The sequence below is a fragment of the Micromonospora sp. NPDC047527 genome (assembly GCF_040643015.1).
In the GTDB taxonomy this organism is placed as follows: Bacteria; Actinomycetota; Actinomycetes; order Mycobacteriales; family Micromonosporaceae; genus Micromonospora.
This window is the reverse complement of record NZ_JBEYTK010000004.1, coordinates 514807-568233: the sequence shown is the minus strand read 5'-3', so window position 1 is coordinate 568233 and position 53427 is coordinate 514807. Positions and strand designations below refer to the sequence as shown.

The 53427-nt window shown below is 71.8% G+C and carries 62 protein-coding genes, 1 tRNA gene and 2 pseudogenes (2 of these 65 cut by a window edge); 30 read left to right on the top strand and 35 right to left on the bottom strand.

The features are described from left to right. On the bottom strand, positions 1-565 hold the beginning of the coding sequence (locus ABZ808_RS19350; protein ID WP_357008043.1) for a cobyrinate a,c-diamide synthase. 848 nt of this gene lie to the left of the window's left edge; 565 of the gene's 1413 nt are visible here — the first part of the coding sequence; the start codon lies at positions 563-565; its stop codon lies off the left edge, out of view. Between the two features lie 172 nt (positions 566-737). Between ABZ808_RS19350 and ABZ808_RS19345 the strand changes: the two genes are divergently transcribed. Then, a complete protein-coding gene (locus tag ABZ808_RS19345) occupies positions 738-1559 on the top strand; it encodes an SURF1 family protein (protein WP_357008040.1) in 822 nt (273 codons plus the stop codon). Positions 1560-1662: 103 nt separating this feature from the next. Next, positions 1663-2514, top strand: a complete 852-nt coding sequence (locus ABZ808_RS19340; RefSeq protein WP_357008038.1) for a hypothetical protein — start codon at positions 1663-1665, stop codon at positions 2512-2514. 10 nt (positions 2515-2524) lie between these two features. On the opposite strand, the gene ABZ808_RS19335 is transcribed toward ABZ808_RS19340, so the two are convergent. The 5 genes from ABZ808_RS19335 to ABZ808_RS19315 form a co-directional block, all read right to left on the bottom strand. Next, entirely contained in the window at positions 2525-4117 is a 1593-nt protein-coding gene (locus tag ABZ808_RS19335; RefSeq protein WP_357008035.1) for an ATP-dependent DNA ligase, read from the bottom strand. An 84-nt stretch (positions 4118-4201) separates the two neighbouring features. Further along, a complete protein-coding gene (locus tag ABZ808_RS19330; protein ID WP_357008033.1) occupies positions 4202-4408 on the bottom strand; it encodes a hypothetical protein in 207 nt (68 codons plus the stop codon). Between the two features lie 77 nt (positions 4409-4485). After that, the gene (locus ABZ808_RS19325; protein ID WP_357008248.1) at positions 4486-5829 is read right to left on the bottom strand and encodes a dipeptidase; all 1344 of its coding nucleotides are present in this window, start codon (positions 5827-5829) and stop codon (positions 4486-4488) included. Between the two features lie 36 nt (positions 5830-5865). Beyond that, positions 5866-7011 carry a M48 family metallopeptidase gene (locus tag ABZ808_RS19320; protein ID WP_357008030.1) on the bottom strand — a complete coding sequence of 382 codons (1146 nt, stop codon included), beginning with the start codon at positions 7009-7011 and terminating at the stop codon, positions 5866-5868. Positions 7012-7088: 77 nt separating this feature from the next. Next, positions 7089-7706: a hypothetical protein gene (locus ABZ808_RS19315; protein ID WP_357008245.1), complete on the bottom strand. Its 618-nt coding sequence runs from the start codon at positions 7704-7706 to the stop codon at positions 7089-7091. A 524-nt stretch (positions 7707-8230) separates the two neighbouring features. Between ABZ808_RS19315 and ABZ808_RS19310 the strand changes: the two genes are divergently transcribed. After that, positions 8231-8632, top strand: coding sequence for a rhodanese-like domain-containing protein (locus ABZ808_RS19310; RefSeq protein ID WP_357008242.1), 402 nt, complete (start codon positions 8231-8233; stop codon positions 8630-8632). Positions 8633-8718: 86 nt separating this feature from the next. Here ABZ808_RS19310 and ABZ808_RS19305 read toward each other — a convergent pair whose 3' ends face one another. The 3 genes and pseudogenes from ABZ808_RS19305 to ssb form a co-directional block, all read right to left on the bottom strand. After that, entirely contained in the window at positions 8719-10260 is a 1542-nt protein-coding gene (locus ABZ808_RS19305) for a cobyric acid synthase (protein ID WP_357008027.1), read from the bottom strand. 176 nt (positions 10261-10436) lie between these two features. Then, positions 10437-11402, bottom strand: a pseudogene (locus tag ABZ808_RS19300) (cobalamin biosynthesis protein); the annotation flags it as partial. Between the two features lie 147 nt (positions 11403-11549). Then, entirely contained in the window at positions 11550-12350 is an 801-nt protein-coding gene (gene ssb / locus ABZ808_RS19295; protein WP_357008024.1) for a single-stranded DNA-binding protein, read from the bottom strand. A gap of 303 nt (positions 12351-12653) precedes the next feature. Here ssb and ABZ808_RS19290 point away from each other — a divergent pair, with 303 nt between their 5' ends. Next, positions 12654-13085 (top strand): HPF/RaiA family ribosome-associated protein, encoded by a 432-nt coding sequence (locus tag ABZ808_RS19290; RefSeq protein WP_357008022.1) that lies wholly within the window; start codon positions 12654-12656, stop codon positions 13083-13085. Between the two features lie 142 nt (positions 13086-13227). Beyond that, a pseudogene (locus ABZ808_RS19285) lies at positions 13228-14166 on the top strand (alpha/beta hydrolase); the annotation flags it as partial. Positions 14167-14478: 312 nt separating this feature from the next. Here ABZ808_RS19285 and ABZ808_RS19280 read toward each other — a convergent pair. Beyond that, complete coding sequence (locus ABZ808_RS19280) at positions 14479-15186, bottom strand: hypothetical protein (protein ID WP_357008019.1); 708 nt, start codon at positions 15184-15186, stop codon at positions 14479-14481. Between the two features lie 159 nt (positions 15187-15345). On the opposite strand from ABZ808_RS19280, the gene ABZ808_RS19275 reads away from it, so the two are divergent. Further along, positions 15346-15421: transfer RNA gene (locus tag ABZ808_RS19275), tRNA-Arg, on the top strand. A gap of 215 nt (positions 15422-15636) precedes the next feature. On the opposite strand, the gene ABZ808_RS19270 is transcribed toward ABZ808_RS19275, so the two are convergent. After that, the gene (locus ABZ808_RS19270; RefSeq protein WP_357008016.1) at positions 15637-16215 is read right to left on the bottom strand and encodes a hypothetical protein; all 579 of its coding nucleotides are present in this window, start codon (positions 16213-16215) and stop codon (positions 15637-15639) included. Between the two features lie 237 nt (positions 16216-16452). Here ABZ808_RS19270 and ABZ808_RS19265 point away from each other — a divergent pair, with 237 nt between their 5' ends. Continuing rightward, on the top strand, positions 16453-16605 hold the full coding sequence (locus ABZ808_RS19265) for a hypothetical protein (protein ID WP_357008014.1): 153 nt from the start codon (positions 16453-16455) through the stop codon (positions 16603-16605). Next, the gene (locus ABZ808_RS19260) at positions 16550-16768 is read left to right on the top strand and encodes a hypothetical protein (protein WP_357008012.1); all 219 of its coding nucleotides are present in this window, start codon (positions 16550-16552) and stop codon (positions 16766-16768) included. Before ABZ808_RS19265 ends, ABZ808_RS19260 begins: the two co-directional genes overlap by 56 nt. Positions 16769-16788: 20 nt before the next feature. On the opposite strand, the gene ABZ808_RS19255 is transcribed toward ABZ808_RS19260, so the two are convergent. From ABZ808_RS19255 to ABZ808_RS19245, 3 genes are read right to left on the bottom strand one after another with little or no spacing between them, the layout of a single operon-like run. Further along, positions 16789-17481, bottom strand: a complete 693-nt coding sequence (locus tag ABZ808_RS19255) for an NAD(P)H-binding protein (RefSeq protein ID WP_357008010.1) — start codon at positions 17479-17481, stop codon at positions 16789-16791. 36 nt (positions 17482-17517) lie between these two features. Then, on the bottom strand, positions 17518-17736 hold the full coding sequence (locus ABZ808_RS19250) for a helix-turn-helix transcriptional regulator (RefSeq protein WP_357008008.1): 219 nt from the start codon (positions 17734-17736) through the stop codon (positions 17518-17520). Beyond that, a complete protein-coding gene (locus ABZ808_RS19245; RefSeq protein ID WP_357008005.1) occupies positions 17729-18202 on the bottom strand; it encodes a hypothetical protein in 474 nt (157 codons plus the stop codon). The genes ABZ808_RS19250 and ABZ808_RS19245 overlap by 8 nt, the downstream gene beginning before the upstream one ends. A gap of 247 nt (positions 18203-18449) precedes the next feature. Here ABZ808_RS19245 and ABZ808_RS19240 point away from each other — a divergent pair, with 247 nt between their 5' ends. After that, complete coding sequence (locus tag ABZ808_RS19240; RefSeq protein ID WP_357008003.1) at positions 18450-18869, top strand: ester cyclase; 420 nt, start codon at positions 18450-18452, stop codon at positions 18867-18869. A 142-nt stretch (positions 18870-19011) separates the two neighbouring features. Beyond that, entirely contained in the window at positions 19012-19905 is an 894-nt protein-coding gene (locus ABZ808_RS19235) for a septum formation family protein (protein WP_357008000.1), read from the top strand. A gap of 45 nt (positions 19906-19950) precedes the next feature. Here the strand turns inward: ABZ808_RS19235 and ABZ808_RS19230 are convergent, their stop codons facing one another. Beyond that, positions 19951-20541: a hypothetical protein gene (locus tag ABZ808_RS19230; protein WP_357007997.1), complete on the bottom strand. Its 591-nt coding sequence runs from the start codon at positions 20539-20541 to the stop codon at positions 19951-19953. Positions 20542-20800: 259 nt separating this feature from the next. Here ABZ808_RS19230 and ABZ808_RS19225 point away from each other — a divergent pair, with 259 nt between their 5' ends. The 4 genes from ABZ808_RS19225 (at position 20801) to ABZ808_RS19210 (ending at position 24655) form a co-directional block, all read left to right on the top strand. Continuing rightward, complete coding sequence (locus tag ABZ808_RS19225) at positions 20801-21979, top strand: ATP-binding protein (RefSeq protein WP_357007994.1); 1179 nt, start codon at positions 20801-20803, stop codon at positions 21977-21979. Continuing rightward, the gene (locus tag ABZ808_RS19220; RefSeq protein ID WP_357007991.1) at positions 21969-23180 is read left to right on the top strand and encodes a hypothetical protein; all 1212 of its coding nucleotides are present in this window, start codon (positions 21969-21971) and stop codon (positions 23178-23180) included. Before ABZ808_RS19225 ends, ABZ808_RS19220 begins: the two co-directional genes overlap by 11 nt. Continuing rightward, the gene (locus ABZ808_RS19215) at positions 23153-23866 is read left to right on the top strand and encodes a response regulator transcription factor (protein WP_357007989.1); all 714 of its coding nucleotides are present in this window, start codon (positions 23153-23155) and stop codon (positions 23864-23866) included. The genes ABZ808_RS19220 and ABZ808_RS19215 overlap by 28 nt, the downstream gene beginning before the upstream one ends. A gap of 72 nt (positions 23867-23938) precedes the next feature. After that, positions 23939-24655, top strand: coding sequence for a hypothetical protein (locus tag ABZ808_RS19210; RefSeq protein ID WP_357007987.1), 717 nt, complete (start codon positions 23939-23941; stop codon positions 24653-24655). Here the strand turns inward: ABZ808_RS19210 and ABZ808_RS19205 are convergent. From ABZ808_RS19205 to ABZ808_RS19180, 6 genes are all read right to left on the bottom strand, one after another. Then, the gene (locus tag ABZ808_RS19205) at positions 24537-25517 is read right to left on the bottom strand and encodes a DJ-1/PfpI family protein (protein ID WP_357007985.1); all 981 of its coding nucleotides are present in this window, start codon (positions 25515-25517) and stop codon (positions 24537-24539) included. The genes ABZ808_RS19210 and ABZ808_RS19205 overlap by 119 nt on opposite strands. A 4-nt stretch (positions 25518-25521) precedes the next feature. Further along, positions 25522-26130 carry an isochorismatase family protein gene (locus tag ABZ808_RS19200; protein WP_357007983.1) on the bottom strand — a complete coding sequence of 203 codons (609 nt, stop codon included), beginning with the start codon at positions 26128-26130 and terminating at the stop codon, positions 25522-25524. 85 nt (positions 26131-26215) lie between these two features. Further along, positions 26216-26968 carry a lysophospholipid acyltransferase family protein gene (locus ABZ808_RS19195; protein ID WP_357007980.1) on the bottom strand — a complete coding sequence of 251 codons (753 nt, stop codon included), beginning with the start codon at positions 26966-26968 and terminating at the stop codon, positions 26216-26218. Between the two features lie 94 nt (positions 26969-27062). Next, positions 27063-29123 carry a glycogen debranching N-terminal domain-containing protein gene (locus tag ABZ808_RS19190; protein ID WP_357007977.1) on the bottom strand — a complete coding sequence of 687 codons (2061 nt, stop codon included), beginning with the start codon at positions 29121-29123 and terminating at the stop codon, positions 27063-27065. Further along, positions 29123-29494, bottom strand: coding sequence for an SCP2 sterol-binding domain-containing protein (locus ABZ808_RS19185; RefSeq protein ID WP_357007974.1), 372 nt, complete (start codon positions 29492-29494; stop codon positions 29123-29125). The genes ABZ808_RS19190 and ABZ808_RS19185 overlap by 1 nt, the downstream gene beginning before the upstream one ends. Before the next feature lie 208 nt (positions 29495-29702). Beyond that, positions 29703-30119 (bottom strand): CBS domain-containing protein, encoded by a 417-nt coding sequence (locus tag ABZ808_RS19180; protein ID WP_357007972.1) that lies wholly within the window; start codon positions 30117-30119, stop codon positions 29703-29705. Between the two features lie 91 nt (positions 30120-30210). Here ABZ808_RS19180 and ABZ808_RS19175 point away from each other — a divergent pair, with 91 nt between their 5' ends. Further along, on the top strand, positions 30211-30792 hold the full coding sequence (locus ABZ808_RS19175; RefSeq protein WP_357007970.1) for a nucleotidyltransferase family protein: 582 nt from the start codon (positions 30211-30213) through the stop codon (positions 30790-30792). A gap of 47 nt (positions 30793-30839) precedes the next feature. Here the strand turns inward: ABZ808_RS19175 and ABZ808_RS19170 are convergent, their stop codons facing one another. The 4 genes from ABZ808_RS19170 to ABZ808_RS19155 form a co-directional block, all read right to left on the bottom strand. Further along, entirely contained in the window at positions 30840-31280 is a 441-nt protein-coding gene (locus tag ABZ808_RS19170) for a PPOX class F420-dependent oxidoreductase (RefSeq protein WP_357007967.1), read from the bottom strand. Between the two features lie 309 nt (positions 31281-31589). Continuing rightward, complete coding sequence (locus tag ABZ808_RS19165; RefSeq protein ID WP_357007965.1) at positions 31590-32615, bottom strand: aspartate-semialdehyde dehydrogenase; 1026 nt, start codon at positions 32613-32615, stop codon at positions 31590-31592. A 199-nt stretch (positions 32616-32814) separates the two neighbouring features. Then, a complete protein-coding gene (locus tag ABZ808_RS19160) occupies positions 32815-34152 on the bottom strand; it encodes a pitrilysin family protein (RefSeq protein ID WP_357007963.1) in 1338 nt (445 codons plus the stop codon). Next, positions 34149-35441 (bottom strand): pitrilysin family protein, encoded by a 1293-nt coding sequence (locus ABZ808_RS19155; RefSeq protein ID WP_357007960.1) that lies wholly within the window; start codon positions 35439-35441, stop codon positions 34149-34151. The genes ABZ808_RS19160 and ABZ808_RS19155 overlap by 4 nt, the downstream gene beginning before the upstream one ends. 96 nt (positions 35442-35537) lie before the next feature. On the opposite strand from ABZ808_RS19155, the gene ABZ808_RS19150 reads away from it, so the two are divergent. Beyond that, positions 35538-36293 carry a phosphodiesterase gene (locus ABZ808_RS19150; RefSeq protein WP_357007958.1) on the top strand — a complete coding sequence of 252 codons (756 nt, stop codon included), beginning with the start codon at positions 35538-35540 and terminating at the stop codon, positions 36291-36293. Here the strand turns inward: ABZ808_RS19150 and ABZ808_RS19145 are convergent. Continuing rightward, entirely contained in the window at positions 36263-36475 is a 213-nt protein-coding gene (locus tag ABZ808_RS19145; RefSeq protein ID WP_357007957.1) for a hypothetical protein, read from the bottom strand. The genes ABZ808_RS19150 and ABZ808_RS19145 overlap by 31 nt on opposite strands. 271 nt (positions 36476-36746) lie before the next feature. Between ABZ808_RS19145 and ABZ808_RS19140 the strand changes: the two genes are divergently transcribed. From ABZ808_RS19140 to ABZ808_RS19130, 3 genes are all read left to right on the top strand, one after another. After that, positions 36747-37841 carry a 3-deoxy-7-phosphoheptulonate synthase gene (locus ABZ808_RS19140; RefSeq protein WP_357007954.1) on the top strand — a complete coding sequence of 365 codons (1095 nt, stop codon included), beginning with the start codon at positions 36747-36749 and terminating at the stop codon, positions 37839-37841. A 307-nt stretch (positions 37842-38148) separates the two neighbouring features. Beyond that, positions 38149-38373: a hypothetical protein gene (locus ABZ808_RS19135; RefSeq protein WP_357007952.1), complete on the top strand. Its 225-nt coding sequence runs from the start codon at positions 38149-38151 to the stop codon at positions 38371-38373. A 23-nt stretch (positions 38374-38396) separates the two neighbouring features. Next, a complete protein-coding gene (locus ABZ808_RS19130; protein WP_053653058.1) occupies positions 38397-38591 on the top strand; it encodes a hypothetical protein in 195 nt (64 codons plus the stop codon). 64 nt (positions 38592-38655) lie between these two features. Here ABZ808_RS19130 and ABZ808_RS19125 read toward each other — a convergent pair whose 3' ends face one another. Genes ABZ808_RS19125 through ABZ808_RS19115 form a run of 3 tightly spaced genes read right to left on the bottom strand, consistent with a single transcriptional unit; the run spans position 38656 to position 39916 of the window. Beyond that, on the bottom strand, positions 38656-39192 hold the full coding sequence (locus ABZ808_RS19125) for a DUF1360 domain-containing protein (RefSeq protein WP_357007950.1): 537 nt from the start codon (positions 39190-39192) through the stop codon (positions 38656-38658). 56 nt (positions 39193-39248) lie between these two features. Then, the gene (locus ABZ808_RS19120) at positions 39249-39578 is read right to left on the bottom strand and encodes a hypothetical protein (protein ID WP_357007947.1); all 330 of its coding nucleotides are present in this window, start codon (positions 39576-39578) and stop codon (positions 39249-39251) included. Continuing rightward, positions 39578-39916 carry a DUF6158 family protein gene (locus tag ABZ808_RS19115; RefSeq protein WP_357007944.1) on the bottom strand — a complete coding sequence of 113 codons (339 nt, stop codon included), beginning with the start codon at positions 39914-39916 and terminating at the stop codon, positions 39578-39580. Before ABZ808_RS19115 ends, ABZ808_RS19120 begins: the two co-directional genes overlap by 1 nt. A gap of 130 nt (positions 39917-40046) precedes the next feature. Between ABZ808_RS19115 and ABZ808_RS19110 the strand changes: the two genes are divergently transcribed. Both ABZ808_RS19110 and ABZ808_RS19105 read left to right on the top strand, forming a co-directional pair. Continuing rightward, positions 40047-40484 carry a hypothetical protein gene (locus ABZ808_RS19110; protein WP_357007941.1) on the top strand — a complete coding sequence of 146 codons (438 nt, stop codon included), beginning with the start codon at positions 40047-40049 and terminating at the stop codon, positions 40482-40484. A 26-nt stretch (positions 40485-40510) separates the two neighbouring features. After that, the gene (locus tag ABZ808_RS19105; RefSeq protein ID WP_357007939.1) at positions 40511-40837 is read left to right on the top strand and encodes a DUF3817 domain-containing protein; all 327 of its coding nucleotides are present in this window, start codon (positions 40511-40513) and stop codon (positions 40835-40837) included. 18 nt (positions 40838-40855) lie between these two features. Here the strand turns inward: ABZ808_RS19105 and ABZ808_RS19100 are convergent, their stop codons facing one another. Then, a complete protein-coding gene (locus ABZ808_RS19100) occupies positions 40856-41338 on the bottom strand; it encodes a DUF6232 family protein (protein ID WP_357007936.1) in 483 nt (160 codons plus the stop codon). A 537-nt stretch (positions 41339-41875) separates the two neighbouring features. Between ABZ808_RS19100 and ABZ808_RS19095 the strand changes: the two genes are divergently transcribed. Continuing rightward, positions 41876-42853, top strand: coding sequence for an NlpC/P60 family protein (locus ABZ808_RS19095; RefSeq protein ID WP_357007934.1), 978 nt, complete (start codon positions 41876-41878; stop codon positions 42851-42853). A gap of 72 nt (positions 42854-42925) precedes the next feature. On the opposite strand, the gene ABZ808_RS19090 is transcribed toward ABZ808_RS19095, so the two are convergent. The 3 genes from ABZ808_RS19090 to ABZ808_RS19080 form a co-directional block, all read right to left on the bottom strand. Continuing rightward, on the bottom strand, positions 42926-43876 hold the full coding sequence (locus ABZ808_RS19090; RefSeq protein WP_357007932.1) for a sigma-70 family RNA polymerase sigma factor: 951 nt from the start codon (positions 43874-43876) through the stop codon (positions 42926-42928). Positions 43877-44325: 449 nt separating this feature from the next. Continuing rightward, positions 44326-45282, bottom strand: a complete 957-nt coding sequence (locus ABZ808_RS19085) for an N-acetylmuramic acid 6-phosphate etherase (RefSeq protein WP_357007930.1) — start codon at positions 45280-45282, stop codon at positions 44326-44328. Then, the gene (locus tag ABZ808_RS19080; protein ID WP_357007928.1) at positions 45279-46193 is read right to left on the bottom strand and encodes a MurR/RpiR family transcriptional regulator; all 915 of its coding nucleotides are present in this window, start codon (positions 46191-46193) and stop codon (positions 45279-45281) included. The genes ABZ808_RS19085 and ABZ808_RS19080 overlap by 4 nt, the downstream gene beginning before the upstream one ends. A 252-nt stretch (positions 46194-46445) precedes the next feature. Between ABZ808_RS19080 and ABZ808_RS19075 the strand changes: the two genes are divergently transcribed. After that, positions 46446-47138, top strand: a complete 693-nt coding sequence (locus tag ABZ808_RS19075; protein ID WP_357007926.1) for an SDR family NAD(P)-dependent oxidoreductase — start codon at positions 46446-46448, stop codon at positions 47136-47138. Here ABZ808_RS19075 and ABZ808_RS19070 read toward each other — a convergent pair. Then, positions 47123-47815 (bottom strand): thymidylate kinase, encoded by a 693-nt coding sequence (locus ABZ808_RS19070; RefSeq protein WP_357008240.1) that lies wholly within the window; start codon positions 47813-47815, stop codon positions 47123-47125. The two genes, ABZ808_RS19075 and ABZ808_RS19070, sit on opposite strands and share 16 nt — an antisense overlap. 119 nt (positions 47816-47934) lie before the next feature. Between ABZ808_RS19070 and ABZ808_RS19065 the strand changes: the two genes are divergently transcribed. The 5 genes from ABZ808_RS19065 to ABZ808_RS19045 all read left to right on the top strand — a co-directional run bounded on the left by ABZ808_RS19065 (position 47935) and on the right by ABZ808_RS19045 (position 50427). After that, positions 47935-48582 carry a nucleotidyltransferase gene (locus ABZ808_RS19065; protein WP_357007923.1) on the top strand — a complete coding sequence of 216 codons (648 nt, stop codon included), beginning with the start codon at positions 47935-47937 and terminating at the stop codon, positions 48580-48582. Next, on the top strand, positions 48579-48854 hold the full coding sequence (locus ABZ808_RS19060; protein ID WP_357007920.1) for a hypothetical protein: 276 nt from the start codon (positions 48579-48581) through the stop codon (positions 48852-48854). Before ABZ808_RS19065 ends, ABZ808_RS19060 begins: the two co-directional genes overlap by 4 nt. Before the next feature lie 10 nt (positions 48855-48864). Further along, positions 48865-49641 carry a metallophosphoesterase gene (locus ABZ808_RS19055; protein ID WP_357007917.1) on the top strand — a complete coding sequence of 259 codons (777 nt, stop codon included), beginning with the start codon at positions 48865-48867 and terminating at the stop codon, positions 49639-49641. After that, positions 49632-49775 (top strand): GPGG-motif small membrane protein, encoded by a 144-nt coding sequence (locus ABZ808_RS19050; RefSeq protein ID WP_007464364.1) that lies wholly within the window; start codon positions 49632-49634, stop codon positions 49773-49775. The genes ABZ808_RS19055 and ABZ808_RS19050 overlap by 10 nt, the downstream gene beginning before the upstream one ends. A gap of 157 nt (positions 49776-49932) precedes the next feature. Further along, entirely contained in the window at positions 49933-50427 is a 495-nt protein-coding gene (locus ABZ808_RS19045; RefSeq protein ID WP_357007915.1) for a TspO/MBR family protein, read from the top strand. Between the two features lie 55 nt (positions 50428-50482). On the opposite strand, the gene ABZ808_RS19040 is transcribed toward ABZ808_RS19045, so the two are convergent. Then, entirely contained in the window at positions 50483-51256 is a 774-nt protein-coding gene (locus ABZ808_RS19040; protein ID WP_357007912.1) for a peptidoglycan DD-metalloendopeptidase family protein, read from the bottom strand. A 249-nt stretch (positions 51257-51505) separates the two neighbouring features. On the opposite strand from ABZ808_RS19040, the gene ABZ808_RS19035 reads away from it, so the two are divergent. Beyond that, positions 51506-52852 (top strand): ABC transporter substrate-binding protein, encoded by a 1347-nt coding sequence (locus tag ABZ808_RS19035; RefSeq protein ID WP_357007909.1) that lies wholly within the window; start codon positions 51506-51508, stop codon positions 52850-52852. A gap of 69 nt (positions 52853-52921) precedes the next feature. Continuing rightward, positions 52922-53427, top strand: partial view of a sugar ABC transporter permease gene (locus ABZ808_RS19030; protein ID WP_357007906.1) — the 5' end (the start) only. The gene runs 541 nt beyond the window's last position; 506 of the gene's 1047 nt are visible here — the first part of the coding sequence; the start codon lies at positions 52922-52924; the stop codon falls past the right edge of the window.

Genomic DNA, 53427 nt, shown 5'->3' with positions numbered 1-53427 from the left:
GCAGCACGGACGGCAGGTCCTGGCGACGCAGTGCGCCGTAGACGGGCACCCCCACGTCCTCCAGCGCCTCGCGCAGCATCCCCTCGTGCCGCGAGGACGCCACCCGGTTGAGGATCACCCCGCCGAGCCACAACTGCTCGTCGTACGAGCGGAAACCGTGCACGAGGGCGGCCACCGACTGCCCCATCGCGGCCACGTCGACCACCAGGACCACCGGGCTGCGCAGCGCGGTGGCCGCCGCGGCCGTGGACTCCTGCGTGGGACGGCCGCCGACCGAGTCGTACAGGCCCATGCTGCCCTGCACCACGGCGAGCCCGGCACCCGCCGCACCGTGCGCGACCAGCGGAGCGAGCCGGTCGGTGCCGACCAACCGGGGGTCGATCACCCGGCCCGGTCGACCGGCGGCGAGACCCAGGTACGCGGCATCGACCTGATCCGGGCCGAGCTTGAACCCGGCGACGTCGACACCCCGCTCAGCCAGGGCGGCGAGCAGCCCGATCGCGAGCGCGTTCTTTCCGTGCCCGGAGGACGGCGCGCTGAGCACCAGGCGCGGCACGACGGTCATCATCGACTCCCTGGCGGGCGGCGGCGGGTACGCGACGACCGGCTGAGGGCCGCGCCGTCCGCGTGACGATACCTGCCCGATCCGACGGGCGAGCACCCCCGACCCGACCCGCCGACCGCTACCCGGCCCGGTCCAGGTCAGTGGCCCCGGTCATACGAGTAGCCTCGGTGCCGTGTACCGGTTCCTGCTGAGCCCACGCTGGCTGGGCGCCCTCGCGCTGACTCTGGTCGCCTCTGCCGTCATGGTCTGGCTGGGCAACTGGCAGCTGGACCGCTACGAGGGGCGCACCGAGATCAACGAGCGGATCGACGCGGGCCTGCGAATGGCCCCGACGCCCCTGGCCGACGCGTTCCGCGCTCCCACGGGCGGCCCGGGGACGGCCGGCCCGCCGCCCGCGAAGGACAAGGTCTGGACCCGGATCACCGTCACCGGCCGGTACGACCCGTCGAACACCGTCCTGGTCCGTGGCCGGACGGTCGATAGCCGGGTCGGCTTCGAGGTGCTCACCCCGCTGGTGCTCGCCGACGGCACCGCACTGCTGATCGACCGGGGCTGGATCCCGCCGGCTCCGGGTGGGGCTACCGCCCAGCCGTCGGTGCCCGCCGCGCCCAGCGGCGACGTGACGGTGGTCGGCCGGGTGCACGAGACCGAGAGCGGCGCCGGCGCGGTGGACCGCCGCGACGGGCTGCTGGAAACCCGGCGGGTCGGCGTGCCGCGTCTCGCCCGCGAGCTGCCCTACCCGGTCTACGGCGGCTATCTGCTGCTGGACGAGCAGACCCCGGCAGCTGACCCGCTGTTCAAGGCGGTGCCGGTCGGGCACACGAACAACTGGCAGAACTTCGGCTACGTCGTGCAGTGGTGGCTCTTCGCCGTGATGGCCCTCTTCGGCTACGGCTGGGTGGCCCGCCGGGAGGCCCACCGGGCCGCCGGCATCGGCACGACGGCCGCCCCGCTGGATCGGGCGGCCGAGCCCACGCCCAGCGCCTCCGCCTGAAACGGAGGCCGAGTCGGCGTCGCAATCGGACGCTCGGGGGAACACGGCACGCCACGGCAGCCGGTAATCTCCGCCGGGTGATCAATCCGTGTGGGGTGCGCCGGTGACCGTCGATCCCACGGCGCCGTTTCCCGAGTCGGAGCCGGCGACCCCGCCGACCGACCCGTGGGCCTCCGCGCCGCTCACCGACGCGTGGTCGGCCAGCCCGCTGGCCACGCCGCACCCGACCGCCGCGATCTTCGGCACGCCGACGGCCGCACCGGCGCCGGCCACACCGGCACCGGCCGCGCAGTTCCCGGCCACGCCGGCGCAGTTCCCGGCCACGCCCGCGCAGTTCCCCGCCGCGCCCGCGCCGTTCCCCGGATCGCCGGCCCAGCCGTCCGCGCCACCGACGCCGTTCTCCGGGCCGCCGGCCCAGTTCTCCGGCCCGCCCGCGCCGTTCTCCGGGCCGCCCGCGTCCTTCTCTGGGCCGCCCTCGCCCTTCTCCGGCCCGCCCGCGTCCTTCTCCGGGCCGCCCGCTCAGGCCCCGGGATCGTGGCCGGCGGTCGGGCCGTACCCGCCGGTGGCGGCGCACCCGGTCGCGGCCGGCTTCGCCGCCGGGCCGGAGGTGGTCGCGGTGCAGATCGCCGAGATCACCGTGACCCCGCCGGTCATCCGCACACCGGCCGGTGTGCTGCCGCTGGCCGGTGCCACCTGGCACGTGGCCGACTACTGGCAGCGCGAGGAGAAGATCGCCACCTGGGCGCTGGTCTGCGCCATCGTCGGCTTCTTCTGCGTGGCCGTCTTCAGCCTGCTCTTCCTGCTGGTCAAGGAGACCCGGCACCACGGCACCGTCCAGGTGACGGTCACCAACGGCGCCCAGCAGTATGTGGCCCGGATCCCGGTCACCGACCAGAGCCAGGTGCAGCACCTCAACAACCAGGTCAACTACGCCCGGTCGCTGTCCAGCAGGTGACCCGGGCCGGTCAGCCGGTGGACCGACCGGCGTGGATGGCCCGGACCGCGTCGATGGTGTCCGCCTCGGCGGCGGACTTGTCCTCGCGGTATCGCACCACCCGGGCGAACCGCAGCGCCATCCCGCCCGGGTAGCGCGAACTCGTCTGCACCCCGTCGAAGGCGATCTCGACCACCTGCTCGGGACGGACCCGGACCACCCAGTCGCCGCGCTCCACGGCGAGGCCGAGGAAACGCTCGGTCTGCCAGCGCAGCAGCTCGTCGGTGAGCCCCTTGAACGTCTTGCCGAGCATCACGAAGTCGCCGTTGCGCGGGTCGCGGGCACCCAGATGCAGGTTTGACAGCCAGCCCTCGCGCCGACCGCTGCCCCACTCGACGGCGAGCACCACCAGATCGAGTGTGTGCCTCGGTTTGACCTTGACCCAGGCCGCTCCCCGCCGGCCGGCGTCGTACGGGGCGTCCGGTGCCTTGACCACCACGCCCTCCTGGCCGGCGTCGAGCGCGGCGGCGAAGGCCGCCCCGGCCTGCTCCGGGCTGTCGACCTCCAGTCGCCCGACCAGCAGTGACGAATCGACCGCGCCGGCGAGCGCGGCCCACCGCTCACGGCCGGGCAGGTCGATCAGATCGTCACCGTCGAGGTGCAGCAGGTCGAAGAAATATGGCGTCAGGACGGTCTGGCCGGTGGTGGCGGCAGCCGCGAGCACCGCCGGGGCGACCGGTGTGCCCCCGGTGGTACTGGGTGTGGTGCGCCGGGCGGCCCGGCTGGAGGTCTGCTGGAACGGCAGTGGGCGACCCGTCTCGTCCAGGCCGATCGCCTCGCCGTCGAGCACCAACTCCCGGCCGGGCAGGGCGCGGACGGCGGCGACCACCTCGGGCACCCGAGTCGTGATCTCGTCGAGGCTGCGGGTGAACACCGCGATGTCGGCGCCGGAGCGGTGCACCTGGATGCGAATGCCGTCGAGTTTCACGTCGACCACGGCGGGCGTGCCGGTCGCGGCCAGCGCCTCGTCGACCGAGGGGGCGCTCTGCGCCAGCATCGGCGCCAGCGGTCGGCCGACCCGCAGGCCGAACCCGGCCAGCTCGGCGGCGCCCCCGGCCAGCGCGGCCACCGCCACCGCGCGCAGGTCACCGGCGAGCAGCAGAGCCCGACGGACCGTCGCCACCGGCACCTCGGCGGCCCGGGCCACCGCGTCGGCCAGCAGCCCCGCCTGGGCACCCTGGCGCAACTCGCCACCGAACAGGTTGGTGAGCAGTCGCTGCTCGTCGGCGGTCGCCGCCGCGAAGAGGGCACCGAGCAGCGCCCGGCGTCGGGCCTGCGAACCCGCGCCCCGCACAGCGGCGATCTGCTCGATGGCCGCGTCGACAGCGGCCACGGTCAGCGTCGGCTCGGCGGCGGGAGGCGGCAGGTCACGCAGGCTCGCGTAACCCACGCCGGTCTGCCGCTGGCGCAGCTCACCGGCGAGATAGCCGGCACCGGGCTCCACCTCGGTCGGGTCGAGCCGGCGCAGCGCGTCGGCGAGCAGCTCCACCTTGGCCCGCCGGCCGCTGGTGGCGCCCACGGCGGCGGAGGTGGCCGCCAGGTCGATGAACCGCACGGAGTTCATCCTGCCAGCCACCTCCGACACCGCCCGGGCATTGCCGTGCCCGGGCGGTGTCGGCAGGGTGCCGCCACCACGGCGGACGGCGGATCAGGCGGAGACGGGCTCCTCGATGCGCAGCCCTCGGGCGCGGACCTCGCCGGCGACCCGGGAGAGCACCGAGTCGAGGGCGACCAGGGCGGCGGAGAGCTCGCCGAGCTGTTCGTTGAGCGTGGTCTCGGACCACGCGGAGACGTCAACGTCCCCCAGCGCATTGACGGCGGCCCCCAAGCGGGCCATCACCTCGTTCGTACTCATGTTCGAAAGGCTATAACAGCCGATCGTCCGACACGCCGTGAACTCCCAGAACAAACCCAAAGTTGCCGTTCCGACACCTAACTGCCCGCTGCGGCCACCTTGCCCAGCAGCAACGCCTCGGCGAGGCAGACCCGGGCGAACTCGCCGAGGTGCAGGCTCTCGTTCGGCCCGTGCGCGCGGGCGTGCGGGTCCTCCACACCGGTCACCAGGATCGCCGCCCGGGGGAACATCTCCTGGAAGGTCGCGATGAACGGGATCGAGCCACCGACGCCGATGTCCACCGGGTCGGTGCCGTCCCAGGCTGCCCGGAACGCCGAGCGGGCGGCGTCGAACATCGGCCCGGACGCGTCGATCACACACGGGTCACCGTCGTGTTCGAAGCTGACCGTCACCTGGGCGCCCCACGGCGCGTGCTTCTCCAGGTGTGCGCGCACCGCCGCGTACGCCCCCTTGGGGTCGTCGCCCGGGGCGAGCCGGATGCTGAGCTTCGCCTTCGCGGCCGGCACCAGGGCGTTCGGCGCCTCACCGGTCGACGGCGCGTCGATGCCGAGCACGGCCAGCGCCGGCTTGGTCCAGAGCCGGTCGGTGATCCGGCCGGTGCCGATGAACTGCACGCCCTCGGCCAGCCCGGCCTCGGCCCGGAACCGGTCCTCCGGGTAGTCGACGGCGGCGCCCGCACGGCCGACCAGCCCGTCCACCGCCACGTCACCGGCGTCGTCGTGCAGGGTGGCCAGCAGCCGCACCAACGCGGTGAGCGCGTCCGGGACGGCGCCGCCGAACATGCCGCTGTGCACGGCGTGGTCCAGCGTACGAACCTCGACGAAGCAGTTGACGATGCCGCGCAGCGAGGTGGTCAGCGCCGGTACGCCGATGTCCCAGTTGCCCGAGTCGGCGATCACGATGACGTCCGAGGCGATCTCGTCGCGGTGCTCGACCAGCAGCCGCTCCAGCGAGTCGGAGCCGTACTCCTCCTCGCCCTCGATGAACAGGACCACGCCGACCGGCAGCGCGTCACCGTACGCCCGCAGCGCCGCGACGTGCGCCATGATGCCGGCCTTGTCGTCGGCCGCGCCCCGGGCGTAGAGCCGGCCGTCCCGCTCCACCGGCTCGAACGGGTCGGACTCCCACAGCGACCGGTCGCCGACCGGCTGCACGTCGTGGTGGGCGTACAGCAGCACGGTCGGCGCCCCGGGCGGGGCGGCCCGCCGGCCGATCACCGCGGGCTGACCGCCGGAACGCACGATGTCGACGTCCAGGCCGCAGCCGCGCAGCAGCTCGGCGACGGCCTCGGCGGAGCGCTCCACGTGCGAGTGGTCGAAGCCCTCGAAGGCGATGCCAGGGATGCGGACGAGGCGTTCCAGATCGGCCCGGACACCGGGCATCTCCCGCTCGACGGCAGCCCGCACCTCGGACTCGGACATGATCGGTGAGGTCATGACCGGAATCGTATGCTGGCCTTACCCCGCCGCGCCGGCCGAGCCCGTACCCTCGCCGCCTCCGGCGGGGCCCGCGCCCGCGGTCGCGCCCGGCGCGGCCCGACCGGCGCGGTGCGCGCGGCCGGCGGCCTCGGTGGCGGCGTCCATCCAGGAACGAGCCCGACCGGCGGTGCCGCCCACCCACTCGCCGACGTCGTTGGCGCCGTCGCCGAGGCGGCGCAGCAACCCGACCAGCGGATCGGTGGACCGGCTGAACTCCTCCCGGTACGAATCGGCGGCTGCCTTGATCTCCTCCGACACGCTTGTCGAGGCGTCGTCGTCGCGACGCGGATAGTCCCCGGCCAGCACCCGCCCGTACGCCCCGGAGTCGATCCACTGCCGCAGCTGGGCGGCCCGCGCGACCGGCGCCGGGTGGGTGCTCCAGGCGGTCATCCGGATCTTGTGCAGGCTGTCCCGCAGGTCGCCGCCACCGGCGTACTCGGCGGCCTGCTCCAGGAAGGCGGTGGTGTCGATCTGGGACAGGTCGCCGCCACCGGCGAGCTTCATCAGCAGCCGCAGCGCGGCGGCCGGGTCCTGCCCGGCGAGCAGACCGGCCCGGTCGGCGGACAGCTCCGCCTTGCGCCACCACTCCAGCATCGCCGCGATGATCGCCCGCAGTGCGATCGCGCCCACCGGCAACCAGCTCAGGTTCGCCGCCCACCGGGTGAGGATCATGAGCATGGTCTTGTAGACCGCGTGCCCACTGCCCACGTGCCCCAGCTCGTGGCCGAGCAGGCAGCGCAGCTCGTCCTCGTCGAGTTGCTGCACGCACGCGGAGTTCAGCACGATGAACGGCCGGTCCAGGCCGACCGCTTCGGCACCCAACCACGGCGACTGGGTCACATACAGCTCGGGCAGCTCGGCCACGTCGAGCGCCGCGCCGGCCTCGGTGTAGCGCTGCCACACCGCCGGGTACTGCCGGTGGTCGACGCGGATGCCGGAGGCCAGCACGGAGAGCCGGAACCCGCGCTCGTTCCACATGCCGAAGAACGACCGCACCACGTCGTCGAACCCGCGCAGCTCCCGCAGCGCGACCAGAGCGCCCCGGTCCGCCGGGTGCTCCCAGGCCCGGGAGCTGATGCCGGTCAGGGTGATCCGTCGCCGTGCCGGTGTGTCCGCTGTCGACATGTGGCTCCCCTTCGCCCGTACCCGACCTTTCCCGCATCGTGCCCCAGCCGGTGCCCGGCGTCCATGCCCCGCTCACGTCAACGGTTGCGCACGTAGTACCTCTCGGCGTCGTACGGCAGCGTCGGCGCACCGTCGATCACCAGGTCGACCCGGTCGACCGTGCCGTCGGCGGCGAAGTGCGCCCGCTCCCCCGCGTGCCAGCGACGCAGCTCGGGCAGGATCTCCGGCCCGTCCCGGGCCACCGCGCGGGCAAGCCGCGTCGGCGCGGGCGCGGTGACGAAAATGCCCAGGGTCAACTCGGGCCGAATGGCGGCACGCGCCGCGCTGACCCCCTCCAGGACCAGCACCGGCGCGACAGGCACCGGGATCGGGCGGGGCAGGAAGGAGCGCCGGACCCAGCTGTAGCGGCGGTACGCCCCCGGCCGCCCGGCGCGCAGCGGGGCCAGCACCTCCCGGTCCAGTCGGTGCCAGAAGGTGAGCTGGTCGTCCCACCCGTCGAGCAGGTCGTCGGTGTGCACCACCGGTGGCCGCCCACCGCCCGCCAACACGGCCAGAGCGTCCGCGAGGTGCGCGGCGAACCGGCTCTTGCCCGCGCCGCTCGGCCCGTCCACCGCGACCAGCCGCGTCCGCCCCAACCGCGCCGGGCCCGCGAGCACCCGGCGGGCCAACTCGGTGTACGCCTCGACGACCGCCACGGCCGACCCACCACCCCAGCGGTCGGCCGTGGCCCCGACGTCCTCGGCCGCGCCGGCCGCATCGGCTGCGCCGGCCGTTCCTGCGAAGCCCTCGGCCGCGCCGGACGTTCCTTCGAGGTGCGCGGGCTCGTGGCCTGGCGCCGGCCCGGCGGTTTCGGGGGTCAACTCGCCCTCGCCTGTTCCCACCGCCGCAGGGCGGGATGGTGGATGCCGTGGGCGAGCGGCCCTCGGCTGGCGAGTTCGTACACGACCGAAGTATGCCGTCGCCGCCGCAGGTCAGGGTGATCGACTCCAGATCGCCGATATCGGGGCATCCCGTCGATCGGACACCGCCACATCGGGGACATGGAGTCGATCTCGCTGGACCAGCGGCCATCGTTGCCGGGCTGACACGTCCGGCTGACCGCCGTGGCCGGGTGCCCGTCACGTCCGGGGGATTTGCGGCAGCGACGGGTGACGCGCGACCCGTTCGCCACGCGGGCTGGTACCCGGCTCGGCATGATCGGGTGGTGCTCCGAGACGTGATGAGCCCCGGCATCGACGCCCTGCTCGAACAGGCCCGCGCCGGGCTGCACCGATTGACTCCGCAGCAGACCGTCGACGCGGTCCGCGGCGGCGCACTGCTGGTCGACACCCGTACCGACACGCAGCGCCGCGAACAGGGCGACCTGCCCGGTGCCGTCGTCATCGACCGGACAGTGCTGGAATGGCGACTCGACCCGGCCAGCGCCTGGCGCATTCCGGAGGCCACCGGCTACGACCGGGAGATCGTGCTGGTGTGCCGCCAGGGTTACAGCTCCAGCCTGGCCGCCGCCAGCCTCCAGACCCTGGGGCTGCGCCGCGCCACCGACATGATCGGCGGCGTGGACGCCTGGCTGGCCGCGGGCCTGCCCACCACAGATCGCCCCGCAGACATCCGCCCCTGAGGCCCCAGCCGCCCCGGCGCTGAGTCGTCAATCAGGCAGGTGCGGGCCGCGAAACTGTCCGCACGCACCCAACGCTGAGTCGCCGGTCAGGTCGACGGCGGACCTGGTGGGATGAAGGGGAGTCCGGGGGTTGGGCCGGCTTCGATGAGCTTCCAGAGGGCGTCGGTGTCCAGGTGCTCCTCGACGAGGTCGCCGAGCAGGTCGAGTGAGCGTTCCCGGGCTGCGGCGAAGCTGGTGTCCGGCGAAACCCGGAACCCGGTTCGCCCGGCCAGCCGGGCCGCCTCGGTGAGGAACCAGCGACGGAACCCGTCCGACTCGAACGCCCCGTGCCAGTGCGTGCCGTGCACCGCCCCGAGCATGGCGCCCTCGCCGATGCCGTCGACCCCGGTCAGCAGCGGGGTCAGGGTCGGGTCGGCCTGCGAGACGTACCCGTGGTGGATCTCGTAGCCGCGGACCGGCAGGCCGCCGGGGGCGGTGCCCACCGACTGCCGGACGGTCTTGCGCGGGTCGAAGGTGATCTCGATCGGCAGCAGGCCGAGCCCTGGCACGCTGCCCTGCCGACTCTCCACCGGGTCGTGGATGGCCCGGCCGAGCATCTGGAAGCCGCCGCAGAGGCCGAGCAGCGGCTTTCCGGCCGCCGCGTGCGCGTGGACCGCGTCGGCGAGGCCGGTCTCGCGCAGCCAGGCGAGGTCCGCGACGGTGGACTTCGAGCCGGGCAGGATGATCAGGTCGGCGGCGGCGAGTTCCGCCGGTTCGACGGTGAGACGTACGCGGACGCCTGGCTCGGTGGCCAGCGCCTCCACGTCGGTGGCGTTGCTGACCCGGGGTAGCCGCACGACCGCCACGTCCAACCACTCGGTGCCGTGCGGCGCGGCGGGACGGCCGAGCACCCGGCCGTAGGCGAGCGAATCCTCCGCATCGAGCCACAGGTCGAGCGCCCAGGGCAGCACCCCGTACGTGGGGCGGCCGGTCACCTGGCGCAGCATGTCCAGCCCTGGCTGCAGCAAGCCGAGATCACCCCGGAATTTGTTGATAACGAAGCCGGCGATCAGTGCCTGGTCGGCGGCGTCGAGCAGGGCCACCGTGCCGAACATCGAGGCGAACACGCCCCCTCGGTCGATGTCGCCGACCACAATGGTGGGCAGGTTGGCGCGCCGGGCCAGGCCCATGTTCACGTAGTCCCCGCCCCGCAGGTTGATCTCCGCCGGGCTGCCCGCGCCCTCGCAGATCACCACGTCGTACGCGGTCCGCAACTCGGCCAGCGCGGCGTACGCGGACTCGGCGAGCCGGGGCCGCAACTGCCGGAAGGTGCTCGCGGTGATCGTGTCGACCGCCTCGCCGAGCAGCACCACCTGGCTGTCCAGATCGCTGCCCGGCTTGAGCAGCACCGGGTTGAAGCGCAGGTCCGGGGCGAGCCCGCAGGCCGCGGCCTGCATGGCCTGAGCTCGGCCGATCTCGCCGCCGCGCCCGTCCGGCCCGACCACGACGGCCGAGTTGTTCGACATGTTCTGCGCCTTGAACGGTGCCACCTTCACGCCTTGGCGGTGCAGCCACCGGCAGATGCCGGCGGTCAGCACGCTCTTGCCGGCGTCGGAGGTGGTGCCGGCGACCAGCAGACCGCCGCTCACCGCCCGATCCCCCGCGCAGCCGCCCCAGCCCGCAGCCCACGCCGGCCGACCGCCGCGCCCAGCCCACGCAGACCGACCGCCACGCCGAGCCCGGTCCGATCGACCGCCGCATCCAACCCACGCCGGCCCATCGCCGCCCCCAGCCCGGTCCGGCCGATCGTGGCGGCCAGCCCACGCCGGCCCACGGCGTTGACGAGGCGGCCGACGGTCACCGGGTAGGCGGCGGCCAGCCCGAGGGCGGCCAGCCCCACGGCGCCGGAGACGCGGGCGGCCCGCTTGAGGTGGCGCGCCTCGGGGCGCGGACCGTCACCCAGGAGGGGGCGAACCTCGGAGCGCCCGAAGTAGATGTTGCGGCCGCCGAGGCGGACGCCGAGCGCACCGGCCATCGCCGCCTCGCACTGACCGGCGTTGGGGCTCGGGTGGTCGTTGCGGTCGCGCCGCCACACCCGCCAGGCCCGCTCTCGGTCACCGTGCGCGACCGGGGCGACGGCGATTGTGAGCAGCCCGGTCAGCCGGGACGGCACCAGGTTGAGCAGGTCGTCCAGCCGAGCGGCAGGGGTGCCGAACCGCGCGTACCGCTCCGACCGGTGCCCGACCATCGCGTCGAGGGTGTTCGCCGCGCGGTAGCCCAGGAGCCCGGGAAGGCCGGCGACCGCACCCCAGACCAACGGGGCGACCACCGCGTCGGAGGTGTTCTCCGCGACCGACTCGACGGCGGCTCGGGCCAGCTCCGACTCGCCCAGGGTCGACGGGTCCCGGCCGCAGAGGTGACCGAGGCGTCGCCGGGCGGCCGGCAGGTCACCGTCGCGCAGCGTCCGACCCATGACGGAGGCCTCGTGGCGCAGGGTACGACCGCCCAGCACGGTCCAGGTGCCGGCGGCGACGAGGACCGCGCGGGCCACGGGCCGGTGCCGGGTGGCCACGGCGGCGACCGCCCCGAGCACCACCGGCCCGCCCACGGCCAGTGCGGTGAACGCCGCACCCGCTGCCCGGTCCGGCCGGTAGAGGCGACGCTCCAACGCTCCGGCGGCCTGCCCGAAGCCGGCCACCGGGTGCCACCGGCGGGGGTCGCCGAGCGCCCTGTCCAGCGCGTACCCGGCCAACAGCCCCACCGCGTTCGCCACCGGCGCTGTCTGCCGCACGCGCACCACCTCCGGCCGGCCAGCCTAGACGAGCATCCCGTGAACCAACTGCGCCCGCCGCTGGCGTCACGCGGGGTGACGACGCCTGTCGCGTCGCCACCCCGCCCCCGTCGTGCCGCGCCCTTGGGGCGCCCGGAAGCTGAACGGTCACGCCGGCTGCGGCACCCGTCCTCGGCCGCGCCGCCCCCGGCCGGACGGCGCGGGATCCGGCCGACCCTCGTCGGGCACCGGCCCCAGCTCGCCGTCGGGGTCACCGTCGTCCGAGTCGCCGGGAGGGGCAAGTTCGTCGTCGTCGAGGGCGGCGGGCACGTCGTGCTCACCGCTCTGCGCACGACCGGGGCCACCCGCGACGCCGCCGCCCAGGTCGCCGCCGATCCCGCTGCCAGGGAGGAAGACATCGTCGAGCGGACCGTGGTCGACCGGGCTGGTCCGCAGCGAACCGAACTCGGACAGCTCGAAGTCGTCGTCCAGCGGGCGATCGTCGGGCAACACGGGCGCCTGCCCGACCGGCACCGGCTCGGTGGGCTCGCCGTGCACCCGGCTCTCGGCCTCCGCGTCCTCGACCGTGCTGGTCGTCATGGTCGGCCGGTTACGCAGGAAGCGGGCCCGGCCACGGGACAGGTCGTGGCCGACGGCGACCGCCTCCAACTCGTAGACCGTGCGGTGGTTGCCGGCGTCGTCGGTCCAGTCGCGGGTGTAGAGGCGGCCACAGATTACCACCGGGTCGCCGACCATCACCGAGGCCGCCACGCCTTCGGCGAGCTTGCGCCAGCAGTTGACGCGGACCCGCAGCGAATTGCCATCGACCCAGCGACCGCTGTCGCGGTCGAGCCGGCGGGCGGTGGAGGCGACCTTGAAGTTGGCCACCAGGGTGTTGCTCTGGGTGGTACGCCGCCACTCCGGCGCGGTCAGCACATTGCCGACGATCGTGACGTAGGTGTCGAACATCGTCCCTCCATGGGATCGGGGGTCTGCCAGCGCGAGTCGACTCGGCCCTGAGCCTGAGCGCTGTCGACGAGGGCCGCCAGCGCCCCACCCCCGACCTGTGGACAACGGGGCCACCTGTGGACAACGCCCTGATCACGCCCCGATGTGGTACGGCCGACCTCACCATGTCGGGTGACGGCGGTTCCGGCGTCACCGGAGTGGGTATGGACTTGATCAAGCACCACCGACAGCTCCACGTCGACGAGAGGTCAGCGCCATGATGATCACTACTTTCGGCTCCGCGACCGCTTCCGAGGTGCGGCGATGAGCGCCGTGGCGAACCCGGCCACCGTGGCCGAGTGCCTGCGGGTGGGCGCCGGGTTCTCCCAGGGCGACCGCAACTGGATCGCCGAGCAGTTCGCCACCCTCGACTCCCGGTTGGCCGGCTTCCACGCCGACGCCACCGAGTTGGAGGTCTCGGTGAAGGACCGGGAAGCCCGAGGCCAGAAGGTCACCCTGGAGTGCTGGATCGCCGGCCGACAGAAGATCGTCACCACCTCCGCAGAGGAGGACCTGCACGCCGCGCTCAACGACGTTCGCGACGACCTGCGCCGGCGGCTCAACGACGCCAAGACCCGTCAGGAGCCGCGCCACAACAAGCACCTGCGCGACGTCAGCCAGCCGCAGGGGCAGGTCGACCCGGCCGAGGGCCTACCCGCCGCCGATCCAATCCGAGCCGACGCGGAAACGGCCTAACCTCGCCGCCGCCCCGCGATCTTGCACTTTCGAACCTCGTTTCGTGCCTTTTAGGCCTTATGAGGGGGCAACGAGTGCAAGATCGCGGGGCGGGGAGGCGCGGGGGTACCGCTGGGTAGGTTGCCGGCGTAGCGTCGATTTCGTGGAACCGGACGTGTTGGGGCCGCCCTACGAGCGGCAGACGATCGACCTGGGCACCGACGACGAGGGGCCTGTCGTCGCGACGCTGGTCCGGCGGCGGGCCGAGCGCCCCACCGGGCGGGCGGTGCTCTACGTGCACGGCTTCGTCGACTACTTCTTCCAGACCCACCTGGCCGACTTCTTCGCCGAGCGTGGCTGGGATTTCTACGCCCTCGACCTGCGCAAGTACGGCCGCAGCCTGCTTGCGCACCAGACCCCGAACTTCTGCCAGGACATCAGCGACTACTTCCCCGAGTTGGACGCCGCCGCCGAGATCATCCGCGCCGACGACGGGCACGACACGTTGCTGGCGATGGGCCACTCCACCGGCGGCTTGATCATCTCGCTCTGGGCGGACGCCCGCCGCGACACCAGCACCGTCGACGGCCTGGTACTCAACAGCCCCTTCTTCGACCTGAACGCACCCTGGGCGGTGCGCCGACCCATCGCGGCCGCCGCGGCCCGCCTGGGCCGCAGGGCGCCGCACCGCATCCTGCCGTTCGGGCTTGGCACGGTGTACGGCGAGAGCCTGCACACCGACCACCGCGGCGAGTGGACCTACGACCTGGCGTGGAAGCCGCTGGCCGGGTTCCCAGTCCGGGCCGGCTGGCTGAACGCGATCCGCACCGGCCAACGCCGGCTGCGCGCCGGACTGGACATCCAGGTGCCGGTGCTGCTGGCCTGCTCGACCCGTTCCTTCCGGGGCACCAAATGGCACGACAGCGCGACCCTGGCCGATGCCGTGCTGGACGTCGAACACATGGTCCGCTATGCGCCCCGCCTCGGCCGGCACGTCACCCTGGCCCGCTTCGACGGCGGGCTGCACGACCTCGTCCTCTCCGGCCCGACCGTACGCCGGAAGGTCTTCGACGAGGTCGGCCGGTGGGCCGAGGCGTTCCTCGCCGCCGGCCCCACCGCCCCGGCCGATCCCCCGGCCGTGACGGACCCGACCGACGCCACCCCTGCCGCGCCGACCGACGGCGGCTCGACCAAGGCCGACCCGGCCGGCACCGCTTCGACCGACGCCGACCCGGCCGGCACCGCTTCGACCGGCACCGCTTCGACCGATGATGAGCACCGGCTGCCCGAAAGCCGGCGTCCGACGGACGATCGGGCCGGGGCGACGGCCAACGACTGACCCACCAGCACCGGCGGTCCGCGGTCGACCCGCCAGCACGGCGCTGCTCGGCTCGGCCGGCAGCACAGCGACAGCTCAGACGTCGCCGGGCGTGGCAGGGATGACGGCCCGGATCCGGTCGAAGGTCGCCACCGGGTGGCCGTCGACGCCGGGCAGCACCAGGCCGAGGCAGTACAACGACACGTGCCCGGTGGCGTCGGCCTGCACGACAAAGACCGGCGCTCCGACGTACCCCAGTGGTAGCTCCGTGGTGATCCGCACGATGTCCCCCTCCCGGACCACCCGCTCGATCGCCACCTCCAACGGCCGGGAGCCGTCCTCGCGTACCCCATGGGCCAGCACGAAGGCGGAACCGGCGGCGGCGGTGAGGCGCGCGACCACCTCGGGCCCGGCGGCGATCTCGGCAGGAACCGGCTGCACCCGCCACCGCCAGCCGCCGTCACCGGCGTAGCGGTGCAGGCCGCCGGTTGCAAGCACCGCGACGCCGTCGCCCGGGAAGCGGACCCAGCCGGGCCTGATCTCACCCGCCGCGACGGCGCCCGGGGCCACCCCGGCCGGCTCGGTGACGCTGGCCCGCAGGCCCAACTCCCCACCCGCGCCGCCGACCAGGTCGGCCGCCGTCAGCAGCGACTCCCCCACCGGGTCGTCGCTGCCCTGGAAGAAGAACGCCGTGCCGAAGCGCTGGTCAGTGGCGTCCGTTAACCGGTACGGCAGGATGGCGCGCCCGACGATCTGGCACAGCTCGTAGGCGACGCCGCTCTCGGCGTCGGGGTCCAGCAACACCAGCCGAGGGTACGGGCCAACGCCGGGCCGATCGGCGGGAACCCGGATGCCCACCACCCGGCCGTCGTGAGACTCTGCTCGGCGACGTGGACGCGAGCACCCTTTTCCCCGCGGCGAGGTGGGGCGGCGGTACCCTCTTGGCGCGTACAACCACGCCGCGCGCCCGTAGCTCAGCGGATAGAGCAGGGGACTTCTAATCCCAAGGCCGCAGGTTCGAATCCTGCCGGGCGCACCACCGTCACCGCAGGTCAGCGGCTTTCCGCTCCCGGTCGAGACGATCACCACGGCCTCTGTACAGCCAAGTCAGCCGAAGAGGTGCTTCGCGGCCTCGTCCACGGCGGCCCGTTCGATCTCCGGCAGATGCCGCCGCGGATCACCTCGCCGGGCACCACAGAGGCTGGACGGTCTACGAATGCCCAACGAGGAGATCCGCTTCCTGGATACAGCCAGTCACTCCGTCGCCGCAGGCGAGGCGTTACAGAGTGCGTCGGCGCGCTCGCGCCAAGCGCTTACTTGAACCGGCATGGTGAGCTCGGCGGTTTGCTGGTCGGGGGTCTGCACCGAGAAGCGCATCGGCAGAGGATTCGGGCTGGCCATGCGGCAATCAACCATCAGCCGGACGTCTATCCCGCCTGTGCTGCCCGGGACCAACAACAGTGACTGGCCGGTGTCACGCACCAGCACGCCCGTCTCCTGAGCTCCAACGAAACGGACCATGACCGGTATGGAACCAGCATTCACCACCGTGAGCTGGGCGTCCACCTGAGCATTCCCGTCGCGTCCAGTGCCCCCGCTGGTTGGGCCGGCCAGAGCGTTGACCGCGACCGTGGCCGACTGTGCCTGTTGTTCGCGGCGTTCCTGGAACTTGGCAACACCGACACCGCCAAGCGCCGCACCGAGAGCGAAGGTACCGACGAGGTACAGCGCCACACGTTGTCTGGACGGCATGCGCTCACCCGGACTCTCGTCCGATCCGGCAGGATCACCCTCTCTCTGATCTAGGTTGATGAACCCATGCTCCGTTGCCATGCCGAGAGCATAGGGCCGACCTGTCCACCGCCGTCCTCGTCGCCGGTCCGCATCCAGTCCGCAGGAGGCCGACGGACAGCAACAGAGAAGTGTGAGGTGTCGCGAAGCATTTCCGCTGCTGGGATCCCCGACGCCAGGTCGCCATAGCGGTCAACTTGGTCTCGTAATGCGCAGGTCAGCCAACGTCAGCCCGCCGGTGTCTACCGCCGCGTCGGGCACAGCGGGCAGACTGCCGGCATGAGTTACGACTTGGCGGTCTGGGAGGGCGAGCTGCCTGCCGACGACGGCGCTGCGGGTGTGGCCTACGACCAGCTCTACGCCACGTACATGGAGGGTGAGGAACTTCCGCCGACCCCCGCGCATCCGTGCCTACGTCCTGGCGCTGCTTGAGCGGTGGGCGCTGGCTGGCCGGTTGGCGGCGGCCGGCAACGACGTGGAGGTCCGCATCTACCCCGAGTCGCCGCACGGCTTCACGGGCCACCCCACGGCAATCGCCGGTACGGCGCTCAGCGGTGTCAACTCCTGGCTGCGTGACCGGATCACCCAGTCGTAGAGCGCAGCGCAGGCCGGACCCTATGCGGCCAACGCCGAGGGCGTCCGGCAGCCGACGATCGCCGGCGCCTCGTGGACCAGTTCGTCGTTCGTCAGCGCGTCCACCATGAACAGGGCGAAATCCGCGCGGCGCGTGATGTTGCTCTTGAGTACGGGATCACCAACGTGCCGGCTCCACACGGGTAGGCCCTGACTCTCGCCCTCCTCAAGGTCACTGCCGCGCACGACCGTCCACCGGGTGTCGCTGGCGAAGATCTGCCGGCACGCCTCCACCTGGTCGCGGATGTCGGCGAAGCGGGCCAGCCGCGCGAGCACACCGAAGACTTTGACGAACGCCCTGAGCGTCCACGGGTACACGTCCTGACCGTCGCGCGTGATGTGCCAGCCGCACGAGAAGACCAGGCGTGCTCCCGGATCGGCGTGGTCCAGGACCGCCCGCGCCGTGCCCGTCGCGTAGCCGTGCACGCCCCAGGGGACCAGGACGGTGAGCACACCGTCGCACCCGGCGACCGCCCGCCCGATGACGTCACGGTCGTTCGTCGGCCCCTCGACGACGGTGATGCGGTCCTTGAACTCGTCCAGTTTGCCCACGCTGCCCTCGCGGCACACGCCGACGACCTCGTAGCCCCTGTCCAGCGCGTGCCGCACCATGTACCGGCCGAGTTTTCCCGAGGCTCCGACGACGCAGACCCTCAACCTGTCACGACTGCTCATGATCGTCCTCTCGTTGCCATGTCGGCCCCGAACCGCCTACTCCTCGGGGTATTGGAAGACCTCGTCCAGTGGCACGCCGAACGCCCGGGCGATCTGGAACGCCATCTCCAGCGATGGCGAGTAGCGCCCCTGCTCGATGGCGATGACCGTCTGCCGGGTGACACCGACGCGCTCGGCCAGGTCGGCCTGGGTCATCTCGTCGCTGGCGAACCGGAGAGCCCGGATCCGGTTGGTGACGCGGGTCGGTCTAACCATGGAAGACACCGTGGTACGCGCGGATCTTCGCGACGGCCCCCCACGTCGCTCCGATGGCGCCGATCAGGAACAGGGCGTTGCCGATCCAGAAGTGATCCACTTCGAGCATCACCAGCGCCAGGACGACCGCGCCACCGAAGGCGGTGATGGCCTGGGCCAGGCGGTCGCCGTAGCGGTCGATCTGCCTGTCGCGCACGTCCGCTTTGGACTCCACGTCCCGGTTGGCGATGGCCGCCGCGATCGAGATGAGGATGGTCCCCACGATGGTGCCGATGACCGTCGCGCCGATCGTCCACAGCATCGGCCCCACCCAGGAGACCTCCGCGGCGGGCTGGTCACCCAGTCGGGGAAGGACCACGGCGAGGTACGCGATGGATGCCGCAGGCATGACGATGGCGGACACCCACGCGTTCCTCTGCCCGAACGTCATGGCGACACGTCCATCTCGATTGGCGTCGCAGATCATCACCCACTCCCTCCGTGTCAAGGATTCTTTACACACTCCAATGTAAAACATCGTTTACATCACGTCAACCATCTTCGACATCCGCAAACGCGCGGGCGTGGCTGTGACCTGACCCACCCTGACTACCGATCAGTACAGAACCTGTTATGGTTGACACTACCGAGCGGTACAAAACATGGACGAGGGTCCACTCCAGCCGGCCGACCTGGATCAACCAGCCGGCACCGACAGAACGGGAAGACTGATCATGAGCACCAACGCGACGGGTTCGGGCATGACCACTCAGGAACTGCGCGACTTCTACCTGCGGTACGTCGAACTGGCGAACAAGCGCGAGTTCGACAGCATGGCCGACTTCGCCCACGAGGAGGTGATCATGAACGGCACGCCCGTCAAGATGGCCGACATGGTCGCCGAGTTCTACAAGCACGTCGACGCGGTGCCGGACCTCCACTGGGAGATTCAGGAACTCATCGTCGAGGGCGACCGGGTAGCCGCCCGCCTGATCGACACCGGAACGCCGGTCCAGGAGTGGAACGGCCTGGCCCCCACCGGAAAGTCCGTGAGGTTCGCCGAAACCGCCTTCTACCAGATCCAGGACGGCAAGTTCAAGCACATGTGGTACCTGATGGACGCCGACACGGTACGGCGACAGCTCGCCGCCTGACCCGCCAACCGAACAGCACGCCGCGACGACCGCCGCCGACCTCGTTCATCGAGGTCGGCGGCGCGCCCGAAAGCCGGTGCCAACTCGTCGCTCCGGTGCCATATGCTGCGCGCGTCGGCACGGGGGCCACGGGGAGATTCACATGCGACGGCACGTCAAGGCAGCGCTCGCGGCTGCGTTCATCACGGTGGCGTTGGCGGGCTGCGGCACGCCGGCCGGCACGGACGGCGACCTGTCCGACGACTGGCGACCGATGGCCCAGGCGCAGCAGTTCACACCGAAGGCCGGCGAGTGCCACGTCGATCCCGAGGCGAGCGCGTACCTGGCCACCTACGCCCCGGTGGACTGCACGAAGACCCACCTGGTGGAGACGTTCCACGTCGGCACCTTCACCGGCGCGCTGGCTGCCCGAAGCACCCCGCCGCCGGTGGAGTCGGCAGCGATGCGCGCCACCTTCGCCGACTGCGACACCCGCGCCAAGGAGTTCGTCGGCGGCGAGTGGCGCAGCGCCCGACTCTCCGTGCAGGTCGCGCCGACCTCACCGGCCGGCTGGGCGGGCGGCAGCCGCTGGTACCGGTGCGACATCTTCGAGCTGGACGAGGTGGACGGCGCCAACGGCGACACCGACCGGGCCATCCACCGGGCCAGCACGCTGCGCAACGCGGTGGGCAGCCGCTCCCCGCTGACGTACGGCTGCATGAACGAGGACGAGTGGGGCCGGTTGCTGCCGGCTGGCTGCACCACGGCGCACCAGTACGAGTTCGTCGGCATCTGGACCGCCCCGGACCGCTCCTACGAGGACGCCGTCCGTGACGAGGCCGCGATTCATTCCGCCTGCCGCACCGTGGTCGCCCGCTACGCCAAGGTGCCCGTCGACGCCAACCTGCGTTACCGCACCGGCACGACGTACCGCTTCCCCTCCCAGGAGTTGTGGGCGCGCGGCGACCGAGGTGTGCGCTGCTACTTCTGGTCCGGCGGCGGATCGGTCAAGCGGTCGATCGCCAACGGCGGCCCATCGGTGCTACCGATCGACTGAGCCGGGCCCGGCACCGACCGGCCGGCGAGAGATCGGGGTGCTGGCTCAGATCGGCCCGAGCAGCGCGGCCGTGGTCAGGCGCAGCCCGTCCAACGCCGCGCGCACCTCCGCGCGAGGTTTACGGCAGGAGTCCATCGGCAGGTACGGCCGCAGCCAGCGACCCTGCTCGTCGAGCAGGGCCAGCCAGGGCGGCACGAGCAGGTCGAGGGTGCAGGCGACGTCCCTGTCCGCCCGCTGGTCCGGCAGTCGCAGCGCGGCGACCAGCGACGCGATCTCGTCGGCGCGTCGTTCGGTGGCCACCTGCTCCTGGCCGCCACCGGGACCGGGCCGGATCTCCCGGCCGCAGAGCACGGCGGCGACCGGGGTGAACGCGGGGTCGATCCGTCCGACCGCCGGCTCGGTCGGGGTCGGGGACGCCAAACCTTCCGGGGCCGGGGACGCCGACCTGTCCGGTGCTGGTGGGGCGGGCAGCACGGTGCCGGCCTGGGGCGCGGCCTCGGCGCAGGAGGTCCACCTGTCCGCGATCTGGGCGGGGCCGGGATCGTCCACTCCGTTCGGCCCGGCGCCGGTGCCCGCACAGCCGCTCAGTGCCACACCGAGCAGAGCCGCCGTCAGTGCCGTTCGACCCGAGCGCATCCCGACCCTCCATCTCGCCGCCACCACGTTCGGACGGGCGGTGGCGGCATCGGGTTCCCCTCGGGGACGCCCGGCGGCGGCGTGACCGACCTTGTACGGCAATCGGGCGAGATCAGCACCAGCCCTGACAGCGGAGCGTCACGATAAAGAGACACCATGCGGACAGTGGGTGAACACTCACAGTCCGCCATGCTATTCTCCGATGTCGATCTCCGCCGCGCGGACCCGGACCGGGTCGTTGTCGGAAGGACACCTCCCGATGCCGGCGTCAGCCGCCCCGACCGTGCCGCCTCCCGCGCTGGACAATCCGGCGGGTGGCGCGTTCGGTCTCATCTTCACCACGTTGCCCGCGCTGCTGCGACTAACCTGTGGGCTGGTCGGTGCGGCGGTGGCGCTGTCGGTGCGTACCCCACCGGTCGAGCCGGCCCTGCTGTGGCCCGCCGTGGCCGTGCTGACCGGCTGGTCGCTCTGGTACGGCCTCCGCGCGCTGCGCCACGGCATCACCCCGGCCCTGGTCGCCGGTGACGTCGCGATCACCGCGGCGGCCTGCCTGCTCATCCCCCGGCTGGTGGCACCCGAGGTGCTGCCCGGCGAGGGCAGTTGGATCGCGGTCCTGGCCAGCACCACGGTGATCAACGCCCAGGCCACCGCCCTCCCCCGCTGGTCGGTCCCGGCCGGGCTGCTGGTCACCGCCACGTACGTCGTCGGCACACAGGCGGCCGGCAACCTCACCGAGGCGCGGGCGCACGCCACGACCCTGGTGGTGCAGACGGCCGTCACGGCCCTGATGACGACGGTGATGCGCCGCCGGATCGGGCGGGCGGACCAGGCGTTCGCCGAGCACCAGCGGCTGACCCGGGAGGCGTTGGTCGCCCGGACGGCCCGGGAGGCGGAGCGCCAGCAGAATCGCGACCTGCACGACACCGTGCTCGGCACGCTGACGATGGTGGGGCTCGGCGCGGTGGCCGGTCCGTCCGCCGCTTTCCGCGACCGGTGCGCGGCCGACCTGCGTACCCTCGTCGCGTTGACCGACAGCGGCCCGGCGCCCGGCGACGGCCCGGTGTCCCTCGACGGTCGCCTGCGGACGGTGCCCGACCGGCTGCCCGACCTGCGGGTGAGCATGGACCTGGCGGCGTGCGCGGTGCCCGCCGGGGTGGCCGACGCGATCACCGAGAGCGCCTACGCGGCGCTGTCCAACGTGGATCGGCACGCGCCAGGCGCGTGGGCCACGCTGCGGCTGACCCGCGACGCGGTAGCCGTCGTGGCCGAGGTCGTCGACGACGGCCCCGGGTTCGACCCGGCCACCGTCCCACCGCACCGGTACGGGCTGCGCGAGTCGATCCACGGCCGGATGGCGGCGGTCGGCGGGCGGGCCGAGGTGCGTTCCGCGCCCGGTGCGGGCACCCGGATCCGACTGGAGTGGCCCGGTGTCGGCTGACCTCGATGTCCCAACGGACCGCGCCGCCACCCGCGCGGCACCGGCCCCCCAGCAGCAGTACGGCACGGCGTCGGAGCCCCGGGAGGCGGCGGCGCTCGCCGCGCCGGCGGCCGTGGCGCGGGCCTCGGACCGAGGTGCCCGGATCGTTGTCGTCGGCATCGCGTGGGCCTGGCATGTCGCGATCGGGCTCCCGGCGGTGCTGGGCGTACGCACGGAGTTCGCCGCGCCGGCGGTCGTGCTCGGCTGTTGGGGGCTGGTCGCCGTGGCCGGCGCGGCGGCCGGCATCCTGCTGCTGCGGGGTACGCCGCTGCCGCCGTGGCCGCTCGCCGGGCTGCTGCTCGCCGCCGACGCGGCGGTCTTCGCCGCGGTCGGTGAACAGCACCTGTTCGGCGCCCCCAACTGGGTGTGGAGCACGCTCGGCTGGTTCTTCGTGCTCATGCTGTGGGGCCGCCGGGTCGTCGGGCTAATCGCGCTCCTGACCGCGCACACGTTTATCGCGCTGGTCGCCGTCCTCGCCCACGGCCCCGGCACCGCCGACCTGGCCCGCTTCACCATGTACGTCTACGGCACCTTCTCCCTCCAGGTGGCGGTCTTCGTGGGCGGCACGACGATCGTCGGGTTGGCCCGGGACCGGGCCGCCACGGCCACCGCGATGCACACGATGGCCGCCGAACGGGCCGCCGCCGAGCGGGGCCGTCGGGAGCGCCGCGACCGGCTCGCCCTGGCCGGCGCGGCGGCCGGGCGGGTGCTCGGTGAGCTGGCCGACGGCACGGCCGACCCGGACGACCCGGAGGTGCAGCGGCGGTGCGTCCTGGCGGCGGCCCGATTACGCCGCATGATCGCCGAGTCCGACGACGTGCCCGACCCGCTGCTGCACGAGCTGCGGGCCGCCGCCGACCTGGCTGAACGCAACGGGCTACCGATCGACCTGGTCACCATCGGCAGTCCGCCGCCGCTGCCGGTCGAGATCCGCCGTCGGCTGGCCGACCCGCTCGCCGGGCACCTGGCCGACGCCCAGGGATGGGCTCGGCTGACCGTCGTCTCCGGCCCCGACGAGGTGGTGATCAGCCTGGTCACGCCGGACAAGGAAGGGCCGGAGGCGACCGGCCCACCGCCCGGGGAGTACGACCACGGGCCGGTACAGCACCTCTACGAACGGGACGGGGACATCAGATGGGCGCAGACCCGGTGGCGGAAGTGACCGGCGACCGGCCGGTCGGGGTGGCGATCGTCGACGACCACCCGGTGGTCGTCGACGGGGTCCGCGCCTGGCTGGCCTCCGAGCCGCGTCTGACCGTGCTGGCCACCGGCGACGACCCGGACGAGGTGCTGCGCGCGGCGCCGGACGCCGACGTCGTCCTGCTCGACCTGCGGCTGCACGGCCGGATGGCGCTGGACAAGCTGGCCGAGTTGAGTGCCGCCGGCCGGCGGGTGGTCGTCTACTCGGAGCACACCGATCCGGAGACGATGCTCGCCGCGCTGGACGCCGGGGCGGTGGCGTTCCTGGCCAAACACGAGGGCCGGGAACACTGCGTGGAGACCGTGTTGGCGGCGGCGAGCGACCGTCCGTACGTGCCACCGGCGCTGGCCGGCGCGATGGTCGGTGATCCGAGGCCGGACCGACCCGTGCTGTCCGACAAGGAGCGTGAGGCGCTGCTGCTCTGGTTCCAGTCGATGTCGAAGGCGTCGGTGGCCCGGCGGATGCGGATCAGCGAGCACACCGTGAAGCAGTACGTGGACCGTGCGCGGATCAAGTACACCCGTGCGGGGCGACCGGCCGCCACAAAGGCGGCGCTGCTCGCCCGTGCGATCGAGGACGGGCTAGTCCGCCCGGAGGAGATCGGCATCTACCGGTCACAGGCGATGCACGACCGGCCGACCCCCTAACGACCGTCATGACAGTGGCCCCGTGATCCGCGAGGCTCAGACGCACAGCCAGCTGACCGGGAGGTCGTGACGATGCATACCGACGCGTCCCCCTTCTTCATCGGTCCACACCGGTTCGACGCACCGGACGACGATGCGGGTCCGGTTCTGGACCGGCACTACGACATGCGCCCGCTGCCCGGTGAGAAGGTGCTCGGCCGGCACCGGCTGTTGGTTGCCGGCTATCTGCTCGGGCCGACGGACGCGCGGCTCGGCTGGCAGCTTCCCGGCGCGGTCTCGGTGACTGTCACCGACCAGCGGATCTGCTGGGTGGGCACCGGCTCCCAGCTGTCCCTGGTCGCCGGCGACAACACGCCCCGGTCCCGGCCCGGGAGCCGGCTGACCGGCCTGATGACCGGGCAGGTCCGCTGGCAGTGGCCGTCCCGGCTGGAGCTCGCGCCGACCGATCCGGCGGAGTTGCTGATCGTCTGCGACGCGCTGCGCACCATCCAGCAGCCGGCGCTGGCCCTCGGCGGGTCATTCGGTGAGCTCATCGCGCTGGCCCGGCAGATCCGCCGGGCGGTGGCCCTGTTCCGGCTCACCCGCCCGGAGCTCGTGGACCTCTCGGCGCAGGAGCGCGACGTGTTGCTGCTGCGGGCCGGCCCCGCGTTGCTCGCCGGGGAGACCCGGATCACCCTGCCCGGTTCACTGCCGGTGGAGTTCCGCTCCCGGGACGACTACTACCGCTCGGGGCCGGATTCGAGCTCCTGGGACGGGTTCGCAGGCGGCGCAGCATCCGGGCGTCGGTGAAGCCGACGGTGCGCGCGGCGGCCTCCACCGTCGCGCCGTGCCCGATCAGGTGCTCGGCGCGTTCCACCCGCAGCGACTGCTGGTAGCCGAGCGGGGTGAGCCCGGTGGCCGCACGGAACAGCCGGGTCAGTGTCCGCTCCGCCACGCCACCGGCGGTGGCCAGCTCGGCCAACGGCAGGGGCTCGGCGTACCGGGTGTCGATCACGTCCTGCACGCGGTGCACCGCGTCGGACAGGTGGAAGCGGTGTCGCATCATGGCGCTGGCCTGCGGCTCGTGCCCGTTGCGCCGGGCGTAGACGACAAGCGTGCGGGCGATCCGGGCAGCGGTGGCCGGGCCGTGCCGGGTCGCCACCAGGTGCAGCGCCACATCGATGCCGCTGGCGATGCCGGCCGAGGTGACCACGCGGTCGTCGACCACGTACAGCACGTCGCGGGCCACCCGGGCCGCCGGATACCGGCGGGCCAGGTCGTCCTGCACCTCGTGGTGGGTCGTGCAGCGCCGGCCGTCGAGCAACCCGGCGCGACCCAGCGCGTACGCGCCGGCGCAGACGCTGGCCACGGTGCCACCGGATGCGTGATGGTCGGCCAGGCGCCGCAGGTCGACCGGCGACACCGGCCCCTGCGGGCCGTGCGCCGCCGGCCGCCAGCCGGGCACGATCAGCAGGTCGTCCGGCGTCAGCTCGGGCCACCGGGTCTCGGCGACCAGGGGTACGCCCTGCACGGTGGGCACCTGCTCCCGCTCGGCCACGTAGTGCAGCCGGTAGTCGTAGCCGAGATCGGCGGCGCTGGAGAAGACCTGGGCCGGCCCGGCGAGGTCCAGCAGGTGCAACTGCGGGACCAGCAGGAAGACGACCCGGGTCATCGGGTCAGCCCCGGGCGCCGGCGAGGGTCGCGCCGGTCACCTCGTCGACGGTACGGATGGCCGCGAAGCGGCCGGCCAACGCGTACTCGGTGCGGGTGACGATCTCCTCGACGGTCAGGGTGCGCGGGTCGGCGAGGATCTCCTCGACGGTCGCCGTCTCCGGCATGTCCCAGTGCGCGATGGGGAAGGTCAGCGTGGCGTCGGTGACGAAGGTCATCCGGTAGCCGAGGTCCGCGCCCACCCTCGTGGTGGTCTCGACGCACTGCTCGGTACGGATGCCACAGACGGTGAGGTCGTACACACCGGCCAGGGTGAGCAGCTGCTGGAGGTTGGTGGTGGTGAACGCGTTGTGCGCGGTCTTCACCAGCCTCGGCTCACCCTCGACCGGCGCCAGCCCGTCGAGGAGGCGGACATAGCCCCGCGCCGGGTCGAACAAGCCGCCCGTGCCGGGCTCGGCGTGCAGGACCCAGACCACTAGGTCGCCGCGCTCGCGGGCGGCGGTGACCAGCCGGTCGACCTGCCCGACGAGGTCGGGGTTGGAGCCGTGCGCCCAGATCGGGCGCTGCCGGAACGATTCCTGGACGTCGATCACGATGAGTGCTGCTCTGCTCATGACACCGATCCTGGCCGGGCGGCCGCCGCGGCGGCAGACACCATCATGCCCGGTTGCGGAACGATCTGGTCACCGAGCCGGCCGCTCAGACGCTAGGCGTGCGGCGCTCTCCGGCGGCGTCCATGGCGGCGGCCTCCTCCGGCGTCGGGGCGCTGCCGCCCAGGTGCGCCGGCAGCCACCAGGTGTCGTCCGGGCCGGCCGGCGCGTCCGGGTACTCCCGCTGGGCCCGGTCGACGAGCGCCGTGAGCCGGGTCGTCAGCTCGGCGGCCAGCACGTTCGGATCCCGGAAGTCGGCCGGCTCGATCGGCTCGCCCACCAGGATCGTGATCGGCGTGTGCCGACGGGTAAGCGTGCGCGGGCGACCCTTCGTCCAGAGCCGCTGAGTGCCCCACACCGCGACCGGCAGCACCGGCACCTTCGCCGAACGGGCCATCCGGACGGTGCCGCTCTTGAGCTCCTTGACCGTGAACGACCGGCTGATCGTGGCCTCCGGGAAGACGCCGACCACCTCGCCGCGCTTGAGCGCGTCCACCGCCGCGCGGAACGATGCCGCGCCGGCCTCACGGTCCACCGGAATGTGCTTCATCCCGCGCATCAACGGCCCGCCGATCCGGTGCTCGAAGACCGAGTGCTTGGCCATGAACCGGACCAGCCGACCCGACGGGTTCGCACCGAGGCCCGCGAAGATGAAGTCGAGGTAGCTGACGTGGTTGCTGGCCAACACCGCCCCGCCGGTGCGGGGTACGTGGTGGGCGCCCTCAATATTGATCTTCAGGTCGAGGACCCGGAACAGCGTCTTGGCGGTGGCGATAACGGGCGGGTACACGAGCTCCGGCATTCGCAGAATCTACCGTGCCCGACTGTGGGTCGGCTGGGTGGCGGGCGGCGGCGGCGCGGGTTGCTCGCGCCGCCGCCGGTTCGTGACTGGTGGCTCAGTCGGCGAGGTTGTTCAGGTCGAGCCGACCCCGCGCGAACGCGTCCACCCGACCCCACCGGCCCGGGATGTCCAGCACCTCGATGCGGCCCATCCCCACCGGCAGCCGTGGCTCGACCGCCAGGTGCCCCTCGTGGGGCTCCAGGCCGAGCATGGTCCGCAGCAACAGCAGCGGCGTACCGGTCGACCACGCCTGAGGGCTGCACGCCGTCGGATACTCCACCGGGAACTTCGTCAGCTCCCGCGGGTAGCCGCCGAACGCCTCCGGCAGTCGCCCGTCGAAGTACGTGGCCGCGTCCAGCATGCCGTTGGCGATGGTCGCGGCCTCCTCGGCGAACCCGTACCGGCGCAGACCCCAGGCGATGAAGGAGTTGTCGAACGGCCAGATCGTGCCGTTGTGGTAGCCGATCGGGTTGTACCGGGCCTCCCCCTCGGCCAGGGTCCGGACGCCCCAGCCGGAGAAGAGACGAGGTCCCACCAGGTGTTGCGCGACCTGCTCCGCCCGCGCGGGATCGACGATCCCGCTCCACAACAGGTGCCCGATGTTGGAGCTGAGGACGTCACACTGGCGGCCGTCCGGGTCCAGGGCGAGCGCGTAGTATCCGCCCTCGGCGACCCACCAGTCCCGGTTGAACCGCTCCTTCAGCTCCGCCGCCTCCCGCTCCAACTCCTCGGCGAACTTCGGGTCGTCCCAGAACTCCCGGGCCAGCCGCGCCCCGCGGATCTTCGCGTCGTACGCGTACCCCTGCACCTCGCAGGTGGCGCGGGGGAAGGGCGGCAGCGTCCCGTCGGAGTAGGAGATCGAGTCCCAGGAGTCCTTCCAGCACTGGTTCTCCAGGCCCGTCTCGGTGTTGCGCCGCTCGTACCAGATGTAGCCGCTGCCGACCAGGTCGGCGTAGCTGTCGATCCACCGCAGCGCTGCCCGGGACTCCCGCTCCAACTCCTTGACCAGGGCGGCGTCGCCGGACCACCGCTCGTACTCGTCGAGCAGCACGACGAACAAGGGCGTCGCGTCCACCGAGCCGTAGTACGGCGTGTGCGGCTGCTCCTCGAAGGCCGCGGTTTCCCCGTAGCGCATCTCGTGCAGGATCCGCCCCGGGTCCTCGTCCCGGAAGTCGTCGAAGCGGCTGCCCTGCAGGGACGCCAGGATGCGCAGGGTCGTCTTCGACAGCTGCGGGGTGAACGGCAGCGTCTGCAGGCAGGTGAGAATGCTGTCCCGGCCGAACATGGTCATGAACCAGGGCAGGCCGGCGGCGGGCAGGGTGGCGCCGCCCAGCGACAGCGGCGAGAAGCGCAGCGCCGCCAGGTCGATGAGGCTGCGCCGGTAGGTGGCCGACACTCGACCGTGCTCACTGTTGACCTTGGGTGCGTCCGCGATCCACTGCTCCAGGTCGTGCTGGAGGGCGAGCCGCTCGTTGCCATGGATTCGAAGCCCCATCCGCAGGTCCCGACCGCCGGGTCCGACCGCGTGGGTCTTGACGTCGATCGCGGTTTTCCACTGTTCGTTGGGCTCCAGGTGCACGGTGTACGCGAACCCCTTGCTGTCGTACCGGGCCGCGATCGACGAGGAGATGACCGTCTCCCGGCGGAAGTTGCCCCGCCGGTAGCCCAACCGCAACTGCTCCGCTTCGACCTCGGTGTAGATCTCGCCCTTCTTGTTCAGGATCTCGTCCTTGACCTGGAACAGGTCGGCGAAGTCGGACGCGGCCTCCATCCGTATTTCCAGGTCCACCGGTCTCTCGTCGTGGTTGAGGATGGTGAGATGCTCCCGGAAGCTGCCGCCGACCGCGCGCTCGCGGATGATCGACAGCTTCGCGTCCACGTAGTGCGTGGCCATCCCCGGGACGAGGAAGAACCTCGACTCGAAGTACTGGAGGTCGTCGAAGGAGAGCGAGTTGAGCCGCTCACCGTTCACGGTCAGCACCCAGGTGGACAGGAACCGGGTGTCGAGGGAGAAAAGCCCGGTCGGCTCGCTCGGCGTCGCCTCGATGTCACCGGTGTCCTCGCAGACGACGAACGTGTTGCCGTCGAGGATCCGGACCGTGTTGCTCTGTCCCATCAGTGCGCCTCCCCCACGAAGCGGCGACGCGGCCCTTGGGCATCCGGCGGCCCGGGGAAGATCCGCTCCACCTGCACCACCAGTCGGGCGTCACCCGACACCGTCACGTCACCGCGAAACAGGGCGGCCAGGCCGTGCTCGCGGCCGGAGACGATGTCCTCGAACAGCGCCGGGCTGGTCCCGACCACCGTGTCGGCCTCCCGGTCGTCCTGAGTCACGTTCAGCCGACCGTGGTCGATCGCCAGCAGCCAGTGTCGGGTCTGTGCCCCCTCCTGCAGGTCGATCCGCAGTGTCCCGGACGTCTTTGCCAGCAGGGGCTCGTACCCCCGCCGGTTCAGGTCCTCGAAGAACCTTGTGGTCGCGTCCACCATCGGGTCCACTCCTCCCCAGTCGGCCGGGTCGGGATCCCACCCGGCGCGCTCGCTTCGCGCACGGCCGGCGTTGCACGTCCCCACCCGGGTCCCCGCCGGCCGCGCGGTCAACCTCGCCCGGATCGGGTGAAACGCCGGGCGGGGCGGCCAGAGGCGACAACGCCGGCCCTCCCCGCATGGGGAGAGCCGGCGCGCCCGCGGTGGACGGTCAGTTGTTCGGGTCGTCGGCGCTGATGTCGGCCAGCACCGACTGCGGTTCACGCTCGACCGCGAGGTCGCCCATCGAAACCAGGCCGATCAGGCGCCCGTCCTCGATTACCGGCAACCGGCGTACGGCGTAGGTGCGCATCAGGTCCGCGGCGGACACCGCGTCGTCGTACTGGCTCACGGTGATCACATCCCGGCTGGTGATCTCGTTCAGCCGGGTCGAGCCCGGATCCATGTTCTCCGCGACACCCCGGACCGTGATGTCCCGGTCCGTGACGATACCGACCACACTGTCGCCGTCGGTCACCACCACGTCACCAATCGCGCTGTCGCGCATCTCCTGCGCGGCGGCAGTCAGCGTGTCGTTGCCGTCCATCGTCACCAACCGGGTCGTCATGAACTCTCCGACCGTTGTCATGGTGCTCCCCTCTCGGTGTCGGCACGGCCCGTCTACCCGCCGCCCGGGGCAGGGTAACGCGTGCGTGGCGGTGCGCGCCTACCGTGGTCGGATGACCACTGGTGAGCGTGAGCTGCGGGAGTTGGTCACCGGCAACGAGTGGCTGACCCAGGCGCTGACCGTGGTTCGCGACTCCGGCCTGCCGGACGCCTGGATCGGCGCGGGCGCCCTCCGCGACCTGGTGTGGGGCGAACGGTACGGCGACGGGTTCGACCCGGCGACGGTCCGCGACGTGGACGTGGTCTTCTTCGACCCGACCAGGCTGAGCCGTGACGACGACAACCGCGCCACCGCCCGACTCGCGGCGGCCTGGCCCGAACCGCGGTGGCAGGCGCGCAACCAGGCGGCGGTGCACACGTGGTACGCGACAAAGTTCGGCGGCGACCCCATCGCCCCGTACCGCAGCGTCGCCGAGGCGATCGCCACCTGGCCGGAGTATGCCACCGCCGTGGCCGTCCGGCTGGGCCCTGCCGGGCGGTTCGAGGTCTGCGCCCCGTACGGCCTGGGGGATCTGCTCAACGGTGTGTGGCGGCACAATCCGGCCCGGGTGGACGTGGCCCGGTCCCGGCAGCGGTTGGCCCGGCACCGGCCCGCGCAGCGCTGGCCCGGGGTGACCGTGATCGACCCGGGCTGACCCGGGGAGTCGAGTGGCAACTGCCGTGGCCGGCGCCGATCGGCCGGTCAGGCGCGCGGCGGCATCCCGTAGACCCGCTCCACGTGCAGGCGCAGCACCAGCCGCCGCTCGGCGACCATGGCCCGGCGATAGTCGTCCCAGTCCGGGTGCTCGCCGCGCAGTGACCGGTAGAGCCCCACCAACTCCTCGACGGTGGCGTCGCCGAGGTCAGCCGACAGGGCGGTCAACTCGGCGCGCCCCTCGACCACCGCGTACGCCCAGCCGTCCTCGCTGCCGACGTGGAAGCTCGCGCGTGGGTCCCGACGCAGGTTGGCGGTCTTGGCCCGGCCGTCGGTGACGGACACCCGGATCAGGCCCGCCTCCCGGTCGAACGAGTAGACCACGGTGGACATCTGTGGCCGACCGTCGCGCTTGATCGTCGCCAGCACGCCCATCGAACGGCCGGCGATCAGGTCGGTCAGCGACTGCTGGGTGCGATCATCCGGCACGGGTTCCTCCAGGTGGCACGGTCGGCTCCGTCCATCCAAGCACGACCGGAGGCGTCCCGCGCCCGCCCAGCCCGGGACCCCGGACCGAGGCACCCACCCGGGCGTGCCACCGGGACGACGACGGGCCAGCGCTGCTCGACGGCGACGGCCAGCACCGCCGACGCCCCCGCCCAGAACGACGACGGCCAGCACCGCCGAGGTCCGTCGAAAACGGCGACAGCCCAGCACCGCCGAGGCCCCCGCCGTTTCCGGCGGGGGCCTCGGCTGACGGTGACGGTCAGCGACGGCTCAACGCCGTCCAGCGGCAGGTCAGCGGCGCTCGGCAGCGACCAGTTCGGCGAGCTGCACCGCGTTGAGAGCGGCGCCCTTGCGGAGGTTGTCGTTGGAGCAGAACAGCGCCAGCCCGTACTCGACGGTCTCGTCGGCGCGGATCCGTCCCACGTAGGTCGGGTCCTGCCCGGCTGCCTGCAACGGCGTCGGCACCGCGGTCAACGCGACGCCGGGGGCGTCGGCGAGCAGTTCGTGGGCTCGCTGCGGGGTGAGCGGCCGGGCGAACCGGGCGTTGATCTGGAGCGAGTGGCCGGTGAAGACCGGCACCCGGACGCAGGTGCCGGACACCTTCAGGTCGGGGATCTCCAGGATCTTGCGGCTCTCGTTGCGCAGCTTCTGCTCCTCGTCGGTCTCGAACGAGCCGTCGTCGACGATCGAGCCGGCGAGCGGGAGCACGTTGAAGGCGATCGGCTCGGAGAACGAGCGCGGCGCGGGGAATTCCACGGCCGACCCGTCGAAGGCGAGCCCGGCCGCGTGTTCGGCGACCTTGCGGACCTGCTCGTCAAGCTCGGCGACGCCGGCCAGCCCGGCACCGGAGACCGCCTGGTACGTCGAGACGACCAGCGCCACCAGGCCCGCCTCGGCGTGCAGTGGGCGCAGCACCGGCATCGCGGCCATGGTGGTGCAGTTGGGGTTGGCGATGATGCCCTTCGGGCGGTCGGCGGCGGCGTGCGGGTTGACCTCGGCGACCACCAGCGGCACCTGCGGGTCAGTGCGGAATGCCGAGGAGTTGTCGATCACCACGGCGCCGGTCTCGGCGACCCGGGGCGCAAGCTCCTTGGCGGTGCCCTTACCAGCCGAGAAGAGCACGATGTCCAGCCCCGCGTAGTCCGCGGTGGTGGCGTCCTCGACGGTCACCTCGCCGTCACGCCATGGCAGCGTACGGCCGGCGGATCGCGCTGACGCGAACAATCGCACCTGATCCGCCGGGAACTCCCGTTCCGCCAGCACCTGCCGCATTACGCCACCGACCTGGCCGGTGGCCCCCACAATGCCGATCCTCATCTCGCGAGGCTACCCAGCCCACCCGCACAACCGGGAGCCCTTTCCCACCGCCCGCGTCCCGCATCACACCCCATCCCCGCCCGGCCCCACCCACCGCCCACCCCCGTTGATCATGAAGTTAATGTCACGACACGCCGCGCCGAGTGACAACAACTTCATGATCAACGGGAGATCCGGGCGGGGAGGGCCCGGCCGGGGGTTAGGGGATCAGGTCTCCTAGGGCTGCTGCTGTTAGGTCGTCTCGGATGAGCGCGGCGTCGCCCTCGATGACCAGGGTCATCGCGTCGGGGTGCAGGTGGGTCGCCGCCGCTGCGGAGACCTGGGCCACGTCGGCGGAGAGCAGGGCCTCCCGCAACTGGGCGTGATAGTCGTCCGGCAGGTCGTGCACCACCAGCGTGGTCAGCGCGGAGGCGATGGCCCGCGGGCTCTGCAACTCGACCGAGAGCTGACCGGCCCGCCAGGAGCGCGCCACCGCCAGCTCGTCCTCGGTCACTCCCCCCGCCTGGGTACGCGTGATCTCCCCCACTGCCTCGACCAGGGCCGGCGCGGTGACCGCGGTCTGCACCCCGGAGCTGACCGCGAACCGGCCGAACCGTCGGGACGAGGCGAACTCGCCCCGGATGCCGTACGTGTAGCCACGCACCTCACGGATCAGGTGGTTGAGGCGGGAGGTGAACGCCCCGCCGAGCACCGTGCCGGCCAACGTCATCGGCACATGGTCGGGGTGCGCCCGGTGCGGCGACGGGTGACCGAGCCGCAGCGTCGACTGCACCGAGCCGGGCCGGTCCACCAGGATGATCCGCCGGCCGGTGTGCAGCGGCACCTCGATCGGGCCGCCCCGCTCGGCCGGGCCACCGCCGGTGCCGGCGAAAGCCGCGCCGGCCAGCGCGTCCAGGTCGATCCGGTCGAGGTCACCGGCGACGATCAGGGTGCCGGGCCGCAGGAACCACTCGGAGTGGAAGACCGTGACGTCCTCCACGTCCAGGCTGGCCACCGAGTCCGGGTCCCCGTACATCGGTCGGCCCCACCGGTTGTCCGGGCCGTACAGGTCCGCGCGGAGCGCTGCGTCGGCGCGCGGCCCCGGGTTGGCCCAGTCCATCCGCAGCGCGGTGGCCTCGTCGTCGCGGACCCGCCGGACGTCGGCCGGATCCAGCCGGGGCGTCCGGACGGCCTCGGCGAGCAACTGCACCGCGGCGGTCAACCGGTCCACCGGGACCTGGACGCTGACCTGGAACGAGTCCCAGTCCAGCCCGGTCACCAGCTCGGTGCCGAGCGCCTCGATGGCCAGCGCGTACGAGGTGGCGTCCCGCTGCGCGGTGCCCTCCTCCAACGCCTTGGCCAGCACCCCGCCCAGCCCCTCCTTGCCGGTCGACTCCCGGGCGGCGCCGGCGTCGAGCAGCAGCAGCGCGACGGCGAGGTTCTGCCCGGGCAGGTGCGCGGCGACCACCTGGCCGCCGGCCACCGTGCGGCGGACCACCGGCGGGAACCGGTACGGGCGAGCGGCACCCGGGCCGGGACGGTCGGCGATCAGCGTCATGCGGTCTCCTCGGGCAGGTAGGTCAGGGTCACCCGGTCGGCGGCGCCGAGCACCTCGGCGGCGGTCTCGGCGATCTGCTCGGCGGTCACCGCGAGCCAGGAGGGCAGCCGGTCGGCGGCCCGCGCGGGGTCGCCGAACTGGGTGGCGTACCGGCCGAGCGTGTCCGCCCGACCGTCCACCGTCGACATCTGCCGCCACCACGCGGTGCTCAGCAACGCCTTCGCCCGGTCCAGTTCGGCGGCGGTCACCGGCACGGTGGCCAGCTCGTCGACGACCTCGGCCAGCCCTTCGGTGAGCCGTTCGGCGCTGACGCCGGGGCGGGCGGTGGCGGTGGCGATCAGCGGCGCCGGCGCGTGTGCCAGGTCCACCCCGTACGCGCCGACCAGGTCCGGCTGGGCGATCCGTTCCCCGTCGGCGAGCCGCTGGTAGAGGCGGCTGCCCCGGCCGCTGCCGAGCACGGTGGCGAGCACGGTGAGCACGTCGTACCCGGGGCTGCCGAACGGGTGGCCACGGTGGGCGATGTAGACGCGCGGCGCCGGCACTTCGGCGGTCACGGTCTCCACGGCGGGCTTGCCGGTCGCCGGGACGGTCCGACCGTCCGGCGCGGGCGGGATGTCGTCGCGGGCGGGCAACGCCCCGAAGTACTTGTCGGCCAGCGCGAACACCTCGGCGGCCTGGGCGTCGCCGACGACGGTGAGCACCGCGTTGTTCGGCGCGTAGTACATCTCGTGGAACGCCTGGAAGGTGGCGAGGTCAGCGGCGTTCAGGTCGGCCATCGAGCCGATCGTCGAGTGGTGGTACGGGTGCCCCGGCGGGTAGAGCAGCGGCAGCAGCCGCAGCCACGCGTCCCCGTACGGGACGTTCTCGTAGCGCTGCCGACGCTCGTTCTTCACCACGTCACGCTGGTTGTCCAGGGTCTCCTGGGTGAGCGCGGGGACCAGGCCACCCATCCGGTCGGCTTCCAGCCAGAGCGCCAACTCCAGGTGCTCGGCCGGGACCGTCTCGAAGTAGTTGGTCCGGTCCGGGTTGGTGGTGGCGTTGAGTGAGCCGCCGGAGCCCTGAATCAGCTTCATGTGCTCGGTCTTGGCCACGTTCACCGAGCCCTCGAACATCAGGTGCTCGAAGAGGTGGGCGAAACCGGTTTGCCCCTCCGGCTCGTGTCGGGAGCCGACGTCGTACCACAGATTGACGGCCACGGCGGGTGCTGTGCGGTCCTCGCTCACCACCACACGCAGGCCGTTGTCCAGTCGGGACGTCTCGATGGGCCAGGGGTAACCACTGTCGGGCATGCCACGACGCTATCCGATCTCGCGGGCGGAAAGGTGACGTGTGGTCGGCCGGCGAGCCGCCCGCATCGAGCCCGCCGGTCGGGGTACCGGAGGGGCATGACCCCGCCGACCGCCACCTCACCCAGGCGCCGGGCCGCCGGGCTGGCCGCCACCGCCGTCGAACGCGCCAGCGCCGCGCTCGGCCGGCTGCGCCGCGGCCGGCTGCTGCATCCGGCCGGTGCGTCGTTCGTCGCCGAGGTGACGATCTGGGGTACGCCCGGACCGCCCACCGGGGTCGGCCTGCTGGACGACCCCGGCCGGTACGGGGGCACGGTGCGGCTCTCCAAGGGCACGCCCACGCCCGGCGGTTGGCCGGACGTGCTGGGCCTGGCGCTGCGGGTGCACCTCGACACCGGCGCACCGTTCGACCTGCTCGTCAGCTCCAGCGGCGCCGCCCCGGTGCTGCGGACCCTCCCGCTGCCCCGGCGGCGCTTCAGCGGGACGTACAGCACGATCATGTGTTACCGGGTGGGTCCGCGCCGGCTCTGGCTGGCCGCGTTGGCCGACCCCGAGTCGGCCGACCTCGGCCGCAGCCTGGCCTCGGTGGCCGCCTCGGCCCGGACGGACGCGCCGCGACTGGTGCTCGCGGTCGCGTCCGCCGTGGGGCCGTGGCGGCCGGTCGGACAGCTCAGCATCGGTGCCCAGCTCAGCGCCCGGGAGGATGCCGCGCTCGCCTTCGACCCGGTGCGCAACCTGCCACCCGAGCTGCGGGCGGCCGGCCCGCTGGCCTGGCTGCGGGAGCAGACGTACCGGGGGTCACGTCGGGCGCGCGGCGCGGCCGATCAGTCGGGAGGCTCGACGGCCACGGTCTGATCCGAGGTACGGCGCTCCAGCACCGTGTCGGGGGCCGCGTTCTGGTCCGCCTCGCGGATGTCCGATTCGGTGAGGATGGCGTCCGCCTGCGCCTCCGGGTCGTCGCTGCCCACCGCCGCCTCTTCGGGTAGCAGGTGTGCGCGGGACTCCACCCGCTCCTGGTCGCTCTGCTCGTGTGTCATGGCACCCCTGTTACCCCGACCTCGCCTCCGGCACGCGGTGTTCACCCCGCATCTTGGGACGACAATCGCGTTGCGCAGCCGGTCGGGTACGCTAGGCCCCGTGACGAGGTCGTATCGATGGTTTAGGCAGCCGGCTGGCACGCCGGTGACTTCTCCATGATCTGACGTCACCACGGACCAAGCCGGCCGGGCAGGAGCTCTCGTTCCTGCCCTTTTGCGTACGAGCAGCCGGCTCGTCCCGGGCACCGGCCCCGGCACGGTCGGCGGAAGGATGCCCACCGTGACCACCCCGGAGACCGATCGCGTCAGCGATCAGCGGATTGACCGTGTCGTCCCGTTGACCACCCCCGCGTTGCTGCACCACGAGTTGCCCCTGGACGCCTCGCTGGCCTCGGCCGTGCTGACCGGCCGTCGCGCGGTGAGTCGCGTACTGGACCGCGAGGACGACCGCCTGCTGGTGGTGGTCGGCCCCTGCTCGGTGCACGACCCGGCAGCCGCCCTCGAGTACGCCGAGCGTCTGCGCATCGTCGCTGACCGGCTCGCCGACGACGTGCTGATCGTCATGCGGGTCTACTTCGAGAAGCCGCGCTCGACGGTGGGCTGGAAGGGCCTGATCAACGACCCGGGGCTGGACGGCAGCGGCGACGTCAACACCGGCCTGCGGCTCGCCCGTGCGCTGCTGCTCGACGTGCTGCGCCTCGGCCTGCCGGTGGGCTGCGAGTTCCTCGACCCGATCTCGCCGCAGTACATCGCGGACACGGTGGGTTGGGGGGCGATCGGCGCCCGCACCGTGGAGAGCCAGGTGCACCGCCAGCTCGCCTCCGGGCTGTCCATGCCGATCGGCATGAAGAACCGCCCTGACGGCAGCATCGGCACCGCCGTGGACGCGATCCGCGCCGCCGCCGTGCCGCACGTCTTCCCCGGCATCGACTTCTCCGGCACCCCGGCGATCATGCACACCCGCGGCAACACGGACGGGCACCTGGTGTTGCGCGGTGGTGGCGGCCGACCCAACTACGACGCCGAGTCGGTGGCCGGCGCGCTCGACCTGCTGCGCGCGGCCGGGCTGCCGGAGCGGCTGGTGATCGACGCCAGCCACGCCAACAGCGGCAAGGACCACCGCAACCAGCCGAAGGTCGTCGCGGACGTGGCCGCCCAGATGGCCGACGGCCAGCGCGGGATCACCGGCGTGATGCTGGAGTCGTTCCTGCTGCCCGGCCGGCAGGATCTCGACCCGACCCGCGAGCTGGTGTACGGCCGCTCGGTCACCGACGCCTGCCTGGGCTGGGATGACACCGCCGAGGTGCTCGACCACCTGGCCACGGCCGTGCGTGCCCGCCGGGCCACCCTGCCGGCCCACTCCTGACGGTGTGAGAGCGGTCACGACCATGGCCGGAACACAGGCGGGGGTTGGTCCGTTGACAGGGGTGTCGGTGTGTCAAGTGTCCCCGGGCCTCACCTAAATAGCCCTCGCGGAATACCGTTCGGCTGGAGCCGCGTCGCGCCACTCGCCGAGAGGCGACCTGCACACCGACACCAGCGCCGCCCCCGGCTCACGAGGCTCGGGGGCGGCGCTGTCTTTCCTCCCGACGAGCGCAGAGGAAAGACGCCACGGTCCGGTGCGAGCCGCTGGGGCGGCGTTTGACCGATTCTGGCCCGGGTAGCTGATCCGCGTGACCGACGACGCATCCGTGGCCGGCGAGCCGGACACCCGAGCCCTCGACGACCTGCTCGACGACCTCTACCGGGGTCAGGAGCGGATCACCCAGGCGGACATCTACCGCCGGGCGGTCGCCGCCGAACTCCCGCCGGACCTGCTCGCCCGGATCGACGCGCTGCCCGAGGGCGAGTACGCGGTGGACGAGGCCAGCGACCTGTTGGGCGGTTCCGTCGGGTGAGCGACCTCAGAAGGGACATCGACATGACGCACCACGAGGACCACGACGAGAAGGTGCCCGCGCTCGGCCAACCGCCGAAGGGCAGGGACACCACGCCCGAGCCGGACTTCGCCAACGAGCACGACAAGACGGCGGTGGACCGGGACATCATCACCGGGGCGGACGAGGACGAACGGGAGCCGGAGTCGCCGCACGGCTGGTCCGGCATGCAGCGCTGACGCGCCGACGAAAGCGAATGCGGGGGCTGGCGATGGCCAGCCCCCGCATCGTTCGCCGTAGGTCTCAGTCGTCGTGCCCGCCCTCGGCGGCCTGCTGCGCCGTCGCGTACGCCATCTGGAGGAAGTCGGACGCGGCGACCGCGGTCAGCGCGGTGGCCACCAGTCGGGTCAGCCGGGGAGCGAGCACCAGACCACCGGTCAGCCCGGTCGCCACCCACACCGCCAGGCAGAACGGGCAGCTCAGCAGCTCCCCGATCGCGTGCCGGGTGGAGCTGCCCGAGTCGCGGACCTGCTCCATCACCTCGCCGCTGCCGATCGGCCGGTCATACCGGGTGAACGGCGCCCGCAGCGGGCTGGTCACCGCGTCCTTGGACAGCAGCCGGCTGAGCTTGTGCGTGGCGATGGAGAGCAGCACCACGTCGGCCGGGGCGGGCCGCTCGGGCACCGGCCGACCGGTCGCCTTGACCAGACCGGCGAGCGCCCCGGTCACTCCTGCATAGGTGCCCATCGCCACCAGGTATCCGCCGAGCGGACGGTGTTCGTGCGGCGCGTACGCCCGGCGCAGCCGCGCCACCCTGTGTCGCAGGCCAGTGTCGGTCACCCGGTCTCCTCGCATGTCGTCGTGGTGCGGGGTTTCGGTGCGGGGTCGGGGCGCTCTCAGCCGGCCTGGAGGTTGTCGGCGACCTCGCGGACGAGGTTGGTCAGCGCCTCGTCGGCCAGTTGGTCCGGACCCGACCCGCCCGAGCCGTCGGTCAGGTCGAGTTGGATCCGAGCGCCACCGGAGTCCGCGGGATGCACCCGGATCTCCGCGGACCAGTCGGCGTCACCCCAGCGGGCTCGCAGTTCCTCGCCGTCGATCTCGGCGGCGGGGCTGCCGTCGCCGCGCAACGGCTCGGGCAGCCACGCCGAAGCCCGGGACGGGTCGGTTGCCGTGTTGAAGACCACCTCGGGTGGCGCGGACATGCCTCGTACCGCACGCGCCGCCATCAGTCACCCCGCAGGCGGCTCGGGTCGACCTCCCGGCCGGGGTGACGGGCCAGGTACTCGGTTTCGAGTTCGGCCGTGCGCCGCAGGTGGCTGGCGAGGGCGGAGTCCGAGGCGTGGCGGAGGGTGTCCAGCCGCGTGCGGTGCAGGCTGTGCATCTCGCGGATCAGATCCTCGTCGGTCAGCTCCGTCGGGTCGACGCCGAGCGCGTCGCCGTCGAGAACCGCGCCGCCCGGGTCGGCGAGATGGTCGCCGCTCCATTCGGACACCCGCTGCTCGGGGCTCATGTCCGCGCTGCCGCTGGACACGGAACCGTCCTCGCGTACCGATCCGGTCATCATCGCCCCCCTGGTCTCGTTTGGGCTGGCGTCTAGACGGATGCCCAAAGCCGGTGATGCCAAACCACCCCGGCCCCGCGACAACTACGACACGGTGTCGGAGAGCGGCACGGTCCCCGGTACTCTCGACGGCATGAGGTGGCTCTGGACCCCGGCGTGGATCGCACGTCACGTGGCCATGGTCGTGCTGGTCGTGAGCTTCCTCGGGCTGGGCTGGTGGCAGATCAGCCGGGCCGCCGCCGGCAACAGCATCAGCTGGGGGTACGCGGTCGAGTGGCCGGTCTTCGCCGCCTTCGTGGTCTACGTCTGGTGGCGGGAGGTGCGACTGGCCCGCCGCAACGCGGAGGCAGCCGCCGAGCCCCCGGCCGACACCGCCGAGCTTCCGGCCGACACCGCCGAAGCGCCGGCCGCGACCAGCGGTGGCCGCCCGGCGGTACGCCGACCGGTACGGGTGTCCCGGGTGCCGGCGACCGCCCCGCCGGCCGACGACGCCGACCTGGCCGCCTACAACGACTACCTGTCATGGTTGAACGCCAATCCGGGCGCCCGGCCCGGTGACTATCCCGGCTGAGCCGGGGCTCGGAAGGACGGACGACGGTGGGCGCAGCCCTTACCCGCTACCGCGTGATCGCCTGGATCGTGGGCGTGGCGCTGATCCTGCTGGTCGTGATCGGCATGCCGCTGAAGTACGGGTTCGACGAACCGATCGTGGTGGAGTTCGTGGGGCAGGCTCACGGCTTCCTCTACATGGTCTACCTGCTGGCCGCGTTCGACCTGAGCCGCCGGGCCGAGTGGCCGCTGAAGCGGATGATCCTGGTGATGCTGGCCGGCACCGTGCCGTTCGTCTCGTTCTACGCCGAGCGCCGGGTCAGCGGCTGGCTGAACCGGCCCGCGGACCGTACGCCGGAGCCGGTCGCCAGCTGACCGCTGCGACGGGTCGGGTCAGCGGCTGGGCCGCCACGGCTCGGCCGAGGCGACCGGGTCCGCCCAGCCGCCGTACCGGTTGACCTCCCGTGCCCGCAGCAGCGCCCGGGTGACCTGGCCGAACTGCCGCTCGTCGTCGGCGCTGAACAGCAGCGTCTCCGTTCCCCGGTACCACCCCCACAACTCGTGCGGCGGTGGCCGCCAGCGATCGCCGACCAGGGCCAGCGCCGCCGGCAGCAGGAACACCGCACCGAGAATGAGGTACGCCCCGGCGGTCAGCCGTTGCAGGCCGCCGGTGAAGCCGAGCAGCAGACCGACCGCGCCGATCATGGAAGCGGTGATCACGACGGCCCGGACGGCGATCCGGTCGTGCGGGCCTCGGGTGGTCCGCAAATGGGTCAGGTCGACGATGCGGTAGCTGGTGCGGCCGACGGTGAACCGGTCGACGGTGACGATGATGCCGGGTCGCGCGTACAGCAGGGTCGACCTGGCACTGGGCACCGTTCGCTGCGGTCGCGTCCCTGCGCCTTCACGATTCACGGTTCCTCCCGCGGGGGCGGCTCGCCGGGGCCCGCCAACCACGGGCATCGTTGTCTATCGACGGGATTCCCGGCTCCGGCCTCAATTGTGTTCGGCCTCCGCCAGCCCACCTGGGCATTTACCGGCTTCCGACAGCTCACCCGGACGGACGACATGGTTGTGAAACAGCATCCATTTCAGGTTTTGTCGGTTATCACGGTCCGCTATCCGGCGGCATACGCCCGGAACGACGAAAGTCGGATACCAGTCAATTGGCGACAGAAGGGACTCTCGACGCCTTGTGCCCGCGTCAGCAGCCACGATTGAGTCACCGACCGCAGCGGTACTTCCCGTCACTTCGCCAACATTCGCCCCTGCTTCAACTGCGAGCGACAACCGTCCCGGGTTAGGTTGGGCGAGCCGGTCTGGCCCAGTGCCGTCCGCCCGGATGGCCCCGGCCGGTGTCGCCGAGGGCGTCAGCAGCCCCGTCGGCGACCGTGGGAGAGGGGCCTTTCGCTCTTGTCATCCCTGAGATACCTGCTGCGCACCATGGCGCTGGTCGGCATGTCGGCCGCGCTGATCGCGCCGACGGCGGTGGCTCACGCCGAGCCGTCCCCCGCCGACCTGACCCGCCGGATCGAGACGTCCTCGGCCGAGTTGGAGCGGGTCGTGGAGTCGTACAACAAGCTCAACGAGCAGATCAAGGCAAACAAGAGCACGGTGGCCCGATTACAGGCCCGCATCGGCCCGCTGGAGCAGCAGGCCGAGCAGAGCAGGGCCGACGTCGCCGAACTGGCCAACTCCGCGTACAAGAGCGGTGGTCTGCGGACCGCGGACGCGCTGCTGCGCCCCGGCGGTTCCGCCGCGCTGCTGGACCGGCTCGGCACGCTCGACCAGCTGACCCGTCAACGGCAGGAGCGCATCTCCGGTTTCACCGCGGACCAGCGGCGGTTGCTCGACGAGAAGGCGCGTCTGGACGCCACGCTGGCCCGGCAGGCCGCGCAGGCCCGCGAACTCGCGGCGGGCAAGAAGCGCATCGAGAACGACCTGGCCAAGCTCTACGAGCTGCGCCGACAGGCGTACGGCTCGGCCACCGAACGGCCCGCGCCCCATACGGCGAAGGCCGAGGCCAAGAACGTGCCGGCCGTGTCCGGGGATGCCGGCACGGCGGTGCGCTACGCCTTCGGCGCGCTGGGCAAGCCGTACGTGTGGGCGGCCGACGGTCCGAACGGCTACGACTGTTCCGGACTGACCTCGGCGGCCTGGCGGGCCGCTGGCAAGTCGCTGCCGCACAACACCCGCATGCAGTGGAACGCGGTCACCCACATCGGCAAGGGCGACCTGCGGCCGGGGGACCTGGTCTTCTACAGCGGGCTCGGGCACGTCGCCCTCTACGTGGGTGGCGGCCAGGTGATCGACGCACCGAGCGCCGGCCGCAACGTCCTCAAGCGCGGCATGAACATGATGCCGATTCAGGGCTACGGTCGGGTCCGCTAGCAACGACCGGATACGGCGAACGGCCGGCGTCCCCCTATCGGACGCCGGCCGTTCGCCGTCATTACTACCAGGTCAGGCTGCCTGCAGCCCCTCCGCGCGGGCAAGCTCACGCAGCCGGCCGAGGGCCTGGATCTCCAGCTGGCGGATCCGCTCGCGGGACAGCGAGAACCGGGACGCGACCTCGGTGAGCGAGTGCTCGCGGCCGTCCTCCAGCCCGTAACGGGCCCGCATGATGCCGGCCGACCGGTCGTCGAGGTGGTTGAGCAGACCCTCGATGCGCTGCCGCTCCAGGCCGCTGAGGACGATGTCCTCCGGCGACGGCGCGTCACTGTCGGCGACCAGGTCGCCGAGACTTGTGTCGCCGTCGTCGCCCACCGGAGTGTCCAGCGAGACGGTGTCCTGCGACCAGCGGCGCAGCTCGTTGACCCGCTCGACGGTGACGCCGAGCGACGCCGCGATCTGCTCCGGCTCCGGGTCGGCACCGAGCTCACGGGTGAGCTGCCGGGCCACGTTGCGCATCCGGTTGACGTCCTCCACCAGGTGTACCGGCAGTCGGACGGTGCGCTCCTGCTGGGCGATCGCCCGGCTGATGGCCTGGCGGATCCACCAGGTGGCGTAGGTGGAGAACTTGTAGCCACGCTCGTAGTCGAACTTCTCGACCGCCCGGACGAGGCCGGTGTTGCCCTCCTGGATCAGGTCCAGCATGGGCATGCCCGAGCGCACGTAGCGGCGGGCGATCGACACGACGAGTCGCAGGTTGGCGCGGATGAAGAGGTCCTTCGCTCGCTCGCCCTCGACGACCAGCCACTCCAGGTCGGTCAGGTCGACGCTGGCGGGAACGGCGTCCTCACCGAGCAGGTGCTCGGCGTAGAGGCCGGCCTCGATCGCCTTGGAGAGTTCGACCTCCTTGGCGGCGTCCAGCAGTGGCGTCCGGGAGATCTCGTGCAGGTAGACGCCGACCAGGTCGCGCTCCTCGGCCACCTCGTCGGTGCGCATGCCGATGTTCTTGTCCACGTTGCCCACGGTCCCCTCGCTCGCGCCGGTTGCCCGGTTCCTTGCCAGTCCCCACGTCAGTCAGCCCCTGGTAACTTCTGCTGTGCCCATCGGTGCTGACACCTACACAACAGATGAGACGTCTCGGGGATTCCATGTCGTGAGTCGAAAGTGTCACGAATGCCTGAGTAGTTGCTGAGAGCACGGTCCATGTTTGCTGTCAGCACCCGCCGGGTAGCTCGCCGCTGGGCACCTCAAACGGGTTGGCGGGTCGACGAATCGCCGAACGCCCGCACCATGGCAACACCGCCCGCCGCAGGGGCACAGCGACCCGGGTCACCACCGCGCTGCGATCCTGGTCACTGCCAGATACGCACCGGCGGACCGGTCGGTTCATTCACAGGGTGTTATTACCCCCCGCCCCGATGAACAATCCGGAGCCCCGTTCGCTTCCCGCCGGCAGGGGTGGGTGCCGCGGGCTAGGAGGCGAGCAGGGCGAGGGCGCCGCGTACCTGGTCAGCGGAGCGCGCCAACGCGGCCCGCGCGGCAGCGACCTCGGCACCGGAGACCAGCGAAACCAGCGCCGTCTTCAGGTCGCCGTCGGCCTCGTTGAGTGCCCGCCGAGAAACCTCCTCGGAGCATCCGGTCGCCTCGACCAGGATCGAGATCATTCGTCCGCGAAGCTTCGCGTTGGTGGCGACCATATCGATCATGAGGTTCGAGTAGACCCGACCCAGGCGCACCATGACGGCGGTGGAGAACGTGTTGAGCACCAACTTCTGCGCTGTGCCCGCCTTCATCCGGGTCGACCCGGTGACCACCTCGGGTCCGGTGTCCACCCCGATGAACACGTCGACGGACCGGGCCGCCTCCGCCTCCGGATTGGCGCAGAGCAGCACCGTCGAGGCACCCGTGACGCGGGACGCGGCCAGCGCCCCGAGGACGTACGGGGTGCGCCCGCTGGCGGCGAGACCGACCACCAGGTCACCCGCGCGCACGCATCCGGCGGCCTCGACCGCGCCGCCCTGATCGTCGTCCTCGGCGTCCTCCACGGCCCGCCACATGGCGTCCGGCCCGCCGGCCAGGTGGGCGCAGAACCAGTGCCGGGGCGAGTTGAAGGTGGGTGCCAGTTCGGCCGCGTCGAGCACGCCCAGCCGACCCGAGGTGCCGGCACCGAAGTAGTGCACCCGGTGGCCACCGCGCAGCGCCGCGACGGCCAGGTCGACCGTGGCGGCGATCTCGTCGAGCACCGCCGCGACCGCCCCCGGCACCCGCCGATCGGCTTCGTTGATCACGGTGAGCACGTCCCGGGTCGACATCAGGTCGAGGTCGACGCTGAGCGGGTTACGGCGTTCGGTGGGGGCGCCCACCCGGACCGTCGGGCGGGCGGGTGGTGCTGACATTGCCTCGTCCGGCTCCACCGAACCGGGCGTCATGCCCGCCTCCGGTTGGCACCCACCCGGTGGGACTGGACCGCCTCGGCGGTCGCCTCAAGGGCCTTGCGGGCGCGGGACCGGTTGCGGGCCGCCACCCCGACGAAGAGGCAGTCGACCACGGTCAGCTGGGCCAGTCGGCTGGCCGTCGCACCGGAGCGGTACGTCGTCTCCCGGGCTGCGGTGGTCAGCACGAAATCGGCCACGTCGGTGATCGGCGAGCGCGGGAAGTTGGTCAGCGCGACCGTGCTGGCGCCCCGCGTCCGGGCCTGCTCCAGCACCTCGATCACGTCGGAGGTGGTGCCGGTGTGCGAGATGCCGATCGCCACGTCACCCCGGCCGAGCAGGGCGGCCGACGTCAACGCGGTGTGCACGTCCGGGAAGTAGAAGGCGATCCGGCCGATGCGGTGCAGCTTCTGCTGAAAGTCGGAGGCGACGAAACCGCTGGCGCCCGCGCCGTAGATGTCGATCCGTCCGGCGCCCGCGATCGCTTCGACCACCTGCTCGCAGACGGCCGGGTCGAGCTGCTCGGCGGTCTCCTCGACCGCGCGGGCGTCGTTGAACGCGATCGTGGCGATGATCTGCGCGAGGTCGGCGCCGGGCGGGATGTCACCGCCGACCACCCGGGCGTCCGGCGGCTCGATCCGGCGGGCGGCCTCGGCGGCGAGCCGGATGCGCAGCTGCGGGTAACCGTCCATGCCGACCGACCGGCAGAACCGGATGACGGTCGCCTCGGATGTCTCGGCGGCGGTGGCGAGATCGGTGATCGTCCGACGTGCGGCGGCAGCCGGGTCGGCGACGACCAGGCGGGCGACCCGCTGCTCGGCCGGCGACAGCGAGGGCAGCAGCCCACTGATGTGGACGATCAGCCCACCGGGCTCGTGATTCGCAGAAATCTTCGGACTCTTCGCCACGGATGAAACTTACTTTCACCAAGCGTGAGCGTCAACCATGACTCCACGTGTTGGGGAAAGTACCGCCGAACGGGCGACTCCGTCCGGCCAAGCGTGCCACCGTCCAGACGGCACCGCCTCCCCCGGCGGGTCCGGTCACCTCGCCGTACGGTGCCGCAGGTGCGGCGATCCGGGTCCGGCCGGACCGTACAGCCGACCCGACCGCCCACACCGGGCAGGGCCACGGGCTCCCAAGGCACTAGCGTGGGCCGCATGGCGGAACGCAGTGTGCTGGTCACCGGAGGTTCGGGCGGGCTGGGCGGGGCGGTCACCAGCACCTTCCTGGCGGCAGGCTGGCGGGTGGTCGTACCCGAGAGGCAGGGTCGGCCCAGGTCGGAGCCGGCGGCGGACGACCTGGTCCGACTGATCGCGGACCTGAGCGACCCGGCCGGCGCGGCCCGCGCGGTCGAGGCGGCGACCGACGACCCGGCGGCGCCGCTGCGGGCGGTGGTCAACCTGGTCGGCGGGTACGCCAGCGGCGGGCTGGTGCACGAGACGCCGGTCGACGAGTTCGAGCGGATGCTCACCGTCAACCTGCGGCCCACCTACCTGGTCACCCAGGCCGCGTTGCCGCACCTCGTGGCCACCGGCGGCGGCGCGGTGGTCTGCGTGTCGGCCCGCGCGGCGGTCGCGCCGTTCCCCGGCGCGGCCGGCTACGTCACCGCGAAGGCTGCGGTGCTCGCCTTCGCCAACGCGGTCGCGGTGGAGTACCGGTCCCGGAACGTGCGCTGCAACACCGTGCTGCCCAGCATCATCGACACCCCGGCGAACCGGGCCGCCCAGCCCGCCGCCGACCACTCCCGCTGGGTCTCCCCGGCCGAGATCGCGCCGGTGGTCCACTTTCTCGCGTCGGCCGATTCCGCGCCGACCAGCGGCGCCTCCGTCCCGGTCTACGGCCGCGCCTGAGCCACCAGGGGGCCGGCACGCTCCGATCGCTGCCCCGTTGACCGGGCGTCGAGGCTGTCATCCGAGGGCAGCCAGGTGGCCAGGTGCGCCCGGATCTGCTCGGTCACCTCGTCGGCCGAACGACCAGCGTCCACCAGCACGAAGGTCGGGTACTCGGGCAGGGTCCGGTACGCGGTGTCCGCCGCGGTCAGCCAACCCATCGTCTCGTGGTCGGTGCCCCGCCGCTCGATGCGTTGGTACGCCTCGGCGGGGTCGACGGCGAGCAGGAACGTCACCTGCGGTGTCGGGAACAGCCGGTAGCCGGCTCGGGCCAACCGCTCCCAGCGTTGCCCGCCGTGCGCCCGGATGCTCGCGTACTGGCAGGCCGAGTAGCGGTCCATCACCGCCGTGCGGCCGGTGAGCAGGCAACTGAGCAGGGCCAGCGCGATGGCGAACCAGCGCAGCACGGACTCCACCGCCATGACGCCGTCGCGCCCGACCAGCCGCTGAGCGTCCGGACGGCCGAACCGCTGCGCGAGCCGGCCGAGCCAGCGACGCCCGCTGGCGTTGCGGCGGTACTTCGCGGGACGGCCGGCGGCGGTCAGCGCGTCGGCCAACCGGTGTGCCTGCGTGGTCTTGCCCGAACCGTCGATGCCGATCAGGGCGATGGTGCGTAATCGGGTCTTGCCGCGTCGCATCCCCGGTGATCTGGCCACCCTTGACAGGTTATCCGACCCACGCTCAGGTCCTGCGAGTTTTATAGAGCTTCGTCCCCGTTGACACCCGACCGCTACCCCGCCAGGTGTGGGCAACCGGAATGCCGGGTACGGGAGTTCGAATCCAACCGCCTGTCCACCAACATGACCGACGGGAGAGCCAGATGGCTGAGCGCGGGGACGAGAGTCTGGTGCACACCCTCAAAAAGGTCGCCGCCGTGCTCAAGCAGTCCGAGATCCCGTTCGCCCTGGGCGGCAGCTTCGCCGTCTACGCCCACGGCGGCCACTCCAGCGATCACGACGTCGACTTCCTGATCCGCGAGGCCGACGTCGAACGGTCGCTGGAGGCCCTGGTGGCCGCCGGTTTCCGCGCCGAGCGCCCGCCGGAGGACTGGCTGGTCAAGGTCTTCGACGACGAGCGGATGGTGGATCTGATCCACCGGCCGATCGAGACGCCGGTGACCGAGGAGACGTTCGCCGACACGGTCGTGCGGCCGGTGGACGCCATCCACATGCCGGTGCTGTCCGCCACCCAGCTGATGGTGCACAAACTGCTGAGCTTCTCCCAGCACTACTGCGACTTCGCCCGCGGCCTGCCGTTGGCCCGGTCGCTGCGGGAGCAGATCGACTGGGAACGGGTACGCAAGGAGACGCAGCACTCGCCGTACGCGGAGGCGTTCCTGGTGTTGCTGGACCGGCTGGAGGTGGTGCCGGACAGCGGCACCCAGCAAGGAGAGGGGACACCGTGACGCACCATCGCGACACCGGCGTCGGGCCACCCGACGAGTACGTCGAGGCGGAGATCCAGCGGCTGCTCGCCGAGGATCCCGCCGTCGCCGAACAGGGGATCACCGTGGTCCGGCGGGAACGCGCCCTCGTGCTCTACGGCGAGGTGGAGAGCCCACATCGGCGCGAGGAGATCCTGCGCCGGGTGGCCGAGCGCTTCCCGGACGTGCCGGTCACCAGCGACATCGGGGTGATCCGCGTCCAGGCGCCCACGGAGATCGAGCAACTGCCCTGAGGGAGGTTCCATGGTGATCCGGATCGCCGCCGTGGGCGACGTGCATCTGGACGAGGACGTGGTCGGTCGGTTCCGTCCGGCGTTGGAGGAACTGCCGGACTGCGCCGACGCGCTGCTGCTGGCCGGGGACCTGACCCGGCACGGCACCGAGGCCGAGGCGCGCTGCGTGGCGCAGGAGTTCGGTGGTCTGGCCGTGCCGGTGGTGACCGTGCTGGGCAACCACGATCATCAGTGTGACGAGGTGCCACAGGTGGTCAAGGTCCTTGAGGACGCGGGCATCACCGTGCTGGAGGGCGACGGCGTCGTGCTGGACTGCGCGGGCGGCCGGCTCGGCATCGCCGGCGTCAAGGGCTTCGGCGGTGGGTTCGCCGGGCGCTGCGCGAGCGACTTCGGCGAGCCGGAGATGAAGTCGTTCGTCCGGACCACCAACGAGAGCGCGGACCGCCTCGGCGCGGCCCTGCGCTCACTGGACTGCGACATGCTGGTCGCGCTCACCCACTACTCGCCGGTGCCCGACACGCTGGCCGGCGAACCGCTGGAGATCTACCCGTTCCTCGGCTCGTACCAGTTGGGGCAGGCGATCGACTCGGCACCCACCGCGCTGGCCCTGCACGGGCACGCGCACGCGGGCAGCGAGCGCGGCACCACCCCGGGTGGGGTACGCGTCCGCAACGTGGCGCACCCGGTGATCAAGCAGGCGTACAGCGTCTTCCATATCGGGGATCAACTCGACACGGACCAGGTTTCCCCGATTGGCGGGTCGGGTAGTCAGAGGTCATGGAGCTGATTCTCTGGATTCTCGCAGTCGTACTCGTGGTCGCCGGTATCCTCGCGCTGTTCCGCCGGCAGATCCTGTGGGGCATCGTCCTCATCGTTGTCGGGCTGTTGGTCGGCCCTGGTGGTGTCAGCATCTTCAATTGACGTCCGCATGTCGTAGGACCGGGACCCGCCGGGGTCGCCGCGACCGGAGCTCCGTCCTCCCGACAGGAGCATCGGCCGCAGCGGCCCCGGCGCTGTCAGGTCCGTCGAGGTGCTCGACCGCGGTTTGATCCGCCGGTGAATCGGCAATATCTCGATGATGGAGACAACTCAGCACGCGCGACCCACCTCCGGCCGGCGGTCCCTCTGGGCACTTGTCGCCTTCGCCGCGGCGGTCTTCGTCGCGGCCGCGATCGGCGGGCTGGGTGTGCAGGGCACCACCGACGAGTACGCGAGCCTGCAACAGCCCACCTGGGCGCCACCCTCCTGGCTGTTCGGCCCGGTCTGGTCGGCGCTCTACGCGCTGATCGCGGTGGCCGGCTGGCTGGTGTGGCGGCGGGTCGGCTTCTCCCCCGCGCTCTGGGCGTGGACCGCCCAACTGGTGCTCAACGCGATCTGGACCCCGCTGTTCTTCGGCGCGGGGCAGTACGGGCTGGCGTTCGCGGAGATCGTGGTGATGTGGCTGGCGATCGGGCTCACCGTGGTGCTCTTCGCGCGGGTGTCCCGGGTCGCGGCGGCACTGCTGCTGCCGTACTGGGCGTGGGTCACCTTCGCCGCCGCGCTGAACCTGTCGATCTGGCAGCTGAACTCCTGACCCGCGCCGGGTCTCCGGCGGACGGGTGCCGCCGGAGACCCTTGTCGCCGACCGGTCAGCAGCGAGGCACGTTCGGGATGTAGCCGTCGTAACCGGTGTAGACGTACGCGTCGGCGATGAACCGGCCGCTGCCGATGCGGTCCCAGATCGTGCTGGTGCCGTAGGTGCCGGTGACGCTGGTGCCGCTGGTCTGGCAGGCGATGGTCACCTTGGTGCCGTCGGCGACGGTGCCCACCGAGGCGTACCCCGTGCCGGGGCCGGAGCGCACGGTCAGCGGCGTGCCGCTGGTGTCGACAGTGCCGGAGCCGGCGCCCGAACTGCAACCGTTGCCGCTCGTGTAGTTCTTGGTGCCCCAGTAGAGCGCCAGGCTGCCGTTGAACCGGACCTGGATGTCGCTGCCGTTGAGGCGCTGCTCGTAGTGCAGGTGCGGGCCGGTGGACCCGCCGGTGCTGCCGACCCAGCCGATGACCTTGCCGTAGCCGACCGTCTGCCCGACCGAGACGTTGAAGCCGCTGAGGTGGGCGTAGTAGGTGCTGTAGCCGCCGCCGTGGTCGATCCGGACGTACTTGCCGTAGCTGGTGTCACCGAGGTTTGTCACCCGGTCGACGGTGCCGGGGGCGCTGGCCACCACCGGATCGCCGACGTCGTCGGTGCGGTTGAAGTCCACGGCGTACGCCGGGCTGTGGGCCGATCGGGTCTGCCCGGACCAGGTCTGGCCGCAGGGGAACGGCACTCGGAAGGTCGGCGCGGCCATCGCGGGGCTGACCGGCGTGAGGACTCCCGCGACGAGCAGACCCGTCGCCAGCAGGCTGATCCACCGCTTGCGCATACAGAACCTCCTATGTCGAAAACCTTCGATGCAATGGAATCAGCCTGACAGATATCGCCACTCTTCGAAAGAGCGAATGTTTGACCCCCTGGGAGCGCGCCCAGCTGCGGGTTCCAGGTTTCGGGATTGTTACTCGCTCGTGTCTGACGGGGGGTGGACCCGGACGGATGCAAGCGCTTACATGTGTGCACGCCCAATCGGACCGGCGAGGGTCTCAGCACGACCGCGCCGGCTAGGAAGGAGGACGGCATGGCGGTCTTTACCAGACCACGCCAGGCCTTCGTGATCGCCGGTGTGCTCGGGCTGGCGCTCAGCGCCACCGCCTGCGGCACCGGTGACGACAAGAAGAGCGACAAGGCAGGCTCCGCGGAGTGCGCCCCGTACGAGAAGTACCAGGGCAACGACGGCAAGAAGGTCTCGATCTACGCGTCGATCCGTGACGCCGAGGCCGACCTGCTGGAGCGGTCATGGGCGCAGTTCACCGACTGCACCGGCATTGAGATCAACTACGAGGGCAGCGGCGAGTTCGAGGCGCAGCTCCCCGTGCGGGTCGACGGTGGCAACGCCCCCGACATCGCCTTCGTACCCCAGCCTGGCCTGGTGAAGCGCTTCGCGGACGCCGGCAAGCTGAAGTCCCTCGGTGCCGACACCAAGGCGATGGCCGAGCAGAACATGCCGGCCGACTGGCTGAAGTACGGCACCGTCAACGGGACGCTCTACGGCGTGCCGCTCGGTGCGAACGTCAAGTCCTTCGTCTGGTACTCGCCGAAGACGTTCAAGGAGAAGGGCTGGGAGGTTCCGACCAGCTGGGAGCAGCTCATCGCCCTGAGCGACAAGATCGCCGCCAGCGGCATGAAGCCGTGGTGCGCGGGCGTCGAGTCCGGTGACGCCACCGGCTGGCCGGCGACCGACTGGATCGAGGACGTGCTGCTGCGTACGCAGACGCCCGACGTCTACGACCAGTGGACCACCCACGCGATCCCGTTCAACGACCCGCGGATCATCGACGCGGTTGACCGCGCCGGCACGATCCTCAAGAACGACAAGTACATGAACGGCGGGTTCGGCGGCGTCAAGAGCATCACCACCACCTCCTTCCAGGAGGCGGGCGTGCCGGTGACCAACGGCAAGTGCGCGATGCACCGGCAGGCGTCGTTCTACGCCAACCAGTTCCCCGAGGGCACCAAGGTGGCCGAGGACGGCGACGCGTTCGCCTTCTACTTCCCGGCCATCGACGCCGCCAAGGGCAAGCCGGTGCTGGGCGCGGGCGAGTTCGTCGTCGGCTACGCCGACCGTCCCGAGGTCCAGGCGGTGCAGACCTACCTCGCCTCCGGCGAGTACGTGAACAGCCGCGCGAAGCTCGGCAACTGGGTCACGGCGAACAACAAGCTGGACATCGCCAACGTCGCCAGCCCGATCGACAAGCTCTCCGTCCAGATCCTGCAGGACAAGACCGGCGTCTTCCGCTTCGACGGATCCGACCTGATGCCGGCCGCGGTCGGCGCGGGGACGTTCTGGAAGGGCATGGTCGAGTGGCTGAACGGCAAGGCGACCGCCCCGGTGCTTCAGGGCATCGAGAGCAGCTGGCCTAAGTGATCCCGGCGGTGGCCCGGCCCGCTGATCGCGGGCTGGGCCACCGGCCGAGCGGACCTTGAGGGAGGGTTGATGGAGTTCGACTTCGCCGATGAGCAGCCGAAGCTCCTCATGCTGATGTACGGGCTGGTCGCCTTCGTGGTGGTGGTGGGCGGTCTGCTCCTGCTGCTCGACGTCGTACCGGCCTGGTTCGCCCGGCGGCGGGAGGCGCAGCTCGTGGCGGCCTCGACGAGTGGGGGCCCACTCCCCCGCCGCCCCAAGCGGCGGGAAGGACTCTTCGCGTTCTTCTTCCTGCTGCCGACGCTGCTGCTGCTCACCATCGGCCTGGTCGTGCCGGCCATCCGCACCATGATGCTCTCCCTGATGGACGGGAGCAGCACCAACTGGGTGGGGTTGCGCAACTACGGCTGGATGTTCTCCGACAACTCGATCGTCCGGGTCCTGATCAACACCCTGGTCTGGGTGGTCCTGGTCCCGCTGGTGGCGACCGCGTTCGGCCTGATCTACGCCGTCCTGGTGGACAAGGCCCGGTTCGAGGCCGTAGCCAAGTCGCTGATCTTCCTACCGATGGCGATCTC

What these genes read in the sequence shown, in the direction of transcription:
- ABZ808_RS19065 (WP_357007923.1), top strand. Translation starts at nt 47,935, where the DNA reads ATGCCGGGTACGGGAGTTCGAATCCAACCGCCTGTCCACCAACATGAC.
- ABZ808_RS19310 (WP_357008242.1), top strand. Translation starts at nt 8,231, where the DNA reads ATGAGCCCCGGCATCGACGCCCTGCTCGAACAGGCCCGCGCCGGGCTG.
- ABZ808_RS19215 (WP_357007989.1), top strand. Translation starts at nt 23,153, where the DNA reads ATGGGCGCAGACCCGGTGGCGGAAGTGACCGGCGACCGGCCGGTCGGG.
- ABZ808_RS19190 (WP_357007977.1), bottom strand. Translation starts at nt 29,123, where the DNA reads ATGGGACAGAGCAACACGGTCCGGATCCTCGACGGCAACACGTTCGTC.
- ABZ808_RS19235 (WP_357008000.1), top strand. Translation starts at nt 19,012, where the DNA reads ATGCGACGGCACGTCAAGGCAGCGCTCGCGGCTGCGTTCATCACGGTG.
- ABZ808_RS19200 (WP_357007983.1), bottom strand. Translation starts at nt 26,130, where the DNA reads ATGAGCAGAGCAGCACTCATCGTGATCGACGTCCAGGAATCGTTCCGG.
- ABZ808_RS19245 (WP_357008005.1), bottom strand. Translation starts at nt 18,202, where the DNA reads ATGATCTGCGACGCCAATCGAGATGGACGTGTCGCCATGACGTTCGGG.
- ABZ808_RS19045 (WP_357007915.1), top strand. Translation starts at nt 49,933, where the DNA reads ATGGAGACAACTCAGCACGCGCGACCCACCTCCGGCCGGCGGTCCCTC.
- ABZ808_RS19325 (WP_357008248.1), bottom strand. Translation starts at nt 5,829, where the DNA reads ATGTCCGAGTCCGAGGTGCGGGCTGCCGTCGAGCGGGAGATGCCCGGT.
- ssb (WP_357008024.1), bottom strand. Translation starts at nt 12,350, where the DNA reads ATGTTCGACACCTACGTCACGATCGTCGGCAATGTGCTGACCGCGCCG.
- ABZ808_RS19270 (WP_357008016.1), bottom strand. Translation starts at nt 16,215, where the DNA reads ATGGCAACGGAGCATGGGTTCATCAACCTAGATCAGAGAGAGGGTGAT.
- ABZ808_RS19120 (WP_357007947.1), bottom strand. Translation starts at nt 39,578, where the DNA reads ATGGCGGCGCGTGCGGTACGAGGCATGTCCGCGCCACCCGAGGTGGTC.
- ABZ808_RS19035 (WP_357007909.1), top strand. Translation starts at nt 51,506, where the DNA reads ATGGCGGTCTTTACCAGACCACGCCAGGCCTTCGTGATCGCCGGTGTG.
- ABZ808_RS19225 (WP_357007994.1), top strand. Translation starts at nt 20,801, where the DNA reads ATGCCGGCGTCAGCCGCCCCGACCGTGCCGCCTCCCGCGCTGGACAAT.
- ABZ808_RS19055 (WP_357007917.1), top strand. Translation starts at nt 48,865, where the DNA reads ATGGTGATCCGGATCGCCGCCGTGGGCGACGTGCATCTGGACGAGGAC.
- ABZ808_RS19050 (WP_007464364.1), top strand. Translation starts at nt 49,632, where the DNA reads ATGGAGCTGATTCTCTGGATTCTCGCAGTCGTACTCGTGGTCGCCGGT.
- ABZ808_RS19155 (WP_357007960.1), bottom strand. Translation starts at nt 35,441, where the DNA reads ATGCCCGACAGTGGTTACCCCTGGCCCATCGAGACGTCCCGACTGGAC.
- ABZ808_RS19140 (WP_357007954.1), top strand. Translation starts at nt 36,747, where the DNA reads ATGCCCACCGTGACCACCCCGGAGACCGATCGCGTCAGCGATCAGCGG.
- ABZ808_RS19330 (WP_357008033.1), bottom strand. Translation starts at nt 4,408, where the DNA reads ATGAGTACGAACGAGGTGATGGCCCGCTTGGGGGCCGCCGTCAATGCG.
- ABZ808_RS19085 (WP_357007930.1), bottom strand. Translation starts at nt 45,282, where the DNA reads ATGACGCCCGGTTCGGTGGAGCCGGACGAGGCAATGTCAGCACCACCC.
- ABZ808_RS19070 (WP_357008240.1), bottom strand. Translation starts at nt 47,815, where the DNA reads ATGCGACGCGGCAAGACCCGATTACGCACCATCGCCCTGATCGGCATC.
- ABZ808_RS19255 (WP_357008010.1), bottom strand. Translation starts at nt 17,481, where the DNA reads ATGAGCAGTCGTGACAGGTTGAGGGTCTGCGTCGTCGGAGCCTCGGGA.
- ABZ808_RS19160 (WP_357007963.1), bottom strand. Translation starts at nt 34,152, where the DNA reads ATGACGCTGATCGCCGACCGTCCCGGCCCGGGTGCCGCTCGCCCGTAC.
- ABZ808_RS19175 (WP_357007970.1), top strand. Translation starts at nt 30,211, where the DNA reads ATGACCACTGGTGAGCGTGAGCTGCGGGAGTTGGTCACCGGCAACGAG.
- ABZ808_RS19320 (WP_357008030.1), bottom strand. Translation starts at nt 7,011, where the DNA reads ATGTCGACAGCGGACACACCGGCACGGCGACGGATCACCCTGACCGGC.
- ABZ808_RS19130 (WP_053653058.1), top strand. Translation starts at nt 38,397, where the DNA reads ATGACGCACCACGAGGACCACGACGAGAAGGTGCCCGCGCTCGGCCAA.
- ABZ808_RS19240 (WP_357008003.1), top strand. Translation starts at nt 18,450, where the DNA reads ATGAGCACCAACGCGACGGGTTCGGGCATGACCACTCAGGAACTGCGC.
- ABZ808_RS19230 (WP_357007997.1), bottom strand. Translation starts at nt 20,541, where the DNA reads ATGCGCTCGGGTCGAACGGCACTGACGGCGGCTCTGCTCGGTGTGGCA.
- ABZ808_RS19250 (WP_357008008.1), bottom strand. Translation starts at nt 17,736, where the DNA reads ATGGTTAGACCGACCCGCGTCACCAACCGGATCCGGGCTCTCCGGTTC.
- ABZ808_RS19110 (WP_357007941.1), top strand. Translation starts at nt 40,047, where the DNA reads ATGAGGTGGCTCTGGACCCCGGCGTGGATCGCACGTCACGTGGCCATG.
- ABZ808_RS19145 (WP_357007957.1), bottom strand. Translation starts at nt 36,475, where the DNA reads ATGACACACGAGCAGAGCGACCAGGAGCGGGTGGAGTCCCGCGCACAC.
- ABZ808_RS19205 (WP_357007985.1), bottom strand. Translation starts at nt 25,517, where the DNA reads ATGACCCGGGTCGTCTTCCTGCTGGTCCCGCAGTTGCACCTGCTGGAC.
- ABZ808_RS19180 (WP_357007972.1), bottom strand. Translation starts at nt 30,119, where the DNA reads ATGACAACGGTCGGAGAGTTCATGACGACCCGGTTGGTGACGATGGAC.
- ABZ808_RS19195 (WP_357007980.1), bottom strand. Translation starts at nt 26,968, where the DNA reads ATGCCGGAGCTCGTGTACCCGCCCGTTATCGCCACCGCCAAGACGCTG.
- ABZ808_RS19290 (WP_357008022.1), top strand. Translation starts at nt 12,654, where the DNA reads ATGAGCGCCGTGGCGAACCCGGCCACCGTGGCCGAGTGCCTGCGGGTG.
- ABZ808_RS19335 (WP_357008035.1), bottom strand. Translation starts at nt 4,117, where the DNA reads ATGAACTCCGTGCGGTTCATCGACCTGGCGGCCACCTCCGCCGCCGTG.
- ABZ808_RS19075 (WP_357007926.1), top strand. Translation starts at nt 46,446, where the DNA reads ATGGCGGAACGCAGTGTGCTGGTCACCGGAGGTTCGGGCGGGCTGGGC.
- ABZ808_RS19165 (WP_357007965.1), bottom strand. Translation starts at nt 32,615, where the DNA reads ATGAGGATCGGCATTGTGGGGGCCACCGGCCAGGTCGGTGGCGTAATG.
- ABZ808_RS19040 (WP_357007912.1), bottom strand. Translation starts at nt 51,256, where the DNA reads ATGCGCAAGCGGTGGATCAGCCTGCTGGCGACGGGTCTGCTCGTCGCG.
- ABZ808_RS19210 (WP_357007987.1), top strand. Translation starts at nt 23,939, where the DNA reads ATGCATACCGACGCGTCCCCCTTCTTCATCGGTCCACACCGGTTCGAC.
- ABZ808_RS19150 (WP_357007958.1), top strand. Translation starts at nt 35,538, where the DNA reads ATGACCCCGCCGACCGCCACCTCACCCAGGCGCCGGGCCGCCGGGCTG.
- ABZ808_RS19185 (WP_357007974.1), bottom strand. Translation starts at nt 29,494, where the DNA reads ATGGTGGACGCGACCACAAGGTTCTTCGAGGACCTGAACCGGCGGGGG.
- ABZ808_RS19115 (WP_357007944.1), bottom strand. Translation starts at nt 39,916, where the DNA reads ATGATGACCGGATCGGTACGCGAGGACGGTTCCGTGTCCAGCGGCAGC.
- ABZ808_RS19265 (WP_357008014.1), top strand. Translation starts at nt 16,453, where the DNA reads ATGAGTTACGACTTGGCGGTCTGGGAGGGCGAGCTGCCTGCCGACGAC.